Annotated in this window: 54 protein-coding genes (1 of these 54 running past the window's edge); 19 read left to right on the top strand and 35 right to left on the bottom strand. The window is 65.5% G+C overall.

What is annotated here, in order from left to right:
- Positions 1–76: 76 nt before the first annotated feature.
- On the bottom strand, positions 77–967 hold the full coding sequence (locus tag I6F28_RS04515) for a LysR substrate-binding domain-containing protein (RefSeq protein WP_036036666.1): 891 nt from the start codon (positions 965–967) through the stop codon (positions 77–79).
- A gap of 99 nt (positions 968–1,066) precedes the next feature.
- Here I6F28_RS04515 and I6F28_RS04520 point away from each other — a divergent pair, with 99 nt between their 5' ends.
- Positions 1,067–1,819: a sulfite exporter TauE/SafE family protein gene (locus I6F28_RS04520; protein WP_225126468.1), complete on the top strand. Its 753-nt coding sequence runs from the start codon at positions 1,067–1,069 to the stop codon at positions 1,817–1,819.
- A 5-nt stretch (positions 1,820–1,824) separates the two neighbouring features.
- On the opposite strand, the gene I6F28_RS04525 is transcribed toward I6F28_RS04520, so the two are convergent.
- Positions 1,825–2,235: a GFA family protein gene (locus tag I6F28_RS04525; protein ID WP_225139346.1), complete on the bottom strand. Its 411-nt coding sequence runs from the start codon at positions 2,233–2,235 to the stop codon at positions 1,825–1,827.
- Positions 2,236–2,289: 54 nt separating this feature from the next.
- Complete coding sequence (locus tag I6F28_RS04530) at positions 2,290–2,922, bottom strand: LysE family translocator (RefSeq protein ID WP_036021402.1); 633 nt, start codon at positions 2,920–2,922, stop codon at positions 2,290–2,292.
- Positions 2,923–3,143: 221 nt separating this feature from the next.
- On the opposite strand from I6F28_RS04530, the gene I6F28_RS04535 reads away from it, so the two are divergent.
- Both I6F28_RS04535 and I6F28_RS04540 read left to right on the top strand, forming a co-directional pair.
- On the top strand, positions 3,144–4,940 hold the full coding sequence (locus I6F28_RS04535; RefSeq protein ID WP_225139347.1) for an adenylate/guanylate cyclase domain-containing protein: 1,797 nt from the start codon (positions 3,144–3,146) through the stop codon (positions 4,938–4,940).
- A 185-nt stretch (positions 4,941–5,125) separates the two neighbouring features.
- Complete coding sequence (locus tag I6F28_RS04540) at positions 5,126–7,891, top strand: di-heme-cytochrome C peroxidase (protein ID WP_225139348.1); 2,766 nt, start codon at positions 5,126–5,128, stop codon at positions 7,889–7,891.
- Positions 7,892–8,052: 161 nt separating this feature from the next.
- Here the strand turns inward: I6F28_RS04540 and I6F28_RS04545 are convergent, their stop codons facing one another.
- Entirely contained in the window at positions 8,053–9,000 is a 948-nt protein-coding gene (locus I6F28_RS04545) for an alpha/beta fold hydrolase (RefSeq protein ID WP_057028207.1), read from the bottom strand.
- A 216-nt stretch (positions 9,001–9,216) separates the two neighbouring features.
- On the opposite strand from I6F28_RS04545, the gene I6F28_RS04550 reads away from it, so the two are divergent.
- Entirely contained in the window at positions 9,217–9,681 is a 465-nt protein-coding gene (locus I6F28_RS04550; RefSeq protein ID WP_035997846.1) for an Hsp20 family protein, read from the top strand.
- Positions 9,682–9,835: 154 nt separating this feature from the next.
- On the top strand, positions 9,836–10,606 hold the full coding sequence (locus I6F28_RS04555) for an alpha/beta fold hydrolase (protein WP_036021395.1): 771 nt from the start codon (positions 9,836–9,838) through the stop codon (positions 10,604–10,606).
- A 62-nt stretch (positions 10,607–10,668) separates the two neighbouring features.
- On the opposite strand, the gene I6F28_RS04560 is transcribed toward I6F28_RS04555, so the two are convergent.
- Positions 10,669–11,421, bottom strand: coding sequence for a hypothetical protein (locus tag I6F28_RS04560; protein WP_225139349.1), 753 nt, complete (start codon positions 11,419–11,421; stop codon positions 10,669–10,671).
- A gap of 491 nt (positions 11,422–11,912) precedes the next feature.
- Between I6F28_RS04560 and gltB the strand changes: the two genes are divergently transcribed.
- Both gltB and gltD read left to right on the top strand, forming a co-directional pair.
- Positions 11,913–16,658, top strand: a complete 4,746-nt coding sequence (gene gltB, locus I6F28_RS04565) for a glutamate synthase large subunit (protein ID WP_225139350.1) — start codon at positions 11,913–11,915, stop codon at positions 16,656–16,658.
- Positions 16,659–16,804: 146 nt separating this feature from the next.
- The gene (gene gltD / locus I6F28_RS04570) at positions 16,805–18,256 is read left to right on the top strand and encodes a glutamate synthase subunit beta (RefSeq protein ID WP_225139351.1); all 1,452 of its coding nucleotides are present in this window, start codon (positions 16,805–16,807) and stop codon (positions 18,254–18,256) included.
- 183 nt (positions 18,257–18,439) lie between these two features.
- On the opposite strand, the gene I6F28_RS04575 is transcribed toward gltD, so the two are convergent.
- A complete protein-coding gene (locus I6F28_RS04575; RefSeq protein ID WP_225139352.1) occupies positions 18,440–20,182 on the bottom strand; it encodes an outer membrane beta-barrel protein in 1,743 nt (580 codons plus the stop codon).
- A gap of 190 nt (positions 20,183–20,372) precedes the next feature.
- On the opposite strand from I6F28_RS04575, the gene I6F28_RS04580 reads away from it, so the two are divergent.
- Complete coding sequence (locus I6F28_RS04580; RefSeq protein WP_225139353.1) at positions 20,373–21,380, top strand: KpsF/GutQ family sugar-phosphate isomerase; 1,008 nt, start codon at positions 20,373–20,375, stop codon at positions 21,378–21,380.
- Positions 21,381–21,544: 164 nt separating this feature from the next.
- Here the strand turns inward: I6F28_RS04580 and I6F28_RS04585 are convergent, their stop codons facing one another.
- Positions 21,545–22,096, bottom strand: a complete 552-nt coding sequence (locus I6F28_RS04585) for a carboxymuconolactone decarboxylase family protein (RefSeq protein WP_225139354.1) — start codon at positions 22,094–22,096, stop codon at positions 21,545–21,547.
- A gap of 71 nt (positions 22,097–22,167) precedes the next feature.
- Here I6F28_RS04585 and I6F28_RS04590 point away from each other — a divergent pair, with 71 nt between their 5' ends.
- Complete coding sequence (locus tag I6F28_RS04590; protein ID WP_035997791.1) at positions 22,168–22,494, top strand: winged helix-turn-helix transcriptional regulator; 327 nt, start codon at positions 22,168–22,170, stop codon at positions 22,492–22,494.
- Between the two features lie 181 nt (positions 22,495–22,675).
- Here I6F28_RS04590 and I6F28_RS04595 read toward each other — a convergent pair whose 3' ends face one another.
- From I6F28_RS04595 to hemH, 4 genes are all read right to left on the bottom strand, one after another.
- Positions 22,676–23,119, bottom strand: coding sequence for an NfeD family protein (locus I6F28_RS04595; protein WP_036021378.1), 444 nt, complete (start codon positions 23,117–23,119; stop codon positions 22,676–22,678).
- Positions 23,120–23,144: 25 nt separating this feature from the next.
- Complete coding sequence (locus tag I6F28_RS04600) at positions 23,145–24,134, bottom strand: SPFH domain-containing protein (protein WP_057028214.1); 990 nt, start codon at positions 24,132–24,134, stop codon at positions 23,145–23,147.
- A gap of 343 nt (positions 24,135–24,477) precedes the next feature.
- Complete coding sequence (locus I6F28_RS04605; RefSeq protein WP_225139355.1) at positions 24,478–25,455, bottom strand: ABC transporter substrate-binding protein; 978 nt, start codon at positions 25,453–25,455, stop codon at positions 24,478–24,480.
- Between the two features lie 10 nt (positions 25,456–25,465).
- Positions 25,466–26,503 carry a ferrochelatase gene (hemH, locus tag I6F28_RS04610; protein ID WP_225139356.1) on the bottom strand — a complete coding sequence of 346 codons (1,038 nt, stop codon included), beginning with the start codon at positions 26,501–26,503 and terminating at the stop codon, positions 25,466–25,468.
- Positions 26,504–26,586: 83 nt separating this feature from the next.
- Here hemH and I6F28_RS04615 point away from each other — a divergent pair, with 83 nt between their 5' ends.
- Positions 26,587–26,985: an MAPEG family protein gene (locus I6F28_RS04615; protein WP_035997738.1), complete on the top strand. Its 399-nt coding sequence runs from the start codon at positions 26,587–26,589 to the stop codon at positions 26,983–26,985.
- A 6-nt stretch (positions 26,986–26,991) separates the two neighbouring features.
- Here I6F28_RS04615 and I6F28_RS04620 read toward each other — a convergent pair whose 3' ends face one another.
- Genes I6F28_RS04620 through I6F28_RS04635 form a run of 4 tightly spaced genes read right to left on the bottom strand, consistent with a single transcriptional unit; the run spans position 26,992 to position 31,269 of the window.
- Complete coding sequence (locus I6F28_RS04620) at positions 26,992–27,429, bottom strand: acyl-CoA thioesterase (protein WP_035997736.1); 438 nt, start codon at positions 27,427–27,429, stop codon at positions 26,992–26,994.
- 8 nt (positions 27,430–27,437) lie between these two features.
- The gene (locus tag I6F28_RS04625; protein WP_225139357.1) at positions 27,438–28,553 is read right to left on the bottom strand and encodes a nickel/cobalt transporter; all 1,116 of its coding nucleotides are present in this window, start codon (positions 28,551–28,553) and stop codon (positions 27,438–27,440) included.
- Positions 28,550–29,188 (bottom strand): DUF1007 family protein, encoded by a 639-nt coding sequence (locus I6F28_RS04630; protein ID WP_036036611.1) that lies wholly within the window; start codon positions 29,186–29,188, stop codon positions 28,550–28,552. The genes I6F28_RS04625 and I6F28_RS04630 overlap by 4 nt, the downstream gene beginning before the upstream one ends.
- A complete protein-coding gene (locus I6F28_RS04635) occupies positions 29,188–31,269 on the bottom strand; it encodes a M3 family metallopeptidase (protein WP_225139358.1) in 2,082 nt (693 codons plus the stop codon). The genes I6F28_RS04630 and I6F28_RS04635 overlap by 1 nt, the downstream gene beginning before the upstream one ends.
- Before the next feature lie 136 nt (positions 31,270–31,405).
- On the opposite strand from I6F28_RS04635, the gene I6F28_RS04640 reads away from it, so the two are divergent.
- The 5 genes from I6F28_RS04640 to I6F28_RS04660 all read left to right on the top strand — a co-directional run bounded on the left by I6F28_RS04640 (position 31,406) and on the right by I6F28_RS04660 (position 36,237).
- Positions 31,406–31,660, top strand: a complete 255-nt coding sequence (locus I6F28_RS04640; RefSeq protein WP_035997726.1) for a hypothetical protein — start codon at positions 31,406–31,408, stop codon at positions 31,658–31,660.
- 673 nt (positions 31,661–32,333) lie between these two features.
- Complete coding sequence (locus tag I6F28_RS04645) at positions 32,334–33,476, top strand: type III PLP-dependent enzyme (RefSeq protein WP_035997723.1); 1,143 nt, start codon at positions 32,334–32,336, stop codon at positions 33,474–33,476.
- Between the two features lie 134 nt (positions 33,477–33,610).
- Positions 33,611–34,198, top strand: coding sequence for a GNAT family N-acetyltransferase (locus tag I6F28_RS04650; RefSeq protein WP_035997718.1), 588 nt, complete (start codon positions 33,611–33,613; stop codon positions 34,196–34,198).
- 147 nt (positions 34,199–34,345) lie between these two features.
- Positions 34,346–34,735: a RidA family protein gene (locus I6F28_RS04655; RefSeq protein WP_035997765.1), complete on the top strand. Its 390-nt coding sequence runs from the start codon at positions 34,346–34,348 to the stop codon at positions 34,733–34,735.
- 59 nt (positions 34,736–34,794) lie between these two features.
- The gene (locus I6F28_RS04660) at positions 34,795–36,237 is read left to right on the top strand and encodes a homospermidine synthase (protein WP_035997714.1); all 1,443 of its coding nucleotides are present in this window, start codon (positions 34,795–34,797) and stop codon (positions 36,235–36,237) included.
- 129 nt (positions 36,238–36,366) lie between these two features.
- Here I6F28_RS04660 and I6F28_RS04665 read toward each other — a convergent pair whose 3' ends face one another.
- The 11 genes from I6F28_RS04665 to I6F28_RS04715 form a co-directional block, all read right to left on the bottom strand.
- A complete protein-coding gene (locus tag I6F28_RS04665; RefSeq protein ID WP_225139359.1) occupies positions 36,367–36,705 on the bottom strand; it encodes a hypothetical protein in 339 nt (112 codons plus the stop codon).
- Positions 36,706–36,806: 101 nt separating this feature from the next.
- The gene (locus I6F28_RS04670; RefSeq protein WP_225139360.1) at positions 36,807–37,523 is read right to left on the bottom strand and encodes an MgtC/SapB family protein; all 717 of its coding nucleotides are present in this window, start codon (positions 37,521–37,523) and stop codon (positions 36,807–36,809) included.
- A gap of 30 nt (positions 37,524–37,553) precedes the next feature.
- Complete coding sequence (locus I6F28_RS04675; protein WP_036021360.1) at positions 37,554–38,573, bottom strand: WD40 repeat domain-containing protein; 1,020 nt, start codon at positions 38,571–38,573, stop codon at positions 37,554–37,556.
- Positions 38,573–39,622: a CobW family GTP-binding protein gene (locus I6F28_RS04680; protein WP_036036600.1), complete on the bottom strand. Its 1,050-nt coding sequence runs from the start codon at positions 39,620–39,622 to the stop codon at positions 38,573–38,575. The genes I6F28_RS04675 and I6F28_RS04680 overlap by 1 nt, the downstream gene beginning before the upstream one ends.
- Positions 39,623–39,678: 56 nt before the next feature.
- Positions 39,679–40,542 carry a metal ABC transporter substrate-binding protein gene (locus I6F28_RS04685; protein ID WP_225139461.1) on the bottom strand — a complete coding sequence of 288 codons (864 nt, stop codon included), beginning with the start codon at positions 40,540–40,542 and terminating at the stop codon, positions 39,679–39,681.
- Positions 40,543–40,544: 2 nt separating this feature from the next.
- On the bottom strand, positions 40,545–41,414 hold the full coding sequence (locus I6F28_RS04690) for a metal ABC transporter permease (protein ID WP_225126496.1): 870 nt from the start codon (positions 41,412–41,414) through the stop codon (positions 40,545–40,547).
- A 6-nt stretch (positions 41,415–41,420) separates the two neighbouring features.
- Positions 41,421–42,176, bottom strand: coding sequence for a metal ABC transporter ATP-binding protein (locus tag I6F28_RS04695; RefSeq protein ID WP_225111624.1), 756 nt, complete (start codon positions 42,174–42,176; stop codon positions 41,421–41,423).
- Positions 42,177–42,178: 2 nt separating this feature from the next.
- Entirely contained in the window at positions 42,179–42,421 is a 243-nt protein-coding gene (locus tag I6F28_RS04700; RefSeq protein ID WP_035997699.1) for a hypothetical protein, read from the bottom strand.
- 56 nt (positions 42,422–42,477) lie between these two features.
- Entirely contained in the window at positions 42,478–42,978 is a 501-nt protein-coding gene (locus tag I6F28_RS04705; RefSeq protein WP_036036588.1) for a hypothetical protein, read from the bottom strand.
- Positions 42,975–43,586, bottom strand: coding sequence for a permease (locus I6F28_RS04710; protein ID WP_225126497.1), 612 nt, complete (start codon positions 43,584–43,586; stop codon positions 42,975–42,977). Before I6F28_RS04710 ends, I6F28_RS04705 begins: the two co-directional genes overlap by 4 nt.
- 257 nt (positions 43,587–43,843) lie before the next feature.
- On the bottom strand, positions 43,844–44,440 hold the full coding sequence (locus I6F28_RS04715) for a superoxide dismutase (protein ID WP_027573470.1): 597 nt from the start codon (positions 44,438–44,440) through the stop codon (positions 43,844–43,846).
- A gap of 245 nt (positions 44,441–44,685) precedes the next feature.
- Here I6F28_RS04715 and I6F28_RS04720 point away from each other — a divergent pair, with 245 nt between their 5' ends.
- The 3 genes from I6F28_RS04720 to I6F28_RS04730 all read left to right on the top strand — a co-directional run bounded on the left by I6F28_RS04720 (position 44,686) and on the right by I6F28_RS04730 (position 47,225).
- Entirely contained in the window at positions 44,686–45,213 is a 528-nt protein-coding gene (locus I6F28_RS04720; RefSeq protein WP_225126500.1) for a GNAT family N-acetyltransferase, read from the top strand.
- 82 nt (positions 45,214–45,295) lie between these two features.
- A complete protein-coding gene (locus tag I6F28_RS04725) occupies positions 45,296–46,681 on the top strand; it encodes an MATE family efflux transporter (protein ID WP_225139361.1) in 1,386 nt (461 codons plus the stop codon).
- 109 nt (positions 46,682–46,790) lie between these two features.
- Positions 46,791–47,225, top strand: coding sequence for a DUF2147 domain-containing protein (locus I6F28_RS04730; RefSeq protein ID WP_035997687.1), 435 nt, complete (start codon positions 46,791–46,793; stop codon positions 47,223–47,225).
- Here the strand turns inward: I6F28_RS04730 and I6F28_RS04735 are convergent.
- On the bottom strand, positions 47,222–48,373 hold the full coding sequence (locus tag I6F28_RS04735; RefSeq protein WP_225126502.1) for a DUF3095 domain-containing protein: 1,152 nt from the start codon (positions 48,371–48,373) through the stop codon (positions 47,222–47,224). The two genes, I6F28_RS04730 and I6F28_RS04735, sit on opposite strands and share 4 nt — an antisense overlap.
- Positions 48,374–48,594: 221 nt before the next feature.
- On the opposite strand from I6F28_RS04735, the gene I6F28_RS04740 reads away from it, so the two are divergent.
- Complete coding sequence (locus I6F28_RS04740; RefSeq protein WP_057028574.1) at positions 48,595–48,972, top strand: hypothetical protein; 378 nt, start codon at positions 48,595–48,597, stop codon at positions 48,970–48,972.
- A gap of 4 nt (positions 48,973–48,976) precedes the next feature.
- Here the strand turns inward: I6F28_RS04740 and I6F28_RS04745 are convergent, their stop codons facing one another.
- The 8 genes from I6F28_RS04745 to I6F28_RS04780 form a co-directional block, all read right to left on the bottom strand.
- A complete protein-coding gene (locus I6F28_RS04745) occupies positions 48,977–49,186 on the bottom strand; it encodes a hypothetical protein (RefSeq protein WP_035997682.1) in 210 nt (69 codons plus the stop codon).
- Between the two features lie 126 nt (positions 49,187–49,312).
- Complete coding sequence (locus I6F28_RS04750) at positions 49,313–50,035, bottom strand: SDR family NAD(P)-dependent oxidoreductase (RefSeq protein ID WP_109142372.1); 723 nt, start codon at positions 50,033–50,035, stop codon at positions 49,313–49,315.
- Positions 50,028–51,410, bottom strand: a complete 1,383-nt coding sequence (locus I6F28_RS04755) for a class I adenylate-forming enzyme family protein (protein ID WP_225126506.1) — start codon at positions 51,408–51,410, stop codon at positions 50,028–50,030. Before I6F28_RS04755 ends, I6F28_RS04750 begins: the two co-directional genes overlap by 8 nt.
- Entirely contained in the window at positions 51,397–51,642 is a 246-nt protein-coding gene (locus I6F28_RS04760) for an acyl carrier protein (protein WP_015688794.1), read from the bottom strand. The genes I6F28_RS04755 and I6F28_RS04760 overlap by 14 nt, the downstream gene beginning before the upstream one ends.
- A 143-nt stretch (positions 51,643–51,785) precedes the next feature.
- Entirely contained in the window at positions 51,786–53,591 is a 1,806-nt protein-coding gene (locus I6F28_RS04765) for a long-chain-acyl-CoA synthetase (RefSeq protein WP_036021317.1), read from the bottom strand.
- Between the two features lie 211 nt (positions 53,592–53,802).
- Positions 53,803–54,081, bottom strand: a complete 279-nt coding sequence (locus I6F28_RS04770; RefSeq protein ID WP_035997672.1) for a DUF3551 domain-containing protein — start codon at positions 54,079–54,081, stop codon at positions 53,803–53,805.
- 168 nt (positions 54,082–54,249) lie between these two features.
- Positions 54,250–56,127: a molecular chaperone HtpG gene (gene htpG, locus I6F28_RS04775; protein WP_225126507.1), complete on the bottom strand. Its 1,878-nt coding sequence runs from the start codon at positions 56,125–56,127 to the stop codon at positions 54,250–54,252.
- Positions 56,128–56,238: 111 nt separating this feature from the next.
- Positions 56,239–56,350 carry the final stretch of a hypothetical protein gene (locus I6F28_RS04780; protein WP_036021311.1) on the bottom strand. Its footprint extends 311 nt past the window's final position, so the window shows 112 of its 423 coding nt (coding positions 312–423); its start codon lies off the right edge, out of view; its stop codon occupies positions 56,239–56,241.

The raw sequence follows: 56,350 nt of genomic DNA on the forward strand, positions 1-56,350 counted from the left end.
CCCGGGGCAAGCCCGGGCATGACGACCTCTGCAAAATTCAATTGCGATTGACCCTCCAGGGGAGGGTAACAGCTCCTCACACCGCCTCGGCTCGCAAATGCTCCACCAGCAGCTTGGCCGGCTTCGGCAGCGCCTTGAAGCTGCGCGCGCAGATCACGAGGCGGCGGTTGGCGAAGGCATCGCGCAGGCGGACCATGGCGAGCGGCATGGTCCTGGCACAGCGGCGGGCGGCGGCTTCGGGCACCAGCGCCACGCCGACATCGGCCGCGACCATCTGGCAGATCGCGTCGAAGTCGCGCAGGCGCGCGCGGAAATGCGGCCGCATGCCGAGCCGCGCAGCGTGCTTCGAGATGTGCATCTGAAGCGCGGTGGCGCTGGTGAGGCCGACGAAGTCGCAAGCCCCCGCCTCCTGAAAGTCGATCTGGCGGCGGCCGGCGAACGGGCCGCGTTTCGACGTCACCAGCGTCAGGCGATCCTCGCTAAAGGGAAAGCGTTCGATATGCTCGGGCAGCGCGTGCTCGGCGGCGAAGCCGAGATCGGCGGCGCCTGCGGTGATCGCCGCCGCGATATCGGTGCTCTCGCGCTCCTCGATGTCGACGGCGACGTCGCGATGCTGGCGCAGGAAACCGGCGAGCGCTTTCGGCAGATGCTCCGACAGGCCCGACGTGTTGGCGAGAAAATGCACGCTGGCGCGCACGCCGCTGGCAAAGCCGGCGAGATCGCCGCGCATGGCGTCGATCTGGTGGATCACGAGCCTGGCATGATCGAGCAGGCTCTCGCCGGCCGCGGTCAACTCGACGCCGCGGCGCCCGCGCTTGAGCAGCGCGACGCCGAGCGCATCCTCGAGCCCCTTGATACGCGCGCTGGCCGAGGCCAGGGCGAGATGTGAGCGCTCCGCGCCGCGGGTGATGCTTCGCTGGTCGGCGACCGCGATGAAGAGCTGGAGATCGACCAGGTCGAAGCGCATGCGATGTCTCCCTGAGCTCCCTGAGCCTTCGTTGAGGCCGAAGGCTCTCTCCGTAACCTCCAGATTGTGCGCCGGCGCGGCTTCGGTCAATGTGCTGGCATGATCGACCCGCTGCTCATCCTCATCGCCGCCGTGTTCCTGCTCGCCGGATTCGTCAAGGGCGTGGTCGGGCTCGGCCTGCCGACGGTGTCGATGGGGCTGCTTGCGGTGAGCATGGCGCCGAGCCGCGCCATCGCGATCGTGATCGTGCCGGCCATCGTCACCAACATCTGGCAGACCTTCGTCGGCCCTCATCTGCGCGACATCCTGAAGCGGCTGTGGCCGCTGATGATCGGCACCGTGGTCGGCTGCTGGCTCAATGCCGGCGCGCTGACCGGGCCGCATGCGCGCTACGGCACGATCGTGCTCGGCGCCCTGCTGGTCGTCTACGCCGTGATCGGCCTGAACAAGTTCCAGTTCCGCGTCGCGCCCGAGAACGAGAAATGGGTCGGCGGCGTGGTCGGCGTCATCACCGGCGTGATCTCGGCCTCGACCGGCGTGCAGGTGATCCCGTCGATGCCGTTCATGCAGGCGATCGGCATGGAGAAGGACGAGCTGGTGCAGGCACTCGGGGTGTTTTTCACCACCGCGACGCTGGCGCTCGCCTTCAACCTGACCGCGGTCGGATTGCTGACGCCGGCCAATGCCGTGCCGGGCGCGATCGGACTCGCCATGGCCTTTGCCGGCATGTTCATCGGCCAATCGGTGCGGGCGCGGATGCCGGCGGAGGCGTTTCGCCGCTGGTTCCTGATCGCGATGATCCTGCTCGGCCTTTACCTCGCCGGCAGCGCGCTGGCGAAAGAATTCGCTTAAGCGCCTTACGATTTCGGCCCGTAGCCCGGCACCCATTTTTCGTGCTGGGGCAGGTCGTCCTGGATTGTCCACCACGACGCGCGCGACGAGGTGAAAACGTGGAGGCGAGGCCGGACTTCCGGGTCGTCATCGAGCAGGCCAGCGGGAATGCTGACGGTCGGGAGATAGCTCGCCTTGCCCGGCGTCGGGCAGCCGCAGGTCCTGCAACGATAGCGGATACTGCCCGGCGAGGATTCGTAAGATGCCGTCATGTCCTCGCTCGCCACGAAGCGAAATCTGTCGGCATCGACATGCGCGTAGGTGGCGAAGGCCGCGCCGCTCAGCTTGCGGCAATTGACGCAATGGCAGTGCGTCAGCGCGCGCACCTTCTCGATCTCGAACCGCACGGCGCCACACAGACAGCTTCCACGGATCATCGAAACCTCCCGAGCGCAGCCTCGATCGGACCGCTTCTCATTCACTAGAAGGAGCTACCGTGTCTCCAGCATGGCGACGCGGATGCCGAGATAGATGAAGAGGCCGCCGAGCGCGCGGTTGACCCAGGCGATCGCGCCCTCGGACTTGCGCAGCCGGTAGGCGGCTCTGGCGGCGAACGCCGCCAGCACCAGGCACCACAGTGTCCCCGTAAAGATGAAGATCAGGCCGAGCGTCAGGAAGGCGAGCGGCTTGTGCGGGGCATCGGCTGCGACGAATTGCGGCAGAAAGGCGAGGAAGAACAGCGCGACCTTGGGATTGAGCGCGTTGGTGAAGACACCCTGGAGGAAGACCCGCTGCAATGAGCTCCGCGCCGGCTCGTCGATGCTTGCAGCCAGCGCCGGGCGCGACCACAGCATCTGGAGACCGGTCACGACCAGATAGGCTGCGCCGACCAGCTTCAGGATCGAAAAGGCCGTGGACGAGGCCATCAGCAGAGCCGAAAGCCCGATCGCCGCGCCCGCGACATGGACGAAGCAGCCGCAACTGATGCCCAGGGCGGCAGCGGCGCCGCCCCGCCAGCCCATCTGCATGCTGCGGCCGATCACATAGACCGAATCCGGCCCCGGCGTGATGTTGAGCACCACGCCCGAGAGGATGAAAAGCCCGATCTCGTGAATGCCCAGCATGAAGGTCCTCCGCTGCCGTCCTGACGGTCCTGGTTCCGCTTAGTCGGTTCGCCCGTTCCCGTCCACCGCCGGGATTGCGCAGGATTTACCTCGAATTTGCAATGCGGATCATGCTTCCGCTGCGGCGCATCTGCTCTATAAAGGTGGGGTTCTTGAAATGCGGGATTCGCGGCAACCGCCACGCTGTGGCCGGTCATCTGATCCCTTGGAGCTTTGAGGATATGGAAAGACGTCTGGCCGCCATCGTCTGCGCCGATGTCGCCGGCTATTCGCGCATGATGGGCAGCGACGAGGCCGGCACCCATGCCGCCTTCAAGGCCCATCGCGCCGCGATCCATCCCATCATCCTCAATCACGGCGGCCGCGTCGTGAAGAACACCGGCGACGGCTTCCTGCTGGAATTCGCCTCGATCGTCGGCGCCGCCGAGGCGGCGATCGCGATGCAGACGCTGATGGCCGAACGCAACCGCCATCTGCCAGCCGACCGCGCCATGCAGTTCCGGCTCGGCATCCACATGGGCGACGTCATCGCCGACGAGGACGAGGTCTTCGGCGACGATGTCAACATCGCCGTCCGCCTGGAATCGGTGGCGAGCCCCGGCGGCTTCGCGATGTCGGCCAAGGCCTACCGGGAGGCGAGCAAGCATCTCTCGGTGCCGCTGACCGATGCCGGCAACCATCGCTTCAAGAACATCAAGGATGCGATCGGGGTCTTTACCTGGACGCCCGAAGGGGCGCCGGCGCTTGCCCCCGAGCTCCGTGAGGCCTCGGCGCTGTCGCAGCAGTACCGAACGGCCATCGTCGGCGTGCTGCCCTTTGCCAATCTCAGCGACGCCCAGGACGAATATTTCTCCGACGGCCTCACCGAGGACCTGATCCACGCGCTGTCGCTGCAATCCTTCTACCGGGTGCTGAGCCGCAACTCGACCTTCGCCTTCAAGGGCAAGAACGTGGGCACCCGGCTGATCGCGCGCGAGATCGACGCCTCCTATCTGATCCAGGGCTCGGTGCGGCGCGCCGGCGCCAAGATCCGCGTCACCGCTGAGCTGATCGCGCCGGAGACCGGCGAGCAGCTCTGGACCGGCCGCTACGACCGCGACATCGGCGATTTGTTCGCGATGCAGGACGAGATCACCACCAACTTGTCCGCCGCCATCGCCACCGAGATCGTCCGTGCCGAGGCCTCGGCGCCGGCGCGGCTCTCGACCGACGTCACCGCCTGGGACCGCTTCCTCAAGGGGCTGTCGCATTACTACCGGCAGACCAAGGAAGATCTGGCCACCGCTGTCGAGCTGTTCCGCGAGGCCATCGGGCTCGATCCCAAGCTGTCGATCGCGCATGCCTATCTCGCCACGATCCAGATCCAGAGCATTCAGTTCGGCTGGGTCAAGGGCACGCGCGAGATGTGGGCCGAGGCGATGAGCCTCGCCGAAACCAGCGTCCGGCTCGATCCGCGCTCCTCCTTTGCGTTCTCGATCCTGACCTGGGCGCACGCGTTGGAGGGTCATCACGAGGCAGCAATGGACGCCGCCAAGCGCGCAGTCGCGCTCAACCCTTACGACAATGGCGCGCGCGGCGTGCTCGGCATCTGCCATTTCATGATCGGCGAGCACCGCCAGGCGATCGAGCTGTTCTCGATGGCCGCGCAACGCGACAACAGCGACCCGCGCTATCAATGGGCGGCGCTGAACGCGTTTAGTCATTACCTTCTGCGCCAATATGACGCGACGCTGTCATGGGCGCGAGAGCAGCTCTACATCAACCCGAATCACATGCAGGCGCTGGCGATCCGCGCCGCGGCGTTGGCGCAGCTCGGGCGAAGCGACGAGGCCAGCGAAGCTGCCCGCGTGCTGATGGCAAATTATCCAACGCTGAATGTCGACAGGCACTTGCGCAACTTCCACTGGAAGCGGCCCGAGGACATCGCCCATTATCGCGAGGGGCTGCTGAAGGCCGGCGTGCCGCTCGGCAAGCTGACGCTGGTCCAGAGCGACGTCAAACGGGCCGCCGAATCCTGAACGAAGGGGGCCGCAGGCCCGACGTGGTTCCGGTGCGACCGCCTGCTCGTTGTTGACACGACAGTGAAATGGGCCACACTCGTCACACGCTGAAGTAGTATATCGTGCTGTCGGTTTGTTAGGACTTTCCGCGCTCTAACAACGCGCCTGCTTTTTCAAGATTCGCTGCTTTCAGGATTTGGGCCATGCATCACCCCGCTTCGAAGCCGCCCTTCGATCCCTCGATTCCAGTCTCGCCGAACAATCCCTGCCCGTTCCTGCGCGGCCTCGTCGGCGAAGGCTTCGTCGAGGGCGGCACCGTCCCGCTCAACACGCTGTCGCAGACCATCGCCAATGCGACCGGTGAGACGGGGCTGAAGAAGGTCTCGGCCCGCATCCAGGTCCGCGGCGTCGCGATGATCGCCAACGGCGTCAAGCACATTCTGAAGAGCATCTTTTCGGGCGCGCAGCTCGACGCGCTGCGCGGCGGCCCGCTGGACAAGCGCGGCGCCGGCTCGCGCATCCTCGGCGTCGACGGCAAGATCGACGAGGACGAGATCGCGCGGCTCGCGAGCTTCGGCCGGAACTACACCGACCCGAACACCGGCAGCAGCGAGCCCGGCCTCAACGCCGCGGAAATCAAGACCTTCATGCGTGACAACCTCGAGCGCGCCGGCAGCGCCGCTCGCTGGTACTACCCGCTGCTGATGAAGTTCGAATGGCCCATCCTTTTGAAGATCATCGGCAAGGGCAAGCAGGGCGAAGAGCGCTATCTCAGCGTGGCCGACGTGCGCACGCTGTTCGAACAGCGCCAATTCCCCGACCGCATCAATCAGCGGATCGTATCGCAGCCGCTGCTGTCGTCCTGCCAGCTCCGCTTTCGCTGGGCGGTCGCGCTCACGGCGTTCGTCATCGGCCTCGGCCTCGTCGCCCTGGTCGCGGTGGCCGAATTCCCCAACCAGGTTCGTGCCATGCTGCCGCAGAAGGGCGTGCTGGTGAATCTCCTGCCGCCGCCCCTGCCGGCGATGCCCGAAACCAAGGCTGCCTATTGGCTCGAGCAAAACTGGTCGCTCAAGGACCGACATTGGTTCCACCACGCCAGCCAGGGCACCGCGACGTTCCCGGTGCCCTATGAGTGGTTCGTGGCGCTGGAGCAGCCGCAGCTCCACCTGTTCTCCAAACCGGGCCTGATCAAGGACAGCGCCTATCTCGAACGCTTCGGCTTCATCCCGAGCCCGCAGACGATCCAGACCGACACGGCGACGCTGCGCCGCTTCGGCTACGCCAATGTCTACGAGACCACGCAAGCGTCGGACTGGTCGACGCGCTGGACGCCGGCGGAGAACGTTGACGGCCTGCCGGTCGGCTTCGCGCGCATGACCGGCGTGGTCGATCCCGCGACGAGCCGCCGCGAGGACGACATGATCGGACTGACCTGCGCCGCCTGTCATACCGGCCAGATCCATTACCAGGGCATCGACGTCCGTTTCGACGGCGGCCCGGCGATGACCGACCTGAAGAAGCTCGAGCTCGCGACCGGCCTGTCGATCGCCTACACGCTGTACGTCCCGTTCCGCTTCCAGCGTTTCGCCGATCGCGTGCTCGGCCCCGACGCCAGCAAGGCGGACCGCGCCGCGCTCAAGCAGAAGCTGAGCACGATCGGCAGCTTCCTGATCGACTGGGCCAAGACTTACGAGAAGACGATCGAACGCAAGACGACCTGGGACGGCAAGCAGCAGCAGGACACCGAGGAAGGGTTCGGCCGGCTCGATGCCCTCAACCGCATCGGCAACCAGGTGTTTTCGCAGGACCTCGCAATGAGCGGGGTCAAGGGATTCGAGAAGAACCTGCACGCCCAGGACGCGCCGGTCAGCTATCCCGCGATCTGGACGGTGCCCTGGTTCAAATTCGCCCAGTACGACGCCTCGATCGAGCAGCCGCTGATCCGCAACGCCGGCGAAGCCCTCGGCGTGACGGCGCTGCTCAATTTGTCCGATGCCTATCCGCAGGACAGGCTGTGGCGCTCCTCGGTGAACATCAGGACGCTCGGCTGGATCGAGGACATGCTGAGAGGCCCCGATCCATTCAAGGCGGCTGATGGTCCGAAGTTCGGCGGCCTGCTCGCACCGAAATGGCCCTCGCACATCCTCGGCGATGCCTGGAAGCTGAAGCCCGATCGGGTCGAACGCGGCCGCGCCATCTACGCGGAGATGTGCTCCGGATGCCATCTGCCTGACATCAACACCCCGGCCTTCTGGTCGTCGAAGCGCTGGGAGCCGAGCGGCGACAGCAAGGTGCTGAATGCGGTGACGATCCCGCTCGACGAGATCAAGACCGATCCCGAGCAGTCCCTCGTTCTCAGCAAGCGGACCGTCGACGTGCCCGGCTTTCTGAAAGTCAACACGGCTGACCTGCAGACGTGGTGGCAGTGCGAGATCCCGACCGCGAGCAAATCGCCCAACGAGATGGTCTATGCACTCGGGCTCATGACGGTGGTCGATCTCGTCGCCCGCAAATGGATGGACGACGAGAAGATCCCGGAGGCCGAACGGGCGCAAATGTGGAATATGGCGCGCAAGAACTGTCTCAATCCGGCGCCTGACCCGCGCTATCGCGCCCGGCCCTTGAACGGCATCTGGGCCACTGCGCCTTACCTGCACAACGGCTCGGTGCCTTCGCTGTACTGGTTGCTGAAGCCGCAGAACGAGCGTCCGCAAAGATTCTGCATGGGCCGCCGCGACTACGACCCCGACAGCGTCGGTTTCGCAGTCACCGCCAACGAGCGCTGCAAGACCGGTGAAACGGAGTTCTCCGCGACCGGCTCCGACGGCAAGCCGATCCAGGGCAACAGCGTGCTCGGCCATTCCTTCGAGCGCAAGGACGGTGAGTCGAAGCGCCCCGGCGTCATCGGCCGCATGTTCAAGGACGACGCCGAGCGCTACGACCTGATCGAGTATCTGAAGACGCTGTAAAGAATCTTGCTTCGTCATTGCGAGCGCAGCGAAGCAATCCAGGCTGTCGCCGCGGAGATAGCCTGGATTGCTTCGTCGCAAGAGCTCCTCGCAATGACGGAGAATGAGGACGCTCCTCGACTCCGATTCTCACCGTCCTCGTGGAGGCTCCCGATCTCTTCTCACTTGAACAGCGGCGTGCCAGGCACGAAGGCGTCGAAGGCGGCCCAGAACTGGGTGCGGTAGCGGTCCTGCTCCTGGAGGATCTCGTGCTTGGCACCGGCGATCACGAGATGGGAGCCGGCGCGCAAATGATAGGCGAATTCCTCGATCGCCGCGGTCGAGACCACGGTATCGTTGGAGGCCGCCAGCATCAGGATCGGCTGGCGGATCTGGGAGGGGTAGTTCACGCGCTTGAAGGTGTGCATCGCGCGGAAGGCGGTATCGGCCCAGGCGACCGTCGGCGAGGCTAGGCCAAGCGTCGGGTCTTCCTCCAGGATCGCGGCGTTGCGCGCATAGCGGACGGGATCGCTGGTCAAGGGATTGTTGATGAAGGGTTCGAGCCCGGTGAGGCGGTCGCTGCCGCCGGGGACGTAGCGGCCGCCCTGCCCGAGCAGGCGCATCGTCTTGAGCAGCGCACGCACGGGGAGCGAGGTGGTGCGCCCGGGCAGGTCGATCATCGGCGCAGACAGCACCATGCGGTCGAACCAGCGCTTGCCGGCATGCGCCACCCGCAGCAGCACCGTGCCGCCCATGGAATGGGCGAGCGCGAAGAAGGGTGGCGGGCAATCCGGCAGCACCACCTGCTGCACGAAGGTCTCGACGTCGATCTCGAAATCGGCGAAGTCGCGCACATAGCCCTTGCGCGGATCGCGCAGGCGGCGCGACGAATGGCCCTGCCCGCGCCAGTCGATCATCGCCACCGCAAAGCCGCGGTCGCGCAGGTCGCGCACGGTCTCGAAATATTTCTCGATCTGCTCGCTGCGCCCGGTGAAGACGCAGACCGTGCCCTTGCGGTTCGCCGGCGGCGCCCAGCGCGCAAAGCGCAGCTCGACGCCATCAGGGGTCTTGATGGTGCCGCTGACGACGTTTTCGGGGACCGGATTGGCGGGAATCGAGACCAGCGTCATTGGGCGTGCTTGGGCGGGAAGTGCTGCAAATCAAGGGGCCAAAGCGCCGAAAAGGCGCCTGTCCCGCCCTCTTGAACGCCGTCTCGTTCCACCCATATCACCTTCGTGCAGGCCGCTACCAGTGTTTCGGAACTGGAACATCAGGCTGCACACAGACTAAAGCCCGGCCCGATTGGCGGGCGGGTTACCAACAGTCGCTCAATGGAGGACTTGACCATGCGTAGCTACGATCTCACTCCGTTCTATCGTTCCACCGTCGGCTTCGACCGTCTCTTCAACCTGCTCGACCAGGCCAGCTCCGACGGCAGCCCCGGTTATCCCCCCTACAACATCGAGCGCACCGGCGAGAACGCCTACCGCATCACCGTTGCGGTCTCGGGCTTTGCCAAGGATGAGCTCTCCATCGTCGCCAAGGAAAACACGCTGACGATCAAGGGCGAGAAAGTCGCGAACGAGAACTCGAAATCCGAAGTGCTCTACCGCGGCATCGCCGCGCGTGCCTTCGAGCGCGCCTTCCAGCTTGCCGACTTCGTGCAGGTGAAGGACGCCTCGCTCGAGAACGGGCTGCTTCATGTCGACCTCGTCCGCGAGATTCCCGAGGCCAAGAAGCCGCGCCAGATCGCGATCAACGCCGGCGCCAAGGCGCAGGTGATCGAGAACTCCGCCGCGCAGGCCGCCTGAGCCAGGCGACCAACCCAGCGACTTCCAGGTTGCGAAAACGCCCCGGTGCCCCGGGGCGTTTTTTCGTTGCAATGCATCACAGAGCAGTGATGGCGTAACACCGTCGCCTCGCTCTCCGTCCTTTGGGCATCGAACCAAAAACACGGAGAAGATCATGTCACTCTGGCGCAGCCTTTTCGTCGCCGCGAGCCTTTTGGCCGCTCCCCTCAACCTCGCTCATGCCCAGACACCGCAGACGGTCAAGGCGAAGAACGTCGTGCTGGTGCACGGCGCCTGGGCCGACGGCTCGAGCTGGTCGGAGGTGATCCCGATCCTGCAGGCTGCAGGCCTGCATGTGACCGCCGTGCAGAATCCGCTGTCCTCGCTCAGCGACTCCGTCGAGGCGACCAAGCGGGCGCTGGCCGAGCAGGACGGGCCGACGGTGCTGGTCGCGCATTCCTGGGGCGGCACCGTGATCAGCCAGGTCGGCACCGACCCGAAGGTCACCGGCCTCGTCTACGTCGCCGCACGCGCGCCCGATGCGAACGAGGATTTCGTGGCGCTGTCGAAGCAGTTTCCGGCCGGGCCGGCGCGCGCCGGCATCGTCGAGCGCGACGGCTACACCAAGCTCTCGGAAGAGGCCTTCCTGAAGTACTTCGCCAACGGCGTGAAGCCGGCGCAGGCCAAGGAGCTCTACGCCGTGCAATGGCCGACGGCGGCCTCGATCTTCGCCGGCCGCACCACGGAGGCGGCCTGGCGCTCCAAGCCGAGCTGGTACGCGGTGTCGAAGAACGACTACACCATCAACCCCGATTTCGAGCGCTTCCTCGCCAAGCGCATGAACGCCACCACGATCGAGCTCGATGCCGGCCACCTCTCGCTGGTGTCGCATCCGAAGGAGGTGGCGAATCTGATCCTGGATGCGGCGGGGTATCCGCGGAGCTGACACGCGGTCAGTTCACGCAAAAGCGCCCGAGAGATTCTCGGGCGCTTTCCGTTCGCTGACGCTTAGTCCAGCCCCTGCGCAGCCGGCATGTCCTGCGTCGGCAGGATGGTCGGAGCCGGCCGGGCCTGACCGACGGTTGGTGCGATTGCTTGCGGGGCGGCCTCGGCCGGCTTGGCTTGCACCACGGCGGCCTGCTGCGCCGGCTGGGCCTGCACTGCCTGAGCCTGCTGCGCGGTGGGCGCGGCCGGCTTCGCGGCGACCGGCGTCTCAGCGCGCCGCGGGGCGGCCTTCGGCAGCGGCACGGCGCGGCTTGCCACATGCGGGATCGACGCCGGCGGGCGCGGCGGGCCGCCGCGGACCACGGTCGGCGGCAGTGCGGTTTGCGGCCCGTAGGGCGCGACCGCGCGCTCGTCATAGGCGGGCGCCATGCCATAGGCGTCAGGGGCGGGCATGAAGCGGATGATCCGCCCGTCGCGGGCGTCGATCACCAGCCGGCCATCGTCGCCGTTTCTGTCGATCACCGCGATGGTGTAGACGCCGCCGCGCAGGCGCGGAATGCCGAGCGGCGAGAAGCCGTTTTCGCGCAGCACGGCGTAAACCTCGGTCGGCGGCAACAAGGCCAGCGCAGGGCCGCGCTCCTCGTAGCCATAACCGTAGCGCGGCGGCGGGGCGGCTTCCGGCGGCGCATAGGGCCCGTCGAAATCCGAGACCGCGATGACGGCCCTGGCGATACCGCTCGCGGGAACCTGGGCCTGCCCCGCACTGGCACCCAGCGCCAGCACGGCGGCGGCCACACATCCTGTGAAAAACTTCATGATCCAGACGCTCCTGTCAGGCCCTCCGGTGGCCGCCCTCTTTCGCTTCTCGCGGCGTGGCGCGCCTTCCGAAGGGTTGATCCGAAGCTTCATTTGGGATTTCGGCGCCGCCGGGGCCGGATCAGGGCGTGTTTGCCTCAAAACCGGGGCTGCGCAACTTTTGGAAAGCGATCGATTGACTTCTGCGGAATCGGGACTTCCGCGCGCTTGTGTGCTAGACAAAAATTTGGCAAGGTGATGGTTAGGACAGGAAGACTGTCTCAATTTTGCCTGCGGTTCCGGCATAGGGATTGCAGCGAGAACTGGTGCTCTCGAGCGCCGGCAAGGTACCAGGCAAAGCCGTTCTCGGGGACGAAGAACGCCTAGGCCTGAATTTAAGAAAATGCGGCTCGCAGAGGACGAGCGGTGGCCCAGGAGCGGGTGCCGCGGGACGCCCAAGGTGCGCCGAAGATGGCGGTGAGGCAGCTTGCCGCATGGAGAGGACAGGAACAATGAACGGGTCGCAATTCGAGCGCGCAAACATCGTGGCAGAAGAGCTGTCGGCGACGGTCGCCTCGAAAACGACCGATCCGATCACCTCACCGATTCAAGAGCACAATTCGCGCCCCAAAGCCGAAGGCCTCTACGATCCGGGCCTGGAGAAGGACTCTTGCGGCGTCGGCTTCATCGCCAACATCAAGGGCAAGAAGTCGCACGAAATCGTCTCGGACGCGCTGAGCATCCTCTGCAACCTCGAGCATCGCGGCGCCGTCGGCGCCGACCCGCGCGCCGGTGACGGCGCCGGCATTCTGGTGCAGATCCCGCACGCCTTCTTCAGCCGCAAGGCCTCAGAGCTCGGCTTCAAGCTGCCGGCGCCCGGCGAATACGCCATCGGCGCGTTGTTCATGCCGCGCGACACCGCCTGGCGCAACGTGATCAAGAGCATCGTCGCCGACCAGATCAAGGAAGAGGGTCTGACCCTGCTCGGCTGGCGCGACGTGCCGACCGACAATTCCTCGCTCGGCGTCACCGTGAAGCCGACCGAGCCCGCCTGCATGCAAGTGTTCATCGGCCGCAACGGCACCGCCAAGACCGAGGACGAGTTCGAGCGCCGGCTCTACATCCTGCGCAAGTCGATCTCGCAGGCGATCTACCAGCGCCGCGACCGCGGCCTTGCCGGCTATTACCCGTGCTCGATGTCCTGCCGCACCGTGATCTACAAGGGCATGTTCCTCGCCGACCAGCTCGGCAAGTACTATCCCGATCTGCACGAGGCTGACTTCGAGAGCGCGCTCGCGCTCGTGCACCAGCGCTTCTCGACCAACACCTTCCCGGCCTGGTCGCTGGCGCATCCCTACCGCATGATCGCGCATAACGGCGAGATCAACACGCTGCGCGGCAACGTCAACTGGATGGCGGCACGCCAGGCTTCGGTCAGCTCCGAGCTCTACGGCAAGGACATCAACCGGCTCTGGCCGATCTCCTATGAGGGACAGTCGGACACCGCCTGCTTCGACAACGCGCTCGAATTCCTGGTGCAGGGCGGCTACTCGCTGCCGCACGCCGTCATGATGATGATCCCGGAGGCGTGGGCCGGCAATCCCTTGATGGATGAGAAGCGCCGCGCCTTCTACGAATATCATGCCGCGCTGATGGAGCCGTGGGACGGCCCCGCCGCGATCGCCTTCACCGACGGCCGCCAGATCGGCGCCACGCTCGACCGCAACGGCCTCCGGCCCGCGCGCTATCTCGTCACCAAGGACGACCGCATCGTCATGGCGTCCGAGATGGGTGTGCTGACGATCCCCGAGGACCAGATCATCACCAAGTGGCGGCTGCAGCCGGGCAAGATGCTGCTGGTCGACCTCGAGCAAGGCCGCCTGATCCCGGACGACGAGATCAAGGCTTCGCTCGCCGCCAGCCATCCCTACAAGGAGTGGCTCGAGCGGACCCAGATCGTGCTCGAAGACCTGCCGAAGGTGCCGACGACAGGCGTGCGCTCAAACCTGTCGCTGCTCGACCGCCAGCAGGCGTTCGGCTACAGCCAGGAAGACATCACCATCCTGATGACGCCGATGGCGGCCACGGGCGAAGAAGCCGCAGGCTCGATGGGCAACGACACGCCGATCTCGGCGCTGTCGGACAAGGCCAAGCCGCTGTTCACCTACTTCAAGCAGAACTTCGCGCAGGTCACCAACCCGCCGATCGACCCGATCCGCGAGGAGCTGGTGATGAGCCTGGTCTCGATCATCGGGCCGCGGCCGAACCTGTTCGACCTGCAGGGCATGGCCACGACCAAGCGCCTCGAAGTGCGCCAGCCGATCCTGACCGACGCGGACCTGGAAAAGATCCGCTCGATCTCGGAGGTGGCGGAGTCGCACTTCAAGTCGCGCACGCTGGACACCACCTTCCACGCCGGTCTCGGCGCGGCGGGCATGGACCAGGTGCTGGACGAGCTCTGCGCACGCGCCGAAAGCGCAGTGCGCGAGGGCGTCAACATCATCATCCTGTCCGACCGCATGGTCGGCACCGACCGCGTGCCGATCCCATCGCTGCTCGCCTGCGCCGCCGTGCATCATCACCTGATCCGCACCGGCCTGCGCACCTCGGTCGGCCTCGTCGTCGAATCCGGCGAGCCGCGCGAAGTGCATCACTTCGCCTGCCTTGCCGGCTACGGCGCCGAAGCGATCAATCCGTACCTCGCGTTCGAGACCATCACCGCGATGAAGGACCGCCTGCCCGGCTCGCTCGACGACTATGAGATCGTCAAACGCTACATCAAGTCGATCGGCAAGGGCCTGCTCAAGGTGATGTCCAAAATGGGCATCTCGACCTACCAGTCCTATTGCGGCGCGCAGATCTTCGACGCGGTCGGCCTCAAGGCCGACTTCGTCGCCAAGTTCTTCGCCGGCACGCACACCCGCGTCGAGGGCGTCGGCCTTGGGGAGATCGCGGAAGAAGCCGTGCGCCGCCATGCCGACGCGTTCGGCGAGGCGCAGGTCTACAAGACCGCGCTCGATGTCGGCGGCGAATATGCCTATCGCAGCCGCGGCGAGGACCATGCGTGGACCGCGGAGTCTGTGTCGCTGCTGCAGCACGCCGCGCGCGGCAATTCGCAGGAGCGCTACCGCGCCTTCGCCAAGATCCTCAACGAGCAGTCGGAGCGCCTGCTGACGCTACGCGGCCTGTTCCGGATCAAGAACGCGGAGGAGGAAAAGCGCAAGCCGATCCCGCTCGACCAGGTCGAGCCGGCCAAGGAGATCGTCAAGCGTTTCGCCACCGGTGCGATGAGCTTCGGCTCGATCTCGCGCGAGGCGCACACCACGCTCGCGATCGCCATGAACCGGATCGGCGGCAAGTCGAACACCGGCGAAGGCGGCGAGGAAGCCGACCGCTTCAAGCCGATGCCGAACGGCGATTCCATGCGTTCGGCGATCAAGCAGGTCGCCTCGGGCCGCTTCGGCGTCACGACGGAGTATCTCGTCAACTCCGACATGATGCAGATCAAGATGGCGCAGGGTGCCAAGCCCGGCGAAGGTGGCCAGCTGCCCGGCCACAAGGTCGACGCGACCATCGCAAGAGTCCGGCACTCGACGCCGGGCGTCGGCCTGATCTCGCCGCCGCCGCACCACGACATCTACTCGATCGAGGACCTGGCGCAGCTCATCTACGACCTCAAGAACGTCAACCCGACGGGCGACGTCTCGGTCAAGCTCGTCTCGGAGATCGGCGTCGGCACTGTGGCCGCGGGCGTTGCCAAGGCGCGCGCCGACCATGTCACCATCGCGGGCTTCGAGGGCGGCACGGGTGCTTCGCCGCTGACCTCGATCAAGCATGCGGGATCGCCGTGGGAAATCGGGCTCGCCGAAACCCACCAGACCCTGGTGCGCGAGCGGCTGCGCAGCCGCATCGTGGTCCAGGTCGACGGCGGCTTCCGCACCGGCCGTGACGTCGTGATCGGCGCGCTGCTGGGCGCCGACGAGTTCGGCTTCGCCACCGCTCCCTTGATTGCGGCCGGCTGTATCATGATGCGCAAGTGCCACCTCAACACCTGCCCGGTCGGCGTCGCGACCCAGGACCCCGTCCTGCGCAAGCGCTTCACCGGCCAGCCCGAGCACGTGATCAACTACTTCTTCTTCGTCGCGGAGGAAGTCCGCGAGATCATGGCTTCGCTCGGCTTCCGCACCTTCAACGAGATGGTCGGCCAGGTGCAGCTGCTCGACCAGACCAAGCTGGTCGCGCATTGGAAGGCCAAGGGGCTCGACTTCTCCAAGCTCTTCGTCAAGCAGAAGGAAGAGAAGGGCCAGAAGATCTATCACTCCGAGCGCCAGAACCATCATCTGGAGGCGGTGCTCGACCGTACGCTGATCGAGAAGGCGCAAACAGCGCTCGACCGCGGCGCGCCGGTGAAGATCGAGGCCGCCATCAACAGCACCAACCGCTCCGCAGGCGCGATGCTGTCCGGCGCGGTCGCCAAGATCTACGGCCATGCCGGCCTGCCGCACGACACGATCCATGTCAGCCTCACGGGCACCGCAGGTCAGGCCTTCGGCGCCTGGCTCGCCCACGGCGTCACCTTCGAGCTCGAAGGTGAAGGCAACGACTATGTCGGCAAGGGCCTCTCGGGCGGCAAGATCATCGTCAAGCCGCCGAGGAACTCGGCCATCGTGCCGGAAGAGAGCATCATCGTCGGCAACACCGTGATGTACGGCGCGATCGAGGGCGAGTGCTACTTCCGCGGCATCGCCGGCGAGCGTTTTGCCGTGCGTAACTCGGGCGCGGTCGCCGTGGTCGAGGGCGCGGGCGATCATTGCTGCGAATACATGACCGGCGGCATCGTGGTCGTGCTCGGCAAGACCGGGCGCAACTTCGCGGCCGGCATGTCCGGCGGCATCGCCTACGTGCTCGACGAGGCCGGTGACTTCGACAAGCTGTGCAACCTCAGCATGGTCGAGCTCGAGCCGGTGCTGTCGGAGGAGCTGATCAACGCCGGCACCTATCACCATGCCGGCGACCTCGAGGCGCATGGCCGGGTCGACGTGTTCAGGAACCTGCTCGCCTCCGACGTCGAGCGGCTGCACGTCCTGATCTCGCGCCACGCCAAAGCCACCGGCTCCAAGCGCGCCGCCGACATCCTTGCCAATTGGAAGGACTGGCTGCCCAAATTCCGCAAGGTGATGCCGGTCGAGTACCGGCGCGCGCTGCGCGAGATGGCGGCCAACGCGGACGCCGAGCCGAAAATCGCGATCGGGGCGTAAGGCATTACACCTCGTCATTGCGAGCGAAGCGGAGCAATCCAGAATCTCTCCGCGGAAAAAAGACTGGATTGCTTCGTCGCTTCGCTCCTCGCAATGACGGTGAGGAAACAACAAGACGAATTTAAGCGGCAGGGACTTCGGGTTTAATGGGCAAGATCACGGGTTTTCTGGAAATCGAACGGCACGACCGCAAGTACACCCCGGTCGCCGAGCGCGTGAAGCATTACAAGGAATTCGTCGTTCCGCTCTCCGAGAAGGAGGTGCGCGACCAGGCCGCGCGCTGCATGAATTGCGGCATTCCCTATTGCCACGGCACCGGCTCGGTCGCGCCGGGCACGCCGGGCTGTCCGGTCAACAACCAGATTCCCGACTGGAACGACCTCGTCTACCAGGGCAATTGGGAAGAAGCCTCGCGCAACCTGCATTCGACCAACAATTTCCCGGAGTTCACGGGGCGCATTTGCCCGGCGCCGTGCGAGGCGTCCTGCACGCTCAACATCGACGACAACCCCGTCACCATCAAGACCATCGAATGCGCGATCGTCGATCGCGCCTGGGACAATGGCTGGCTCCAGCCGGAAGTCGCGACTGTGAAGACCGGCAAGAAAGTCGCGGTGATCGGCTCGGGTCCGGCCGGCATGGCCTGTGCGCAGCAGCTGGCGCGCGCCGGCCACGACGTCCACCTCTACGAGAAGTACGCCAAGGCCGGCGGCCTGCTGCGCTACGGCATCCCCGACTTCAAGATGGAGAAAGGCGTCATTGACCGCCGCGTGGCGCAGATGGAAGCTGAAGGCGTCACCTTCCACTACAACAGCCATGTCGGCGCTGAGGGCAACGTCGATCCGCGCGAGATGCTCAACGAGTACGACGCCGTGGCGCTGACCGGCGGTGCGGAAGCCCCGCGCGACCTGCCGATCCCCGGCCGCGAGCTCGCCGGCATCCACTACGCCATGGACTTCCTGCCGCAGCAGAACCGCCGCGTCTCCGAGGAGCCGCTCGGCGGCGTCCAGGAGATTTTGGCCGGCGGCAAGCACGTCGTCGTCATCGGCGGCGGCGACACGGGAAGCGACTGCATCGGCACCTCGCTGCGCCAGGGCGCGCTCTCGGTGACGCAGCTCGAGATCATGCCCGCGCCGCCCGAGCGCGAGAACAAGGGCCTGACCTGGCCGAACTGGCCGCTGAAGATGCGGACCTCGTCGAGCCAGGCCGAAGGCGCCGTCCGTGAATACGCCGTGCTGACCCAGAAGTTCTCGGGCGAGAACGGCCAGGTCAAGAAGCTGCACTGCGTCCGCGTCGACGACAAGTTCAAGCCGATCGCCGGCACCGAGTTCGAGCTCGATGCCGAGCTCGTCCTGCTCGCGATGGGCTTCGTCCATCCCGTGCACGAGGGCCTCTTGAAGCTGCTCGCGGTCGAGCTCGACCCCCGCGGCAACGTCAAGGCCAACACGCTGGACTACCAGACCTCGCGCCCCAACGTGTTCACCGCCGGCGACATGCGGCGTGGGCAATCGCTGGTGGTGTGGGCGATCCGCGAGGGCCGGCTGTGCGCGCGGTCGATCGATACGTTCCTTATGGGGAAGACGGATTTGCCGCGCTGAGATGTCATTCCGGGGCGCGCGAAGCGCGAGCTATGGTGCGCAATTGCGCACCTGAGAATCCATTCATCACCAACCCAGACGCCCGATGGATTCCGGGCTCGCGCTAAGTGGCGCGCCCCGGAATGACAATTGGAGAGAGCCGCGCCTTTCGGCTTCGTCTCGTGCGACGCGCTAACAAGCGCCTCAATTCTGCAGCCTCACCCCGAGCAGCACCACCGTGCCCTGCGAGCTCGAGCCCGGCTGGCTCGAATTCAGGATGTCGTGGCGCAGCGTGCCCTTGACCCAGATGTTGCGGTTGAGCTTGTAGATCAAATTGCTTTCGAACGAGTAGGTCTTGTCGTTGCGGTTCTGGCCCTGGTAGTCGAGCGTGCCGTAGGTGAACTTGCCGACCGCGGTGAGCCAGCGGCGGAAGTCGTGGTCGACTTGGGCGGAGTAAGTGCGCACCAGGACGCCGGATGAGCCGGGGACCGTGGTCTCCGATATCTGCGTGTCGGTGAAGAACTTCACCGTGGTGAGGCCGCTGGCGCTCCAGATCAGCGAGCCCGTGGTCAGAAACCCTGCGAGCTGGCTGAGGCGCGGATCGGTGTAGCTGCGCGCGGAATAGCCGACCGAGATCTCGCCGGTGAGGATGCGCGAGAACTCGAAGGACGAGCCGACCTTGGCATAGCCGCCGTTGGAATCGCGGAAATAGCCGTTGCGGTCGGAAGCCTGGTCGTGGACGCGGGTATCGCCCTGGATCTCGACGAAGGGTTTTAGGCCGGGCTTGAGGTCGTAGGAGAAGCGGCCGACGCCGCCATATTGGTTGAAGTTGCGGTCGTCGTTGCTGAAGGTCGAGCCGTCGGTGAGCTTGGAATCGGTGTAGGCGGTGCGATCGATGGTGGCGCCGGCCGCGACCTGGAAGCGGTTGAAGGTCTGGTCGAAGCCGAGCGTCGTGCCATAGGCGGCGTAGACCGGATATCTCTGCAGGCCGGCCTGCACGTTGGGGCTCCCGGGATTGTCGGTGGCGAGCCGCAGGCGCAGCTGCGAGGTCAGCTTGAAATCGCGGGTGACGTCGAGGCGGCCATCGACATGGCCGTTGAAATCGGGACGATTGGCCTCGACCGGCGACGGCGAGGCCAAGCCGTTGATCGTCGCCGGCATGTCCTTGGTGTAGCCCGAGAACGAGCCGCGCAGATCGGCGACCAGCGCGTGGCGCTCCCAATCCGACACCACGAGCAGATCGGGCGCGATGACATAGGCCGGCGAGCCGACGGGCCTGTTGAGGCGCGTCGGATTGCTGTCGTAGCCGGCGGAGAGTTCGAGCCCGCCCTTGATCAGGAAGCTGCCGGCGTAATCGCCGACCGCGCCGAACGGATCGTCATCGGCCCTGAGGCGGCGGCGCAGCGGCTGGCCGGGCACGTTGCCCGCCATCGCCGCCGGCACCGGGACCTTGTGCGCGGTCTCGGAGGGCGGTGGCGCGATGCGCGGCGGGCCCAGCGTCGTGGCCGGCGTTGCGGGCGGCGGCGGTGAGCCGGGACCGGCGGCGCGCTTCGGCTTCGGCTGGCCCGGATAGAGCTTGGGCTGCTGGCGCTTGCGGTTGAGCGAATCGTAGCCGGAGCCGCTCGCGCCGGTGGCGGCCGGCAGGCCGTAGGTCGGGACCTGACCGACACGCGAGCTCGCCGGCGCCTGCTGGCGCTGGCGCGGGTCGGCGTTAGGATCAGGCAGTTTCGGCAAGGCGTCGGAGGGCGCCTGCGGCACGCCGGCGGTGCGGCGGGTTGGCAGCGTCTCAGGCGAAGCAAAGGCGCCGCGGTTGGGATTGAACAGGTCGGGCGTGAGGCCCTGGGCCGCCGCCGGGCCGCTTTCGAGGGCTGTCAGCATGAGGCACGGCAAAGCGGCGCGCAGGAAATGCGCGACCTTGCTCCGGCTCCTGCCTGGAGACGACCCCACGATGGAATTACCCCAACGAAATCAACACTTTCTCGATCATCCCCGCCGGCTGGCGAGAACCATCGTTAATGGAGTTAAAACAATTATGGTTAATGACCGGTTGAGGGCATCCGGCCGCGCGTCGCCTCGCTGATCGGGGCGTGCTAAGCAGGCGCCGTTGGGCGAACGCCCCTCCTCCCTGGACCCGACCATGCCGAGCTCGAAACCGCTGATGACCCAATCATCCGGCTCCATTCCCGATAGCGTCGAATCCGCGCTCCGCACCCTGGAGACGGAGAGCGGCGGCATCAACGCGCTCGCCGCCGCGCTGCGCGGCCCGCTGGGCGAGCCGTTCGCCAAGGCGGTCGAGCTGATCCGCAACGCCAAGGGCCGCGTCATCGTCACCGGGCTCGGCAAATCAGGCCATATGGGCCGCAAGATCGCCGCGACGCTGGCCTCGACCGGCACGCCTTCCTTCTTCGTGCACGCCGCCGAAGCCGGTCATGGCGACCTCGGCATGATCACGCCCGACGACGTCATCCTGGCGCTGTCCTGGTCCGGCGAGCAGCCGGAGATGAAGAACCTCGTGAACTATTCGGCGCGCTTTGCGATCCCGATGATCGCGGTGACCTCGAGCGCGTCGTCCTCGCTCGGCCAGGCCGCCGACCTCGTGATCGAGCTGCCCAAGGCGCGCGAGGCCTGCCCGCACAATCTGGCGCCGACCACCTCCACGCTGATGCAGGCCGCGATCGGCGACGCGCTCGCGATCGCGCTGCTGGAGGGACGCGGCTTCACCGCGCTGGAGTTCGCGCATTTCCACCCCGGCGGCAAGCTGGGCGCGATGCTGAAATTCGTCCGCGACTACATGCGCACGGGCACTGAGATTCCGCTCAAGCCGCTCGGCACCGAGATGTCGGAAGCCGTGGTCGAGATGTCGGCGAAGGGGCTCGGCTGCGTCTGCATCGTCAACGATGCGGGCGAGGCCGTCGGCATCATCACCGACGGCGATCTGCGCCGCCACATGCGGCCCGATCTGCTGACGGTGACCGTCGACGAGATCATGACGAAGCAGCCCAAGACCGTGCCGCCTTCGATGCTCGCGACCGAGATGATCGAGGTGCTGAACACCCGCAAGATCACCTCGCTGCTGGTGACGGAAGCGGGCAAGGTGGTCGGGATCGTGCATCTGCACGATCTGCTGCGCGCGGGCGTGGCGTAGGGCGCGCAGCCCGCTTCACCCGTCATTCCGGGGCGCGCCACTTGGCGCGAACCCGGAATCCATTTCACCCCGAGGTCGCTGCCCGATGGATTCCGGGCTCGCGCTTCGCGCGCCCCGGAATGACGGTGAGGATGAGACGCTCCTCGCAATGACGGTGGAGAGACCTACGCCGGAAACCGCGCCGCGTTCTCCTCCAGCGGCAAGCGCAGCCCGTTCGCCAGATACGACACCGTGCGATAGAAGCCGCACAGCAGCATGATCTCCAGGATCTGCGCCTCGTCGTAATGCGTCGACAGCGCGGCGAACTCCTCGTCCGCGAGTGTCGCGCGATGATGCAGCGCGTCGACGGCTGCGATCAGCGCCTGCTCGGCCGGCGACCAAAGGGCCGAATTCGTATCACCCAGCACCGTCGCACGCACCTCCTCCGCGGTGAGCTTCGCCGGCCCGGCGAAGATCGCGACATGCACGCCCCATTCGTATTCGCATCCGTTCAGCGCGCAGGTGCGGTCGATGACGATCTCACGCTGGCGCAGCGAGAGCGGCCCCGGATCAAGCAGCCCGCCCGCGCGAAACTTGTCCCAGGCCCGGTCATGGCCCGCCATCACCCGGAACAGCACCAGCGGCGGCGCACCGCGCATGATGCGGTCGAACTGCGCCTGGATGTCCAGGGGATAAGGCGGCGAGAGCGGGGCGATGCGCGGTGAGGCCTGGGACATGAGCGATTTCCGTTGCTACATTTACCGTAGCACTACGCTACATTATCCGTAGCATGACGCAAGAGGTGACCATGGCGAAACGGGCGACAACAGCAGAACGCCGCGTCCGCGGCTCGCGCACCGGACGGCCGATCATGGCTTTGCTCGACCTGCTCGGCCGGCGCTGGGCCTTGCGGATCTTGTGGGAGTTGCGCGGAGAGCCCCTCACCTCGCGCGCCCTGCGCAGCGCCTGCGACGAGGCCTCGCCCACGGTGCTGCAGGCCCGGCTGACCGAGCTGCGCGAGGCGGGCTTCGTGGAGCTGGGCGACGGCGGAGGTTACGGACTGACACCGCTGGGCCGGGAATTGTGCGAGACCTTCATGCCACTGCACAGGTTTGCGGAGCGATGGAGAAGGTGAGCATCACTCGTTGCCACGCGCTGGTGTTCCTTCTCCCCTTGTGGGAGAAGGTGGCGCGAAGCGCCGGATGAGGGGTCTCTCTCCACGAACTCAGCTTAGCTATCGCGGAGAGACACCCCTCACCCGTCTCGCCGCTTTGCGGCGATCCACCCTCTCCCGCAAGGGGAGAGGGGAAAAGTCCTCACGCCGCGGCGACCGTCAGGTTCGCGCCGTCGACCTGTACCACCTTCACCCGCGTGCCGGCCGGCGTATCGGGCCCAGCCACGCGCCATACCGTGTCGCCGATGCGCACGGTGCCGGTGCCGTCGATGATCGGCTTCTCCAGCGTGAACTCACGGCCGAGCAGGGCTTCGGTACGCTTGTTGAGGAATGGACTGGCGCTGGCGTCCGGCTTCGGCTTGGCCAGGCGGCGCCAGACCGGCACGGCAGCGGCGGCAAAGATCGCGAACATCACGAGCTGGATCTGCCAGGAGATTGCAGCCGCGAACGAGATCAGGCCGACCAACAGCGCAGCGAGCCCAAGCCAGAACAGGAAGATGCCGGGCGCCAGCACCTCCAGGGCCATCAGGATGAAGCCGAGGATCAGCCAGTTCCAGTTGCCGAGCGATACGAACATGTCGGTCATGACAAGACCTCTGTGAATAGTCCCGTTACTGCTGCGGCACGAACGGCGGTGTCGGGCCCGACGACGGTACCGAGCCGCCGCGGCGGGCCGCGGCCACCGCGCTCTCCCCGAACGTGGCCTTCGCAATTTCGCCGATGCCGGCGAGCGAGCCCAGCATGCTCATCGCTTCGACCGGAAGCATGATGACCTTCTGGTTCGGCGAGTCGGCCAGTTGCCCGAATGCCTTGATATACTTGTCGGCGATAAAATAGTTTAGCGCAGCGACATCGCCCTTGGCGATGGCCTCGCTGACCATTTGCGTGGCCTTGGCCTCGGCTTCCGCCGACCGCTCGCGCGCCTCGGCATCGCGGAAGGCGGCCTCGCGGCGGCCTTCCGCCTGGAGGATCTGGCCCTGCTTGGCGCCCTCGGCGCGCAGGATCTCGGACTGGCGTTGGCCTTCGGCCGCGAGAATGTCGGCGCGCTTGACCCGCTCGGCCTTCATCTGCCGCCCCATGGCTTCGACCAGGTCGGCGGGCGGCACGATGTCCTTGATCTCGATGCGGTTGACCTTGACGCCCCAGGGCGAGACCGCGGCATCGACCACGCGGAGCAGGCGCTCGTTGATTTCGTCGCGGTGCGACAGCACCTGGTCGAGGTCCATCGAGCCCATCACCGAGCGGATGTTGGTCATGGTGAGCACCGTAATCCCCTGGTTCAGGTTGGCGACCTCGTAGCTCGCCTTGGCGGCATCGAACACCTGATAGAAGGCGACGCCGTCCACCGTCACGGTGGCGTTGTCCTTGGTGATCACCTCCTGCTCGGGAATGTCGATCACCTGCTCCATCATGTTGATCTTGCGCCCGACGCGATCGAAATAGGGCACGATCAAATTGAGCCCGGGGCTCAGCGTCTGGGTGTATTTGCCGAACCGCTCGATGGTCCAGTCATAGCCCTGCGGCACCGTCTTCACGCCGGCGACCAGCGTGACGATGACGAGCAAAACCAGAACAATCGCGAAAATGTCGAAGCCGCTCATATCTCCTCCAAGCCGGGACAAGACGTCAGGAAAAAGCCCTTTCCGGCGCTGTCATTGGTCGGGATCACGATCCTACCGGTTCAGCGGTCGCAATTCACGTCGGTATCGGAGCAATTCCACACAAGACGCACAGCAAGAGAACGGTCGCGATATGTATTTGCGACAGGCTCTTGAAAGCGCGCGGGCGCAGGCCTGAACCGCGATGCGATCAGGATGAATCGTCATCGCGCTTTAGGTTATTGTTTGAGCATGATCTTTTCGGAAAACCGCTTCACGCTTTTCCGGATCATGCTCTAGCGGCGGAAATTAACGAATTCGGGCGAGGCGTCCGTCACGGACGGGTTCATTCGATCACGTCATTCGCAATTGCAAGCAGGCCCGGGGAAAGCGTGACGCCGAGCGCTCTCGCCGCCTTCAGGTTGATCACCAGCTCGAACTTGGTGGGATTCTGCACCGGCAGGTCGGCCGGCCGTGCGCCCTTCAGGATCCGATCGATATAGTCCGCGGCGCGGCGAAGCTGCTCGACGCTGTCGGTGCTGTAGGACATCAGCCCACCCTCATCGACGAACGTCCGGCTCCAGAATACCGCGGGTACACGCGCCTGTGCGATCGCCGAGAGCAGTTGCGCGCGGTTGGCCATGGTGAAGAAGTCCGGCAGGACCAGGATGGCGCCGTCTTGCCTGGAAGCCAGCGCCCCGATCGAGACGGCGTCATGGACGGGCGCGGGCTCGACCGTCAGGCGCAGCGTCCGTGCGGCGTCCTCGATGGCGCGCAACATCAGTGGCGCGAACGGCGCGGTGGCGGGATTGAAGACGACCGCAACGCGGGACACCTTCGGCGTGACCTGCGTCAGCATCTCCAGCCATTTGCCGGCGAGCGGACCGTCGTAATCGGTAAAGCCGGTGAGGTTGCCGCCGGGATGCGCGAGGTTTTCGACAAAGCCCTGGCCGACGGGATCGGTGACGACGGCGAACACGATCGGGATCGTCGTGGTGCGCCGGCGCAGCTCTTCGACCGAGGGTGTGCCGACCGCAAGCAGGATGTCGGGCTTGAGCGCGATCAGCTCGTCGGCGAGCTGCGCGATGCGGGCGCGCTCGCCGCCGCCGTTGCGCCAATCGATCTTGAGATTGTCGCGCTCCTTCCAGCCTTGGCCGGCGAGCGCTTCGACCAGGGCCATGCTGCGCGTCTGGCCGATCGCATCATCAGCAGCCGTGACCGAGAGCACGCCGAGCCGCCGTGTCGCGTTCGGCTGCTGCGCCAGGGCCGGGGCCGGCAGCGCCGCGAGCATCCCCAGAAGCGCCAGGCACCGGCGGCGGTTCATGGGACGCCCATCAGATCCAGCCCTGGAGCTCGCGCAGCACCAGGGTGCGGATCACGTCCATGCCCGGTCCGCTGTCGTTGAGGCAGGGGATCGCGGAAAACTGCTCGCCGCCATTGTGCTTGAAGATCTCCGCGTTCTCCTGCGCGATCTCCTCCAGCGTCTCCAGGCAGTCGGCGGAAAAGCCCGGCGTCACCACCGCGATGCGGCGCACGCCCTCTTTGGCAAGCCGCTCCATGGTCTTGTCGGTATAGGGCTGCAGCCACTCGTCGTTGCCGAAGCGCGACTGGAAGGTCAGCAGCAGCTTGGTCTCGTCCATGCCGAGCCGGCGGCGCAGCGCCTCGGTCGTCGCGATGCAGTGCTGCTGATAGGGATCGCCCTTGTCGACATAGGCTTTCGGCATGCCGTGGAAGGATGCCACGATCAGCTCCGGCTTGAAGGACAGCGTCGCCAGATGGCCCTCGATCGAGGCGGCGAGCGCCTCGATATAGGCTTTGTCGTCATAGTAGGGCGGCGTCACCCGCAGAGTCGGCTGGTTCCGCAGCTGCGCGAGCACGCGGAAGACTTCGTCGCAGACGGTCGCCGAGGTCGAGGCCGAATATTGCGGATAGAGCGGCACGGCCAGGATACGCTCGCAGCCCTTCGCGATCAGCGCGTCGATGCCCGACTTGATCGACGGATTGCCGTAGCGCATCGCCCAATCCACGACGACGTTGTCGCGGTCCGACAATGCGGCCGCGAGCTTGTCGCTTTGCGAGCGCGTGATGGTTTTCAGCGGCGACTCGTTCCGCTCATTGTTCCAGATCTTCTGGTAGTCGAGCGCCTTGGTGCGCGGACGGCTGCGCAGAATGATCCCGTTCAGCACCAGTTTCCAGATCAGGCCCTGGTCCTCGATGACGCGGGCGTCGCTGAGGAACTCCTTGAGGTAGACCCGCACGCCCGGAGCATCGGCCGTATCGGGCGTTCCGAGATTGATCAGGAGCACGCCGACGCCCGGTAGGGCGGATCGGGTGGCCGGTTTCGCGGTCTCGAGGGGGAGGACGCTGTTCATGACTGGTTGGGTCGCGCGTTGGTCCGAACTTGTCAAGATGAGCCGGGGTTCGCTAGGGTCGCACCCAAGCGGGGGGAGGCAGGATGACACTCGCGGAATGGTGCGTCTTCGGGGCGCTGCTGCTCTATCTGTCGACGATCGTCACGGTCAAATGGATCAGGTTTCGCCGCTTCGACAATTCCCGGCCGCGCGACCCCGCCTTCTATGAGGACGCCCTGTCGCAACGCGCGCTCGGCGCGCACCAGAACGGCATCGAGACGTTTCCGTTCTTTGCGTTCGCGGTGCTGCTCGCCGAATACAGGGAAGCGCCGCAGCGGCTGATCGACGAGCTCGCGGCGCTGTTCCTGATCGTGCGGATTGCCTATGTGCTGACGTATCTCGGCAACCGCCCGACGCTGCGCTCGATCCTCTGGAGCATCGGCTTTGCGATCAATCTCGGCATCTTCTTCATGCCGGCATTGAAGCGGTTTCTGCCGGTGTGAGCGGCTTCACGCCGAAAGATGGCGTTCTCGCGTCGCGATCAGTGCCCGCATTGATGCCGGGATCGTGACCGGACGATGGGTGTTCTGGTCCGTATAGACCCAGACGATCTCGCCGGTTACCAGAGCCTCAGTGCCGCCCTTCCGGAAGATGGCGAGCTCGAACAGGAGGCTCGAATTGCCGATCCGCGCCACGCGCGCGCCGACGTCGAGCTCCCAGTCGAACCTAACAGGCGCCTTGTACTCGATCAGCGATTTGACGACGTGGAAATCGATGCCGCTCGCCTTTGCATCCGCATATTGGTCGAAGCCGAGCGCGCGGAAATATTCGGTGATGGTGGTGTCGAAATAGGTCAAATAATGCGCGTTGAAGACGACGCCCTGGCCGTCGATCTCGGAATAGCGCACCCGGAACGGATGGAAGAACCAGAAGTGTTCGCGCGACATCTATCGCCTCAAAAACACGTGGTCCGTTCGGCGGCGATGTAGCCGAACAGGAGGCCGACGCCGAACAGCAGGACCAGACTCGCGGCGCCGAACTCGATGCCGCGCATCAACAGCGCGCCACCGCCGTCGCGTCCGGCGCTGAGGCGGGCGGCAATGTCCTTGGCGGAGACGGCGACGACAGCAATGGCCGCCACCGTGATCGCGGTGCCCAACCCCATCAGGAATGTCGCGGCGATCCCTGCCCAGAACAGGCCCTGCGCCAGCGCGAACACCAGGACCAGGATTGCGCCCGAGCAGGGGCGGATGCCGACGGTCAGGATCGCAGCGAAGCCGCGCCGCCAGCCGCCGGGGCCGGCGAGTTCGCTTGGCGTGGGTCCGTGGGAATGGCCGCAATGCTCGTCGTGGACGTGGTCGTGCCCGTGGTGATGGTGAGCGTGGCCGTGATGATCATGGCCGTGATCGTGGTGATGATGATCGTGCCTATCACGATGATGGTGATGATCGTGATCATGGTCGTGCGGCACGCCTGCGATCGCCGGCACCGGCTGGGTGGCCTGAAGTGCGCCGATGAAGGTGCGGCCCTTGACCCAGACCAGGCGCAGGCCGAACAGCGCGATCAGGGCGTAGCTCGCTATCTCGATCACGCCTTCCGCCTTGCACATCGTCTTGGCCGTCGCATTCAGCACCCAGGCCGAGATGCCGACGATGAGGATCGCGACCACCGACTGCATCAGGGCCGAGGCAAAGGACAGCGCGATGCCGCGCCGCGCAGTCTCGCGGTTGGCGACCACATAGGAGGCGATCACCGCCTTGCCGTGGCCGGGACCGGCGGCGTGGAAGATGCCATAGGCGAACGAGATGAACAGCAGCGTCCACACCGCCGAGCCATCGGACTTCGCGGCGCGGATGGTTGCCGACATCTGGCGATAGAATTCCGACTGCTTGGCCAGGAGCCAGCCGATGAGGCCGCTTGCTTCAGGCTCGGCCGCCTGCGCCGGCCGCGGCGCGCCGAACGGGTTTTGCGCGAGCAGATCATGAAGCGCGGCATCAGTCACAGCCACGACCAGCAGCACAGCGGCAGAGGCGAGCAGCCCACGTGCGAGCGGAGAGAGTTGCGGCTTCAAGGGCAATCCACCGTGATCTTGTTGGCGAACATCATGCCGAAATTCGAGTTCTCACCGTTCAGGAAGGTCTGCTCGTTCAGCTTCTGCGCGCTCGCGGTGCCGTCGTTCGGCCGCTCCAGCTTCATCTGGCACCCCGCGGGCGCACCGACCAGCTTGACCGGACTGTCCTTGGCCATCTGGAAGTCGATGAAGAAGGAACGGTCGAACACTTCGAGCACCAGCTGCCTGGGCTTGACCGGATTCTTCAGCGGCAAGGTGAAGTGCAGGGTCAGCACCGTGTCCTTGTAGTCGAGGAAATAGTCGACCGGCTCCTGGAACCGCTCCTTCTTCCCGTCGGCCTTGGCGAAGGTGAAGTAGGCGTATTCCTTCAAGGACTCGACGTTGGTCTGCGCCAGGGGCTTCAGCTCCTCGCTTGTGTATGCGCCCTTGGTCTTGCTCTCGAGCCCCTGCACCGCATAGGCCGAGAACATGTCGTCGAAGGTCCAGGCGTGGCGCACGCCGGTGACGCTGCCGTCGGCAGCATAGAGCAATTCGCTGGTCGCGGTGATCCAGACATGGGGATGCGCGCTCGCCGCACCTGATACGAGCGACATCGCGGCGGCGAGCAGGCATCCGAACAGGGCGCGCATGTTCATCAGGCCGCCTTGGCGTCTTCGAGCACGCCGCGGCGGCGGAGCAGCGCGTCCGGCTCCGGCGGACGGCCGCGGAAGGCCTCGTAGGCGGCTTCCGGATCGACCGACCCGCCCGACGAATAGATGACGTCGTGCAGGCGCTTCGCCACGGCGGGATCGAAGATGTCGCCGGCCTCCTCGAACGCGCCGAAGGCGTCGGCGTCCATCACCTCCGACCACATGTAGCTGTAGTAGCCGGCGGCGTAATGGTCGCCGGTGAAGATGTGGCCGAACTGCGTGGGACGATGACGCAGCGCGATCTCCTCGGGCATGCCGATCTTCTCCAGCTCGCGCCTTTCGAAGGCGCGGACATCCTGCGCGGCGGCTGCCGGCTGGGTGTGGAATTCCAGGTCGACCAGCGCCGAGGAGACGAACTCGACCGTGGCAAAGCCCTGGTTGAATTTTCGCGCCGCGAGGAAGCGTTGCAGGAGGTCGTCCGGCAGCGGCTCGCCGGTCTGGTAGTGGCGGGCGAACTTCTGCAGCACCTCCGGCCGCTCCTGCCAGTGCTCGTAGAGCTGCGACGGCAGCTCGACGAAGTCGGTGAACACCGAGGTGCCCGACAGCGAGGGATAGGTCACGTTGGAGAGCATGCCGTGCAGGCCGTGGCCGAATTCGTGGAACAGGGTGCGGGCATCGTCGGGCGACAGCAGCGACGGCTCGCCGCCGGCGCCCTTGGCGAAATTGCAGATGTTGAGAACCAGCGGCGCGACGTCGCCGTCGAGCTTCTGCTGGTCGCGCAGCGAGGTCATCCAGGCGCCGGAGCGCTTGGACGGCCGGGCGAAGTAGTCGCCATAGAACAGCGCCTTGTGCTTGCCGCCCCTGTCCTTCATCTCCCAGACCCGGACGTCCGGGTGCCAGACCGGAACGTCCTTGCGCTCCTCGAAGGTGACGCCGAACAGGCGCGTGGCGCAGTCGAAGGCGGCGGCGATCATGTTGTCGAGACCGAGATACGGCTTGATCGCGGAATCGTCGAAATTGGCACGCTGCAGACGCAGCTTCTCGGCGTAGAAGCGCCAGTCCCAGGGGGCGAGCTTGAAATTGCCGCCCTCCTCCGCGATCAGCGCCTGCATCTCGTCGCGGTCGGCAAGCGCGCGGGCGCGGGCCGGCTTCCAGACCCGCTCCAACAGGCCGCGCACCGCGTCCGGCGTCTTGGCCATGGAGTCCTCGAGCCGGTAGGCGGCGTAGGTCGGATAGCCCAGGAGCCCGGCGCTCTCCTCGCGCAGCTTCAGGATCTCGACAATGGTCGCATTGTTGTCATTGGCGTTGCCGTTGTCGCCGCGCGCGATGAAGGCCTTGTAGACCTTCTCGCGGAGGTCACGCCGGGCGGAGCTCTTCAGAAACGTTTCGACCGAGGAGCGCGACAGCGTGACGATGGCCTTGCCTGCCATGCCGCGCTCTTCCGCCGCAGCCTTGGCGCTGGCGACGAAGCTCTCGGGCAGGCCCTGGCGGTCGGACTCCCCGAGCTCCAGGAACCAGTCCTGCTCGTCGCCGAGCAGATGGTGGCTGAAGCTGGTGCCGAGCTGGGCCAGCCGCTCGTTGATCTCGGCCATCCGCGTCTTGGCCTCCTCGGAGAGGCCGGCGCCGGAGCGGTGGAAGCGGGTGTAGGTGCGCTCCAGCAGACGGAGCTGCTCGGGCGTGAGACCGAGACCCGCGCGGTTCTCGTGCAGATGGGCGATGCGGCCGAACAGCACGGCGTTCATCATGATCGGATTCCAGTGCCGCGCCATCCGCAAGGAGACCTCCTTGTCGATCTCCAGGATGGCCGGGTTGGAATGCGCCGAGACGAGGTCGTAGAAGACCGCCGCGACCTTGCTCAGGAGCTTGCCCGAGCGCTCCAGCGCCGTGATGGTGTTGGCGAAGTCGGGCGCCGCGGGATCGTTGGTGATCGCCGCGATTTCGGCGGCGTGGTCGGCGAAGGCCTGCTCGAAGGCCGGCAGGAAATGCTCCGGCTTGATCTCGTCGAAGGGCGGGGTCGCGAACGGCGTCACCCAGGCCTTCAGCAGCGGATTGGTCTCGGCGTCCGTAGTTTGGCGGGTTTCTGACATCGCAAGTCCCGGATTTCGTGGCTCGATTGTTGCGGCCAGCTATAGCACGCGTGGGGCTTTTTTGGGCCGTTTGCCCTTGCCCCCGGCCGCCTTTTCGGGGAGATTGCGGCCCTCGAAGCCAGGATCCCCTGAAGCCATGAACGCGCCTTCCTCATCGTCCCGCCAGATCGTCTGGTCCAGCGTCATCACCGTCATCAGCGCCGCCATCCTGATCGGCGCGGAGGTGTTCGGCGCGGCGTTTGCCGGCGGCTGGGCGCTCGCGATCCTGTTCGGGCTCGGCGACCAAGGCGCCCATATCCTGCAGGCCGTGCTGTTCGCACTCGGCGTGCTCGTGATGACCGCCTTCATCCGCGGCGCTCAGCGCATCGAGCCCTTCACCAAGCGCGGCTGACGCGTCTCGCGCGTGGGCAGCACGCGCTGCGCGGCGAAAACTTAACGCGCGTTCATCTTCCGCGTCGCTCGCGCAACAGTGCGCAAGCAGATGTTAGGCAATCCTGTCCGCAGCCTAAAAAAATTCTTGCGAACCAGAGTCAAAACGCTTATGTGCGGACTTGCCCAATTTCGCACGTGCCTGTGGTCGTGTGTCAGTCGGTAGGTATCCGGACAAGAGGCCGGACAGCCGCCAAGGGGTGAAGAAGCCGAGGGGCTCTTCGGAAGTGCGGAAGTCGAGACTGAAACGTCGAGCGACCGAAGCAAACCCGGAGCGCCCAGCATCTCTCTCAAAGAGATGCCATGTCGAAGGTGACTTCGCTCTTTGCAACCGTGACTGGCAGCCGGAGGCGAACCGGCGCACCCCGCTCTCAACGGGGGACGCGACTTAAAGCAACGACGGATCGGGCTTTTTTGGTCTCTACCGGCAGTCCAACGCCGGCGCGGGCTACTGAAAAGGCTTGTCCTTCATTGCCAGGTGAGCGGGCGGGAAACTCTCCCAACCAATCCACGGCAGCACAGTCTGGTTTGAGTTTTTTGGCCCCAGCGCGCCTCCATCGCGCGATGCGGCCGAAGCACTCTCATCAGACGTCACGTTGATACGGCTCCCGTCGCTGGGACCGTTGGAGAGTGCCATGACCGAACGTATCCAGGAATTCCTGCGCAACCGCCGCAACGAAGGCCTCGACACCGAGCCGTGCCTCGTCGTCGACCTCGAGGTCGTGCGCGACAATTACCAGAGCTTCGCCAAGGCGCTGCCCGACAGCCGCGTGTTCTATGCCGTCAAGGCGAACCCGGCGCCGGAAGTGCTGGCCTTGCTGGCGTCCATGGGCTCCTGCTTCGACACCGCCACTGTCGCCGAGATCGAGATGGCGCTGGCTGCGGGTGCGACGCCCGACCGCATCTCCTTCGGCAACACGATCAAGAAGGAGCGCGACATCGCGCGCGCCTTCGCGCTCGGCATTCGCCTGTTCGCGGTCGATTGCGCCGCCGAGGTCGAGAAGATCGCCCGCGCCGCTCCCGGTGCGAAGGTGTTCTGCCGCATCCTCTATGACTGCGCCGGCGCCGAGTGGCCGCTGTCGCGCAAGTTCGGCTGCGACCCGGAGATGGCGGTCGAGGTGCTCGACCTCGCCAAGCGCCTGGGCCTGGAGCCGTGCGGCATCTCCTTCCATGTCGGCTCGCAACAGCGCAAGGTGAAGGCGTGGGACCGTGCACTGGCGATGGCCTCGCAGGTGTTCCGCGACTGCGCCGAACGCGGCATCAACCTGTCCATGGTCAACATGGGCGGCGGCTTCCCGACCAAGTACCTGAAGGACGTGCCGCCGGTCGTCACCTACGGCCGCTCGATCTTCCGCGCGCTGCGCAAGCACTTCGGCAACCAGATCCCGGAGACCATCATCGAGCCGGGCCGCGGCATGGTGGGCAACGCCGGCATCATCGAATCCGAGGTCGTGCTCATCTCGAAGAAGAGCGATGAGGACGAGGTGCGCTGGGTGTACCTGGACATCGGCAAGTTCGGCGGTCTCGCCGAGACCATGGACGAGTCGATCCGCTACGCCATCCGCACCCGTCACGACGGCGCGGACATGACCCCGTGCGTGCTCGCAGGTCCGACCTGCGACAGCGCCGATGTGCTGTACGAGAAGACCCCGTATCCGCTTCCGGTGACGCTCGAGATCGGCGACAAGGTGCTGATCGAAGGCACCGGGGCTTATACGTCGACCTACTCGTCGGTGGCGTTCAACGGCATTCCGCCGCTGCGGACGTACCACATCTGATCCGCCTCTCTTTTCCAGAGGCCTGACGAACCCGGGAGCCGGTCCGCCGGCTCCTCATCCAACATCTCGATTTCTGACGACGTCTTGGACAGGCGTGCTGTGCGCACGCCGGTTCAAGCGGGGACTGACGTGCCATGACTGCTCCTCGGAAGCCGCAAGTTGCCCTCACCTCGAAAGCCGCTCCGTTCGTGATCCGTGCGGAACGTGCTGGAGACGTCGCGACGCGTGAAGCGCTGCTCGATGCCTGCTTTGGCGAGAACCGCCATGGCCGCACCTGCCAGCGCCTGCGCGACGGACGCGCGCCAGCCGCAGGCCTTGCCCTGTCGGCGATGCGCGAGGGCAAGCTCGTGGGAACCGTGCGGCTGTGGCATGTCAGCGCCGGAGGCAGGCCCGCTCTGGTCCTCGGACCGCTGGCGGTCGACCCTGCCTGCCGCGAGCTCGGGATCGGCGCCGCGCTGATGCAACAAGCGCTGGCTGCCGCCCGGGCGCGCGGGCATGGCGCCGTGATCCTGCTCGGCGATGCCCCCTATTACGCCCGCTTCGGCTTCACAGCCGAGAAGACCGCCGAGCTGTCGCTGCCCGGCCCGTTCGAGCGCAACCGCCTGCTGGCGATCGAGTTCACTGATGGCGCGCTTGATGGCGCCGCCGGGATGATCGTCCCGACCGGCGCGGCCCTGCCCAAACGGAGGTCGGTTCGCGCGCCTGAGGCGCACGCGGCCTGAGGGATCGCTCGTGTAGCGACGACCGCAGCCGCATTGAGCGGCAACGCCCTGCCGCGCCTGCGCGAGGCCCGTTCCTTTGGGGTTGCGCAGGCGCCGGAAACGCCCTTTAACCCCGCGAAACACCCCCTTCAGTCGAGGCCCATGACCATGTCCCGTCGCCTGATCTCCACCGGCTCCCCGCTCGAGAAGTCCGTCGGCTACAGCCGTGCCGTGATCGACGGCGAGTTCGCCTTCGTCGCGGGAACGACCGGCTATGACTACACCACGATGACGATGCCATCAGATGTCACGAGCCAGTCACGCAACTGCTTCAAGACCATCGCCGCCGCCCTGCAGGAGGGCGGATTCGAGATGGCCGATATCGTCCGTGCGACCTATTACGTGACCGACGCCAGCTATATCGATGCCCACTTCGCCGTCTGCGGCGAGGTCCTCGGCGACATCAGGCCGGCGGCGACCTTGCTGGTCGTCTCTGGTCTGGCGAGGCCCGAGATGAAGGTCGAGATCGAAGTCACCGCCAAGCGCCGCAGCATCTGACAAGCGCCGCAGCGCCTGATCCATCCCTCACTGCCAGCACGTTCCGGAGAACCCATCCCATGAGCCCTCCCTCGCAGATCTACGCGAAGATCACCGGCCCCATCGTCATGGTCGGCTTCGGCTCCATCGGCAAAGGCACGCTGCCCCTGATCGAGCGGCATCTCGACTACGACAAGTCGCGCATCACCGTGCTCGATCCCAAGGACGAGGGCCGCAAGGCGCTTTGCGAGAAGCACAATGTCCGCTTCATCCAGAAAGGGCTGACCAAGGACAATTACCGCGAGGTGCTGACCCCGCTGCTCACCGAGGGCGGCGGCCAGGGGTTCTGCGTCAATCTGTCGGTCGATACCGGCTCGACCGACATCATGGAGCTCTGCAACGAGCTCGGCGCGCTCTACATCGACACCGTCAACGAGCCCTGGCTTGGCTTCTATTTCGATTCCTCGAAGGGTCCGGAAGCGCGCTCCAATTACGCGCTGCGCGAAACGACGCTGGCCGCCAAGAAGGCGCGCCCCGCCGGCTCGACCACAGCCATCTCCTGCTGCGGCGCCAATCCCGGCATGGTCTCCTTCTTCGTCAAGCAGGCGCTGCTCAATGTCGCGGCCGATCTGAAGCTCAATGCGCCCAGGCCGAAGACCAAGGGCGAATGGGCGGATTTGATGCGGCAGGCCGGCATCAAGGGCATCCACATCGCCGAGCGCGACACCCAGCGTTCGAAGAAGCCGAAGGAGCCGGACGTCTTCGTCAACACCTGGTCGGTGGAAGGCTTCCTGTCGGAAGGCATGCAGCCATCCGAGCTCGGCTGGGGCACCCACGAGAAATGGATGCCCGAGAATGCGCACACCCATGAAGCCGGCTGCGGCGCTGCCATCTATCTGATGCAGCCCGGCGCCAACACGCGCGTGCGCACCTGGTGCCCGACCCGCGGCGCCCAGTATGGCTTCCTCGTCACCCACAACGAGTCGATCTCGATCGCCGATTACTTCACCGTGCGCGATGCGTCGGGCAAGGCGATTTACCGGCCGACCTGCCACTATGCCTACCATCCGGCCGACGATGCCGTGCTGTCGCTGCATGAAATGTTCGGCCGCGCCGGGAAGATGCAGGAGAAGCACCACATCCTCGACGAGAACGAGATCGTCGACGGCATCGACGAGCTCGGCGTGCTGCTGTTCGGCCATGACAAGAACGCCTATTGGTTCGGCTCGCAGCTCTCCATCGAAGAGACCCGCGAGCTCGCACCCTACCAGAACGCCACCGGCCTGCAGGTGACCTCCGCCGTGCTCGGCGGCATGGTCTGGGCGCTGGAGAACCCGAACGAAGGCATCGTCGAGGCCGACGAGATGGATTTCGAGCGCCTGCTCGAAATTCAGCTGCCCTATCTCGGCCCGGTGAAGGGTTTTTATACCGACTGGACGCCGCTGACGGATCGTCCGGGACTGTTCCCGGAGGACATCGACACCAGCGATCCCTGGCAGTTCCGGAATATTCTGGTGCGGTGAGGCGGGCTCTCTCCGCCCGTATTCCGGGGCGCGCCACTTGGCGCGAGCCCGGAATCCATCGGGCGGCAGACTCTGGCGCAATTGCGCACTGTAGTTCGCGCTTCGCGCGCCCCGGAATGACCGGAAAAACTACTTCTTCTCCATCGGCGGCGCGATCTTCTCGGCCGGGGCCGGCGGCAGCGCCGGTTTGGCCGCACCAGCCGCGCCCTGAGTCTGCGGCTCCGGCCGTGCGGGCTCGGGGGCCGGCGTCGTCGGCCGATCGCCGCCGGGCTTCGCCTCCGCGGGCACCTTGCTCTGTTCGTCGGACGGGGTGCCCTGGAGCGGGGGCGTCGCCTGCGCCAGCTGCATGCGGCTTTCGGCGCGGATTTGCGCCAGGGACATCACCGACACCGCAACGCCTGCTGCGAACAGCGCACCGGCGATTGTCAGGTTGAGCTTCAGTGTACGTTTGTCATCTCGGCCGGGCATGTCGATCACCGCCTTTGTTCGCGGAATCAACGAAACTGGGGCGCGCCGGTTCCGGAACCTGAAAACGCGCGGAACCCACCCGCACGCGCCAAAACGCCGCGCTACTCCGTCGTGCTGACTTCCCAGGTTGCATGCCGCACGCCCGGCAGATGCTGCAGATCGGTCGCGACCGCGTTCAGATCGTTCGGGTCGACCGCAGTCGCAACCAGCTTGGCGGCGATCTCCAGAATGCCCTCGCTGATCTCGGCGACTTCGATATCGGCCACGGCATATTTCGCCGCTTCGAGCTTGTCGACGAGGCGGTCGCGCATGTCGGGCAAGGCGTCGGCCGCAACCGCGAGCTTGAAATAGTAGGTCGCCTCCAGCGCCTTCTCGTTCAGCGGGATGCGGTTGATGGCGTTGACCAGCGGGCGCAGCATGGTGTTGCCGGCGATGACGAACACGGTCAGCGCGGCCGCCTGTGCGATCATGTCGGCGCCGGCACAGGAGCCGACCGCGGCCGAGGCCCACAGGGTCGCCGCGGTGTTGAGCCCGCGCACGTCCATGCCCTGCTTCATGATGACGCCGGCCCCCAGGAAACCGATGCCGGAGACGACATAGGCGATCACCCGGACCGCGCCGTCGGCGCCGTCCAGCTGCATGGCGAGATCGACGAAGGCGGCAGCGCCCACCGCGACCAGCACGTTGGTGCGCAGCCCCGCGGTGCGCTGACGGTATTGCCGTTCGGCGCCGATCAAGGTGCCCAGCACGAAAGCCGTGATCAGACTGACCAGGGTGTCGCCAAAGTCGGCAAGCTGGAAGGTCGTCAGAAATCGCATGGTTCCCTATACGGCGGGAACCATGACAGATTAAAGCTCGAGCAGACCGCCGTCCCCATTTTCGTCGGCAAAGGCCAGCAGCGTGCCTTTGGCGTTCCAGGCGATCGCGGCCACCGGCGGCGTGCCATTGCGGCGGACCAGGATCTCCGCGCCATCCTCCAGACGGACCATCAGCACGGTGCCATCGCTGTAACCGGCGGCGAGGATGTCGTTCTTGGGATGACAGGCGACCGCGGAGACGCGCGCCTGCAGCGGCGCGAGCATCGCGGGCTCCTTGCCCATCGGACCGTCCTTGCTGCCGAACGGCCAGATGATCACCGTGTCGGCGCCCGACGTCGCCAGCCCCTTGCCGCCGGCGCTCCACGACATCGAGCGGACGCGGCCGGGATAGCCGGTCATGCGCATGTGCCTGTTGTCGGCGAGCCGCCAGCCGTGCAGCGCCGGCTCGTGCATGGCGGTGACCAGGAATTTGTTGTCGGGGCTGAAGGTGACCGCGTGATGCGAGCCGGCCCAGGGCAGGAATTCGGCCGATCCCGCCATGTTCGGAAACCACAGCGTCACGCCGTTGTAATGCGCGATTGCGAGCCGCAGGCCCTTCGGCGCGAAGGCAAGGCCGCCGACGGTCGAGGGCACGTCGATCGACTTCTCCTCGGCCTTGCCGCTCTTGACGGTCGCGGTCTTGCCGGCCGACCAGGCGAACGCGCCGTCGGCGTGCAGCGCCACCGCGTCGATCCAGCGCCGCTTGGGATCGGTGGCGAGCAGCGTCACCTCGCCCTTGGCATCGATCGAGACGACCTTGCCGTCGTCGCCGCCCATGACGAGGCGCTTGCCGTCGGAGGCGGTCGAGAGAATGCCGCCGCTATGCACGGCAACCGTGGTGATCTCGCAATTGGCATCGACGAATGCGACGTTCTCCTCGCCGCCGACGAAGGCGGCGCGATCCTTCAGGAAATGCACCGAGGTCACGGCCATGCCGAGCGCAATCGGCTGGACGCGGTCGGTGACGGAAACGATCGAAGCGGACTCGGGCGCTGGCGTAAACTCTTTCATCACGAGACGATGCAGCTCTCGAAACCCTTGCGGATCGCCTCTTCGGGCAATTCGCGGCCGATGAAGACGAGGCGGCTCTCGCGCGGCTCGCCCTCCTTCCACTTCCGCTGGTGGTTGCCCTCCAGCATCATGTGGACGCCCTGGAAGACGTAGCGATCGTCGTCGTCGTGGAAGGCGAGGATGCCCTTGGAGCGCAGGATCTTGCCGCCCTCGACCTGCACCAGGTTCTGCAGCCAGGGCATGAACACGTTGGGATCTAGCGGCTTGTCGGTCTTGAGCGAGAGCGATTGCATCTCCTCGTCGTGATAGTGCTTCAGGCCGTGGCCGTGATCATGGTGATGGTGATCGTGGCCGTGATGGTGGTGATGATCATGATCGTGGTCATGATCGTCGGCCTCCAGGAAGTCAGGCTCGATGTCGAGGATGCGGTCGAGGTCGAATGCGCCGCGGTCGAGCACGTCGGCCAGCGCCACCGCGCAGCGCTCGGTGCGATGCAGCTTCGCATAGGGATTGATGCCGCGAATGCGGGCCTCGACCTCGGCGAGCTCGCCCTTGTTGACGAGGTCGGTCTTGTTCAGAACGATGACGTCGGCAAAGGCGATCTGGTTCTTGGCCTCGGGTGCGTCCTTGAGCCGGTCGGACAGCCATTTGGCGTCGGCGACCGTCACGACCGCATCGAGCCGGGCGTTCTTCTGCACGTCCTCATCGACGAAGAAAGTCTGCGCGACGGGGGCGGGATCGGCAAGACCGGTGGTCTCGACGATGATGGCGTCGAACTTGCCCTTGCGCTTCATCAGGCCGTCCATGATGCGGACGAGGTCGCCTCGTACGGTGCAGCAGATGCAGCCGTTGTTCATCTCGAACACTTCCTCATCGGCGCCGATGATGAGGTCGTTGTCGATGCCGATCTCGCCGAATTCGTTGACGATGACGGCGTATTTCTTGCCGTGGTTCTCCGACAGGATGCGGTTGAGCAGCGTGGTCTTGCCGGCGCCGAGATAGCCGGTCAGCACGGTCACGGGAATCTTCTGGGAGGTCGCGTCAGACATAACAACTCCGGACTTCAAGGCTTTTTCGCGCGACGCGAGGCGGGGTGGCCCCTGCCCTAATGGTCAAGCGCGCTGGTCAGGGCCTTTATATTGTGCCTGACCATGTCAATGTAAGTGGGTGCAGGGCCCTTTTCGCCGGTCAAACCGTCCGAAACCAGGATGCCACCGACCTTGGCGCCGGTCTCGGCGGCGATCCGCCGGATCAGGCGATCGTCGCTGATATTTTCAAGGAACACGGCCGGGATCCTCGCGGCCTTGATCTGGCCGATGATGGCGGCGATATCTCGCGCGCTCGGCTCGGTCTCCGTGGAGACGCCCCGGGGGGCGATGAACCGGATACCGTATTCGCTGGAGAAATAGCCGAAGGCGTCATGGGTGGAGATCACCTTGCGCCGCTCCGGTGGGATTTTTGCGACAGCGTCGCGGACCTCGCGGTCCAGTGTTTCGAGCTTTTCCAGATAGGCCTTGGCCTGGGCGCGGAAGAACTCTGCATCGTCAGGAGCGGCCGTGGCGAGCGCGCTCGCAATGTCGGTGACGTAGATCTTGGCGTTCGGGATGGATTGCCAAGCGTGGGGATCAGCGGCCGAACCCAATTTCAACGGCGCGATGCCGGCGCTTGCGGTGATCACCTTGGCCTTGCTGCCCGCGGATTGCACGAGGCGCGGCAGCCAGCCCTCCAGCCCGAGCCCGTTGACGATGACGAGCTTCGCCGCCGCGACCCGCTTGGCATCGGCAGGGGCCGGCGTATAGACGTGGACGTCGCTGTCGGGCCCGACCAGCGTCGTCAGGTTGACGCGGTCACCACCGACATTGCGGACGAAATCGCCGAGGATCGAGAAGCTCGCGACGACGTTGAGCCGCTCCGCGGCCCGCAGCGGCGAGGCGATCAGCAACAGTGCAAAGACCAGGATGAGCCGCATCGTCATGCTTCCAGATGCCGGCCGGGAAACAGCTGCCGGACGATGCCGCCGACGCGGCCGAACAGGATGGAGACGATGTAGAGCACCGTCGCCACCAGGATGATCGCCGGGCCCGAAGGCACGCGGGTCTGAAATGAGAGCACGAGGCCGGCATAGCCGGACACCGCAGCAGCAATGACGGCGATGCAGATCATCGCGGTGAGATCGCGCGACCAGAACCTTGCGATGCCCGCAGGCAGGATCATCAGCCCCACCGCCAGTAGCGTGCCCAGCGCCTGAAAGCCGTTGACGAGGTTGATGACGACCAGCGCGAGGAAGGCGAGATGGGCGGGGCCGCCGGCGCGGCTCACGGTGCGCAGGAACAGGGGATCGACGCTCTCGATCACCAGCGGGCGGTAGATCACCGCGAGCACCAGCAGCGTCACCGTGGCGTTGAAGGCGACCACCAGCAGGGTCTGATCGTCCATTGCGAGGATGTTGCCGAACAGCACGTGCAGGAGATCGATGTTGGTGCCCTTGATCGAGACGATGGTGACGCCGAGCGCAAGCGAAGCGAGATAGAAGGTGGCGAGCGAGGCATCTTCCTTCAGCCCGGTCGAGCGTGCGACCACGCCAGCGAGGATCGCGACGGCAAAGCCGGCGACCAGGCCGCCGGCCGTCATCGCGAACAGATTGAGGCCGGAGAGCAGGAAACCAACCGCCGCGCCAGGCAGGATCGCGTGCGCCATGGCGTCGCCGACGAGGCTCATCCGCCGCAGCATCAGGAACACGCCGATCGGCGCCCCCGCCAGCGCCAACGCGATCACCGCGGCGAGCGCGCGCCGCATGAACTCGAATTCGGTGAACGGACCGATCAGCGCGTCATAGAGCATCGGATATCAGGCCGCCCGCGAGCTGATATCATCGGCCGCGCAGGCCGCGGCGCTGTCGTCGAAGGCCTCGCACATTCGCATCGCGACCAGCAGATTTTCCGGCGTCAGCACCTCCGCCGTCGGGCCCCACGCGACCGGGCCGCGCGCCAGCACCAGCGTTTCGGCGAAGTGGTTGCGCACCATCTCCATGTCGTGCAGCGCGGCGAGCACGGTACGGCCCTCGCCGTGCCAGCGCTTCACCAGCGCGAGCAGATCGGCGGTGGTCTTGCTGTCGATGGCGTTGAAGGGCTCGTCGAGCACGATCAGGCTGGCATCCTGGAGCAGCACACGGGCGAACAGCACGCGCTGCATCTGACCGCCGGAGAGCGTGCCGATCGGGCGGTTCTCAAAACCGCTGAGGCCAACTGCTCCGATTGCCCGGAGAATCTTGTCGCGCGCGGCCTTGCCGATGCCGCCGAACAGGCCTGTGCCACGCCACAGCCCGGTGCCGATGAAATCGAACACCGAGATCGGGAAGCTGCGGTCGATCTCCGCGCTCTGCGGCAGATAGGCGATGTCGCGGGCGTCGAGCCCGCCGAGATGGATCGTCCCGTCGAGCGGCTTGAGGATGCCGACGATGCCGCGCAACAGCGTCGATTTACCGGCGCCATTCGGGCCGATCACGGCGACCAGCGCGCCCGGCGCGACCTCGCCGCTGAGATGATGCACGGCGGGGTGCCGATCATAGCCGAGCGTGACGTTGTGAAAGTGCAACGCTGCCATCGTCACCTCATCGCCAGCAAGACGATGCCCCACAGCACGGCACAGACCGCGAGCGCGGCCGCGAGACGGCCCGCCATGGTCATGCGCAGGATCGACCAAGGCGCGGTCTGGGCCGGATGCGGCGAGGTCGCATCGTGGACATGGGCGTGGGCGTGATCGTGCCCGTGCGAATGTCCATGGCCGTGACCATGGGAATGGCCATGAGCATGGTCGTGCTGGTGGGCGTGGGACGCGGCGGGAGCCATTTGCGGACGTTATATTATAACATTACGCCTGTCCACGGCGGGACTGACATCGCGGCTCAGGGTTTGCCGATCACCATGGCGATGGCGGCTGCCACGAATGGGAACGGCACCGAGACGGCGCAGCGGAACCAGACGAAACGGGCGGGCATGAACGGGATCTCCCACAAGATCACCCGCTGGAAGGCGAACAGCGCCCAGGCGACGACATAGGCAACCACCTGCGGCACCCCGCCCCCCGACTTCAACGCCACGGTGCCGATGGAGAAGCCGACCACGGGACCGCCGGGCGTGGCGGCGCCGGCGACCACGGCGGTGGCAACCCCGAGCCAGCCGCTATCAGGGCCGAGCCAGCCGGTGATCACCTCTTGCGGGATGATGGCGGCGATGTAGCCGGAGCCGATCACGCCAAGCGCAATCCGCGGCACGATGTTGACGAAATCCATCGTGCCTTCGCGCAGCGAGGCCACGAACACCGGGCGCCCACGACGAAAGGCGATCAGCCCGACGCCGAGCACCGAGCCCCACAGCAGGATGTCGATCAGAAGCGCTGCGCTCAACTCTCGTCGTCCTTCGCGAGCGGCTTCGGATAGAGCCTGACATAGACGAAGCGGCCGAGGGCGCCGGCGAGCACCGGCAGCGGCAGCGAGATCACGATCCGCCACAGCGTGAAATCGGTGCCCATGATCGGGATTTCCCAGGCGACCGCCCGGCCATAACCGATCAGCGTCCAGCTCACGACCATGGCGATGGTGGCGCCGAAATCGGCGCCGACCGCGAGCAGTGCGCTCGCGACCGGATAGGCGGTGAAGGGACCGCCGGGCAGAATCGCGCCGAAGGCGGTGCCGATCAGCAGGCCCATCAGGCCGGATTTCGGCCCGAGCGAGCGCGAGACCTTCTCGTGCGGCAAGATCTCCGAGATGAAGGCCCCGAGCAGGCAGCCGGCGAGCACGCGCGGCAGGATGCCCGAGAACAGCGAGAGATCGTGGGTGAGGATGTCCAGAACGCCGTCAGTGCCGTCCCGCCGCCAGACCAGTGCAGCACTCACCGCCACCAGAGCTGCGATGATGACGGTCGACCAGCCGATCGGCTTGCGGACCCGGCCCGGCCGCGGCTCGGATTCCGCGTCGCCGGAAGGCGCTGGATGGTTCGGGGAAGGTCCTGACAACGGGCTGGGTCGCTCGAGGGTGATGCCCGTCCTGATTAAGGGCGGTGTTCCCCCGATGCAAACGGTGTGACGACAGACCCATGCGCGCGCCACGCAGGGCAATTCCGCACAGCAAAAAGGCGGTCGCGCCTGCGACCGCCTTTGTTTCTGTCATTCCGGGGCGGCGCGTCAGCGCCGAACCCGGAATCCATCGGGCGCCACCCGAGCAGACAAATGGATTCCGGGCTTGCGCTTCGCGCGCCCCGGAATGACACCTGTCACGCCTTCTCGAACAGGGACTCCACGTATTCCCAGTTCACGAGGTTCTCGACGAACGCCTTGAGATAGTCGGGACGGCGATTGCGATAGTCGATGTAGTAAGAGTGCTCCCAGACGTCGCAGCCGAGGATCGGTGTGGCGCCGTGCACCAGCGGATTCTCGCCGTTCGGGGTCTTGGAGATCTCGAGCTTGCCGTTCTTGACCTGGAGCCAGCACCAGCCGGAGCCGAACTGGCCGACGCCGGCCGCCTGGAAGTCGGTCTTGAACTTCTCGAAGCCGCCGAGGTCCTCGTTGATCTTCTTCTCGAGCTTGCCCGGCAGCTTGGTGCCGCCGCCATTGGGCTTCATCCAGCTCCAGAAGTGGATGTGGTTGTAGTGCTGGCCGGCGTTGTTGAACACCGCGGGGTTCTTGCCGAACGAGCCCTTGACGATCTCTTCAAGGGACTTGCCTTCCCATTCGGTCCCCTTGAGCGCGTTGTTGCCGTTGGTGACGTAGGCCTGATGATGCTTGTCGTGGTGATATTCCAGCGTCTCCTTCGACATGTACTGGCCGAGGGCGTCATAGGCGTAAGGAAGTGGGGGCAGCGTAAAGGTCATGGCTTCTTGTCCGCAACTGGTGGGGAACGAGTTCTAACGGTCACCCCTTATAGAAGGTTCCGCGGCCATTAAATACCTCAGAATTTGCGAAAAGGCGTGACTTGGCGCGTCCTGCTTGAATGCACAAGTTCGCCGCAATCCGGCCGCCGTGATCAGACCTGCGGTTCGCTGTAAAATATCATTGCCTTTGAGGCGCTTAAGACAGAACAAACGCGCGAAGAAGCGGAGCTGTGGAGGACGAGGCCATGAGCATCGAGATCGACATATTGAACGGCGACGCCTCGTGGCCGAGGGCCGAGCCGCTATTTCAGGCGGTCTGGGCACCGCAGTTGGTCGCAGGCAAGCCCTGGGCTCATGTCAAATGGGCCAATGCCGATCTCCGCGTGCTGGTCGAGACGCCCGAGGATGGTCTCGTGTGCCATGTCGGCATCTACTTCCGCACCATCACCTGGAATGGACAGAAGGTTCATATCGGCGGCATCGGCGGCGTCTCGACGCGCGAGGACCAGCGCGGCCGTGGCTATGCGACCGTGGCGATCGACGCGGCGGTGCATACCATGCGCGCCAACGAGGCGGTTCGGTTCGCCCTACTGGTCTGCGAGCCGCACAATTTCGCGTTCTACGAGGCCCGGAGCTGGCTGCCGTTCAAAGGCGAGGTCTATTGCGAACAGCCGGAAGGGCGGATTCGGTTCACCTACATGGCGCCCTATGTCTTCCACATCGTGCGTGCGCCGACGCTGGGCACCATCGACCTATGCGGCCTGCCGTGGTGAGCCCTGCGTGAGCCAGGGCTGCGCCGGCCGGCTCATTCTCTTATAATATGTCGGTCATCATTTAATTTTCCGCCCGGTGAACATGACGATCGACGCCCCCGCAGATGCCATCCCGCCGGTTGCGCCGGTCGCCTCCCCCATCGCGAGCCTCCTGACCGCGCCGATCCTGCCGACGCTGCTGCGGCTCGCGATCCCCAACATGATCGCGATGGTCGGCAGCACGCTCGTCGCAGTGGCTGAGACCTCCTATATCGGCCGGCTCGGCACCATCCCGCTCGCCGCGATCGCGCTGGTGTTTCCGTTCGCGATGCTGACGCAGATGATGAGCGCGGGCGCGATGGGCGGCGGCGTCTCGTCCGCAATCAGCCGCGCTCTCGGCGCAGGGGATCGCGACCGCGCCGCGACGCTGGCGCTGCATGCCGCCATCATCGGCCTTTGCGGCGGGCTGTTCTTCACGGTGATGATGCTCGCCTTCGGCCGCTCCTTCTTCGCGCTGCTCGGCGGACGCGAGCGCGTGCTCGAGGAGGCCAGCGGCTATTCGCAGGTGCTGTTCTCCGGCGCGGTCGCGATCTGGCTCGTCAACACGCTGGCCTCGGTGATCCGCGGTACCGGCGACATGCGCCTGCCTTCGATGATTCTGATCGGCGCGAGCGCGCTGCAGATCGTGCTCGGCGGCACGCTGGGGCTCGGCCTGTTCGGAGTGCCGCAATTCGGCATGCCGGGCGTGGCGAGCGGGCAGCTGATCGCGTTCAGCTGCGCGGCGATCTTCTTCATCTGGTATCTGTTGTCGGGGCGCAGCCGGCTGCCGCTGGATGTCCGCGCCTTTCATTTCGAGCGCGCGATGTTCCTGGACATTCTCAAAGTTGGCGCGGTGGCCTGCCTGTCGCCGCTGCAGACCGTGCTCACCATTCTGATCTTCACGAAGATCCTCGCGACCTTCGGCACCGAGATGCTGGCGGGCTACGGTATCGGCTCGCGGCTGGAATTTCTGCTGATCCCGATCACCTTCGCCTTCGGCATCGCCTCGGTGCCGATGGTCGGCATGGCGATCGGCGCCGGGCATGTGAAGCGCGCGCGGCGTGTCGCCTGGACCGCGGCTGCCGCCTCGGGACTCACGGTGGGGCTGATCGGTCTCGTCGTTGCGCTCGCGCCGTCACTGTGGGTCGGGCTCTTCACCCGCGATCCCGGCGTCACCGCCGCAGCGCACAGCTATTTCCACTGGGCCGGTCCGGCCTTCGTGTTCTTCGGCATGGGCGTGTCGCTTTACTTCTCCTCGCAAGGCGCCGCACGCGTCGGCGGGCCCGTGCTCGCCTCGACGGCACGGCTTCTGATCGTCGCGATCGGCGGCATCGGACTGATGACCGCGCAGGCTCCGGCCTGGACCCTGTTCGCGCTGGTCGGGGGCGCCATGGTCGTGTTCGGGCTTTCGACCGCCGCCTCGGTCGCATTCGCGCGCTGGGGCAAATGATCGCAGGCAAATAAGCGCCGGCAGATAAGCTCAGAGATGTGATTCCCTCGGGCGTTGCGCGCGCTCGATTTGCTGCTATGGAGTCGCCTCCATTCCAGGGCTCCTCTCCATGACATTCAGATTCGTCGCTCTCACCGTCATTCTGGCTGCGCTGATCGGTGCGCCTTCCGCCTATGCGCAGAGCGCCGACGGGACCTGGCTCACGCAGGCGGGCGATGCACGCGTCAAGATCAGCAAATGCGGCGGCGGCATCTGCGGCCACATCGTCTGGCTGCGCGAGCCCATGGACAGCGCGACCGGTCAGCCCGCCACCGACAGCAAAAATCCCAATCCCGCGCTCGCCAGGCGCCCGATGATCGGCCTGCCATTGTTCAGCGGCATGGAGCCGACGGGACCGAACAAATGGTCGGGCCAGATCTACAATGCGGACGACGGCAGCACCTATGCGAGCAACATCAGCCTGACTGGCGCGGACGCGCTGCGGGTCGAAGGCTGCGTCGGCGCGCTCTGCGGCGGTGAGACCTGGACGCGCGCGGGGCGCTAACCCGCCGCCATCATCGCCTTCAACGCCGTCGCCGCCGAGGCATAGCCGCCGCGCGCGCCGTCGATGAAATGGACGTGATCGCTGCGCAGCGCCGACGGCGCGAAGCAGGTCATCATCGCAGCGTCCTGCTGGTAGAGGCCGTAGCGCACGATGCCCTCGCGCGCAGCGGCTTTGAGACGATCGTTCAACGCGCGCTCGAGCTGCGGCGTGCAGTCCAGAATCATGCGCAGGCCGTCGTCGTATTTACGGAAGTCCGAGTTCTCGACCACCTGCCGCTTGTAGAGGCTGGGCACGAAACCGCCGATCTTGATGTCGAAGCGCATGATGAAATAGGCGAATAACGTATAGGCGAGTACGCTGGCTCTGCGCGCGAGCAGCGGACCCCCGCGCCTGGTTCGGGCCTCGAATTCCACGCCCTGCGGCGGCCATTTCAGCGGCGGCCCCTGCGGCGGCACCGGCCGGCCGCCCTCCGGGCTGCGCTCGACGAGATGAATGATGTCCTCGATCACCCTGCGGAAGGCCACCTGATCGACGCCGCGCGCCGGCATCACCAGCACCGACAGGATCAGGCCGCGCGCCGCCGGCATCACCTCGAAACGACACGACAGGCCCGAAAGGTCCGGCTGCGTGCCGGCGGGCGCCTCATCGACGGCAAACTCGCCGCGCTTCATCGCTGCGTCGGCCCACGCGAGCCCGCCGCCCGAAAACATCGCATAGGACAGGTTGGCCGACGGCCCGAACCGGGCGACGCGCACATCGAGGCCGTGTGTGCGAATGACGCTGACCGGCACCAAGGCGACGCGCAGGGTCAGATCGAGGTCTTCGCGCACCCAGGTCGCGGTCGCAGCCAGCGCCTGGCGGGCAAGCTCGACGTCGTCTGGCGCCACCGCGAAGCTGGCGCCGTCGCCGCCGAACACGAAGGGAAATTCCCGCCCCTGCAGCGCATTGGTCACCGCCGCGATCACGGCGGCACCGGCCATGTTCACGGCCTTGTAGCGCTGCGCCGCGATCGCCTTGGTCGAATCGACGATATCGGCAACACCGATGCTCCAGTCGTCCGGCAGCGGCGCATAAAGCGCAGGATCCATCAGGCTGGTGAAGCCTCGGAAGACGGGAATGCCGCCATAGAAGGACTCGCCTGAGCTCATCGGGATTGCCGGACTGTTGGAATGCGAAGCAAGATACGTGGCAGGATCGATCCGGGTTCGCTGGCTCGCGCCCCCTTTCGATCATTGGCCGAAAGTGGCCCGGACAACAAGATGCGGCCGCCTTGCAATGCCTCGGCGGGATCATTGATCGGCATCAAACGGCCATCCGGGGAGAGCGGCTATCGTCGGTCGGCTCCAAGGGGTTGCATGGGAAAATCGAGGTGTCCGACTTCAGCAGCAAGGACTCCACCTCTCCGGTCCGCCGGCGCACGGGTGTCGACCCGATCAGCGCGGTGAAGATGCCGGAAAGATTGACGGAGGCGGTCGATGCCTGGGCTGAAGCTCACCGCCTGACCCGCTCGGATGCGATCTGCAAGCTGATCGAGCTGGGGCTGAAGTTGGCACTCCCCGTCTCCGCGCCCGCGCACCCGGTCGTATCGGACGCGACCAAGATCGAAGAGATCGCAGTGCATGAGATCGAGTTACTGCTCGATCCGGCATTGCCGCCAGACGAGCGCGAGCGCCGCATTCGCCGCCTCACCGAAGGGCCGCCGGAATTTTCACACGAACGAATCGACCTGCCGAAGCAGCGGCCGTGAGCGGCTAGTGCAGCTTCTCGTCCTGACGCTTGCGCAGCTGGGATGCAGGGACGTCGTGGCAGCCGATCAGGCGCACGAATTGCTGCGGATACGCCTCGTGGCCGTGATCGCCGGAATTCTGATGCGACATCGGCGGGCAGCGGACCTCATCCGACTTCACACGCACCGGCTCTTTCAGGGCCCGGCTTGAAGCGGTCATGTCTGAAGTGGCCATCGACTGCTCCCCTTCGTTTAGGGCAGATCGATTGACGTAAACCAATCGATTGCGGGGCATCTTACGACCAAATCCGGCTGGCTGTCATTGCGCACGATCAACGCAATTGTGGCAGCCGGGTTCCGTCTACGCCGTGTTCCCGGCATCGATGGTGAACACGGTGCCGGTGACGTTGCGGCCGCCTTCGCCCAAAAGGTATTCCACCATGCGCGCGACGTCATCCGTCTCCGGCAGCCGGCGCAGCGCGCTGCGGCCCGCAATGCGCTTGCGGCCTTCCTCAGACAGATTGTGGGTGAGCTCGGTGTCGATGAAGCCCGGCGCGATCGCGTTCACGGTGATGCCGAGCTTGCCGACCTCACGGGCCAGCGAGCGGGTGAAGCCGGTCGCGGCGGCCTTGGTCGCGCCGTAGACGGAGAGGCCGTTATAGCCTGTCGTCGCGATGATCGAGGAGATGTTGATGATGCGCCCAGTGCCGTCGGCCATCATCTGGCGCGCCACATATTTGGTGAGGATGATCGGCGACAGCACGTTGAGCTGCACCAGCGCCTCGATCTCGGAATTGTGCATGGTGGCCAGCAGGCCTTCGGTGCCGAGACCGGCATTGTTGACGAGGCCGTAGATCGGGCCGAATTCGTCGCGCACGAGCTTTGCGAAGGCCGGGATTGCATCGATCACGGCAAGATCGCAGGCACGGAAATGCAGGCGCCCGTCGGCAGCTGCGATGGCCGCCTTGAGCTCTTCGCTTTCGCGCCGCGCCGCCGCGATGACGTTGAAGCCGGCCGCGACAAGGCGCTTGCCGATCGCAAGCCCGATGCCGCGGCTGCCGCCGGTGACGAGAACATTATGCATCGGTGCGCGCCAGTTTTCCGGCCGGGGTGACGTCGAGCGCCTCGACGAAGCGGAGGACCGCCGGCACCTTGTGGGATGCGAGCTGGGCGCGGCACAGATCCAGGATTTGGTCGCGGATCTCTTTAGCGCGCGCCGGATCGGTGCCCTCGGTGAGGATCACGTCCGCGACGACGATGCCGCCGGTGATCGGGCTCTTGCGCGACTTCGCGCGCGACATCCGCACATCCGGATGGCGGTTGATCACCGCCTCGATCTCCTCGGGGTGGACCTTCAGCCCGCCGATATTGATGATGCCGCCGCGCCGGCCGACGAAATAACAGCGGTTGCCGCGCAGCTCGACGATGTCGCCGCTGTCGACAAAGCCGTCGTCGTCGGTGAGCGCGGAGGCGTTGCGGCCGATATAGGCATGAGCCGTGCGCGTCGAGCGGATGCGCAGCGAGCCGTCGACGACTTTCATCTCGACGCCGTTGCGGTTGCCGAGATAGTCGGCCGGAAAGCCTTCCAGGCCGTCATTGACGGCGAACCCGACGCCGGCCTCGGTCGAGGCATAGGCATGGCCGACGGACGCATGGGGGAATGCCGCCTTCAGGCCGTCGAGCACGGCTTGGTCGGCGATCTCGCCGGAGAGACGGACGTAAGCCGGGGCGAACTGGGCGGCCGAGCCGCTCATCAGAAGCTTGCGCCAATGCGAAGGCGTGCCGGAGATATGCGAGACACCGCGCGCCTTCAGCCGCGCGACGTGATCGGCGAGCGCCTCACGGGGATCGGACAGCACCAACGAGCCGCCGGAGAGGATGGCACGGAGAAAGATTTGCAGGCCGCCATAGCGGCGGATGTCGTAGAACGTTGCCCAGACCGGTGCAGGTCGGCGCGATGGGCCTTCGGCGACGATCGCGCCGGTCAGCGCTTCCAGCGTATGGCCGGCGATCTTTGGCACCCCCGAGGTGCCCGAGGTGAGCATCAGCCATTCGGTGCCGCGCGCGGTCTTGGCCGGCGCGGCGGCTTGCGGGGGCAATTGCGCGGTGACGACCAGCGGCACGCCGGACGCCGCCCAGAGTTCGGGCTCGTCGGTGACGACGGCATCGATCCCGGCATCCGCGATCAAGGCGTCGAGATGCGCCGGGTTGAGGTCCGGCGGACACAACAGCATGCGGCGGGCGATGCCGTCGAGCTCGATCATGGCAAGGCCGGACCGGAGCTGGTCCGACAGCTTGAGCAGCACGGCACGGCCAGAGAGCTCGTGCAGCCGCCCGCCCAGAACAGTGTGCGACAGGATGCCCGTCAGCGATACGACATCATGCGCATCGGAGATGGTGCGGCCTTTCAGCTCCGCGCCAAGATGGTCGCGAAGTGCAAAGATCTCACGCGGGGACATTTTCGTAGGCCCGCACGAAATCGCCCACCGTGGCGGGGAACGCTGCGTCCTCGGAAATGGTGAAGGGATCGACGCCGGTCTCGTCCTCGAGGCGGGCGACCAGGATGGCGAAGGCGAGCGAGTCGAAGCCCGTCTCATGCAGGGACAGATCGTCCGAGAGGGCGGGAAGCGTGACGTGCTGCTCCTTGGCGATCTGCTGAATCGCTTCAATGACCTTTGACCTTACCGACATGGCTGGCTCGCTTTGTTATCGATCTCGTTGTTGCGGCGGCTCTTGCTGACCGCCTCCCCATCGCGGTCTGTTTACCCGACAGAAGTAAATGGCTTCTTGGACAATTCAGATAAAATTGGACCTATCTCTCGATTTTGGTTGCCCTACAGCCTGATCGTACCGCCCGAGATGGCCGCATATGTCTCCGCGTCCAGCGCGACGTAGACGCCGGATATCGGGTCGAGCATGAACAGCGGATCGGCGACCGCGGCCGGGTCAAATCCCTCGCGGGCGAGCTCGCCCTTCTTCTGCTTGAAGGTCTCGGTGGCGTCGAGCTCGCGCGAGATACGGATGAAGAGCGGGCGGGCGTAGACCGGCAGGCGTTGCGCGAGATGGGCGGGCAGCGCGCTGATGTCAAAGCCCTCGTTCACGACGATCGCGCTCATCCCGGCCCGGCCGTCGGCGCCGGGAATGCTGACGCCATAGGTGGCGGCATCGACGACGCCAATGAAATCGCGCACGGCATCGTTCACCTCGGAGGTCGCGACATTCTCGCCCTTCCAGCGGAACGTGTCGCCGATACGGTCGACGAAATGGAAAAATCCCTTGTCGTCCATCCGCATCAGATCGCCGGTGCGGAACCAGGCATCGCCCTTGACGAAGACGTCACGCAAGACTTTTTTCTCGGTCTCGCCGGCATCGGTGTAGCCCTCGAAGCGCCCACCGCCCTCGTCCGCGGTGCCGATGCGGCCGATCGCTTCGCCGGCCTCGCCGCGGCTGCAGGCGATGCAGAAGCCCTCTTCATTGCGCAGCGGCGCGCCGCTATCGGGGTCAAGCTTGACGAGCCTGGCAGGAAAGCGGTGCGCGAGCAGCGCCGGGACGCGGCCGATCGCACCCGGCTGGCCCTCGACGTTGAACAGCGAGAAATTGCCTTCGGTCGCGGCGTAGAATTCGAGGATGCGCGGAATGGCGAAGCGCGCCTGGAAATCCTCCCAGATATCGCCGCGCAGCCCGTTGCCGCAGGCGAGCCGCAGGCGATGCCGATTCTCGTATTCCGAGGGCGCGGCCTTGAGCAGGTAACGGCAGAGCTCGCCGATATATTGAAACAGCGTGCAGTCGTGCCGGACGATGTCGGACCAGAAATGCGAGGCCGAGAATTTCTCGGCGATCACTACCGAACCGCCGGCGGCCAGAATGCTGCACGGCGCGACGATGCCGCCGACCGAATGGAACAGCGGCAGACAATCGTAGAGCCGATCCTGCGGCGTCGCGCCGGTGAGGCCAGCGAACCAAAACCCCCAATTCAGGATGCGGCGGTGGCTGATGCTGGCCGCTTTCGGCAGGCCGGTGGTGCCGGAGGTGTAGATCAGCAGCGCACGGTCGTCGATGGTGACCTCGCCATGCTCCTCCGGCGATAGCGGGCCGTCGTCGAGAACGGCAAGCGCGACGTCGATCGCACGTTCGCTGCGGCTATCGCCATGCGTCCAGACTTTTGCCGCCGTCTTCAGATGAGGTGCCGCGCTGTCCAGCATCCCCGCTAGCTCATGCGCAACGATGACATGCATCGGCTTCGCGACATCAAGGCAGTGCGCGAGCGATTGCCCGACGAGCTTGGTGTTGATCAGTGCGACCACGCCGCCGACGCGGCTGATGCCGAGCCAGGCCGCGATATAATCGATGCCGTTCGGCATGATCAGCGCAACGGTATCGCCCTTGGACAGGCCGAGCGAGCGCGCCCAGCGGGCGTAGCGATTGATCCTCTTCGAGAGGCCTTCGTAATCGAGGCTTGCCTCGTCCGCCACCAGAGCAACGCGGTTAGGCTGGCGCTGCGCCCAATCGTCGACGACGTCGGCGAACAGGCGGCCCGGCAGCGTTTCGATCCGCGCGGTGAGCTCGATCGCCCTCAACCAGATCTTGGAAGCCGACGGTGCGCGCGCGGCTTTCGGCTTCTCGATGACGCCGGTGGTCATATTGTTTACTCTTTCGGGCGGTCTGCGGTTTCCGGCAGTTTAGCCCGCGCGCCCTGACCCAGGCGTTAAGAGACAAGGTAAAACCCGGTTAGGGCGCGATTAACTGTCGGCAGCGCGCAGCCAAGGTCGCACCCGCCGGCAGCGCGCCGACGGGTGTGACCAGGTCGAAAGAGCGATGAATACAGAATTCCCGGCCTTGGTCCCGTTCGCCTCAGTGCACCTTCTTGGGACGCCGGCGCGGCGGCGGCGATTCGTTGAAGGCGTAATAGGGATTGAGGTCGCAGGTCGCGGCAAGGCCCGACGCCGTGGCGCGGCACTGCTCCAACGAGGTGAACGAGCAGTCGAAATAGTCACTGCCTCCGCCACCAGGGCCGCCACCGACGTAGCGGTGCATGCAGACGGGATAGGCCGGATCGTATCGCTGCGCGCTGGCATCCGCTGCGCCCAGCAGCGTGAAGACCGCGGTAAGAGTGAGGAATGACAAGCGCATGGGAAATCCTCGAACTGGTGACGTCGCTTCATATGACACAACATCTCGCCGTCCGCGACTGTTCCTGAGACCTGATGACGTCAAGGTGAGTGAGACGCGCAGCGCCAGAGGCGTTGCGCGATCAGCGATCTGACAACCTGGCGGTCCGAATGATGCTGCGAGGCAGCGCTAGCCGCCGAGCCCCTGCAACACCAGCCGGTTCAGCCGTGCCGCGAACGCCGCCGGGTCTTCCGGCAATTCGCCGTCCAGGATCTGCGCCTGCTCGAGCAGAAGCAGGCTGATATCGTCGACGACTGTCGAGCCAGCCTGCGCCTTGGTGACCGCGGTGACCAGCGGATGGCGCAAATTGATCTCGAGGATCGGCTTGGTCTTCATGCCGCGGTTCTGCTGCGACAAGATGCGCTCGAGCTCGCGGCTCGGACCCTGGCTGTCGGCGACGAGGCAGGAGGCCGAGCTGGTCAGGCGCGTCGAGACCTTGACGTCGCTGACGCGCTCGCCCAGCGCGGCCTTGATCACCGCGATGGTGGCTGCTTCGTCCGCAGCCGGCTCGTCCTTCTTCGCCTCGTCCTTATCGTCGATACGCGGAATCAAATCGAGATTGAGATCGCCCTGGCTCAGCGACTTCAGCGGCTTGCCTTCGAAATCCGAGGGCATCGAGGTCCAGAACGCGTCGACGGGATCCGACAGCAGCAGCACCTCGATGCCGCGCGCGGTCGCAGCTTCCAGCCGCGGATTGGACTTCAGCCGCTCAATGCTGTCGCCGACGAGATAATAGATCTCGGTCTGGTTCGGTTTGAAATCGGCGATGACCTGCTTCAGCGACCGCTTCTCGCCCGACGTGGTGGTGAAGCGCGACAGTGCGAGCAGCTTTTCGCGCCGCTCGAAATCCTCGTAGATGCCTTCCTTCAGCACCGGGCCGAAGGCGTCCCAGATCTTGGCAAAATTCTCGGGGTCCTTGTCGGCAAGGCTTTCGAGCTCGGACACCACACGCGTCGCCACCGCCTTGCGGATCTGCGCCAGCTGCGGATTGTTCTGGAGCATCTCGCGCGAAATGTTGAGCGGAAGATCCTCGCTGTCGACCACGCCGCGGATGAAGCGCAGGTACCCCGGCAAGAGGTCGGCATCGTCGGTGATGAAGACGCGCCGGACGTAGAGCTTCACGCGGCCCTTGCGGTTCGGCTCGAACAGGTCGAACGGCTTGGTCGAGGGCGCGAACAGCAGCACGGCGTAGGAGTAACGTCCTTCCGCGCGGTAGTGCAGCGTCATCGCGGGATCGTCGAAGGCAGAGGCGATCTGCTGATAGGCCTTCTTGTAATCGTCAGCCGTGAGCTCGGATTTGGAGCGCTGCCACAACGCGCTCGCCGAATTGATCTGTCGCGGCTCGCCGTCTTCGGGCACGAGCTCAATCGGAAACAGGATGTTGTCGGAATAGGCGGTGACGATACGCTCGATCTCGTAGGTCTCGAGATATTTCTTGGAATCGTCCTTCAGGTGCAGGACGATCTCGGTGCCGCGCGTCAGGCGCGCCGCTTCCTCGTCGCTGGCACGGGCGATCTCGAAGCCGGAGCCGCCGGAGGACGTCCAGGTCCACACATCGCTCTCGCCGGCGCGGCGGCTGATCACGACGATCTTCTCTGCGACCATGAAGGCGGAATAGAAACCGACGCCGAACTGGCCGATCAGGCCGAGCCCATCCTTGGCCTCTTTCAATTTGGATACGAACGCCTTGGTGCCGGAGCGGGCGATGGTGCCGAGATGGTCGATCAGCTCCTGCCGCTCCATGCCGATGCCGTTGTCGGCGATCGTGAGCGTCTTGGCCGTCTTGTTCGGGATGATGCGGATCTTGAGTGCGTCGCCTTCGCCCAGAAGGGCGGGACTGGCGATGGCCTCGTAGCGCAGCTTGTCGCAGGCATCGGAGGCGTTGGAAATGAGCTCGCGGAGGAAGATGTCGGTTTCCGAATAGACGGAGTGCACCATCAGGTGCAGCAGTTCGGAAACTTCGGCCTGGAAAGGCTGCGTATGCACAGCCGTATCTGACGTCGTCATGCGCTTACCCGGTCAAACAAAAGGGAGGGAACCCGGATATAGCGCGAGGCAATGGCGGATCAAGAGGATGTGAAGTCTGGGTCCGCCAAACCACCCCTCGCGGAGAGGGGGTCAGGTCACGCAGCGGCCGGGCTGGAGCAGCCTTGCGACCTCGGTCAGGGAGCTGACCATCGGCTCACAGGCGATCGTCGGCTTGTTGCGAGGCTTCTTCTGGTTCTGGAGC

It is taken from the genome of Bradyrhizobium sp. NBAIM14 (genome assembly GCF_020193895.1).
Lineage (GTDB): Bacteria > Pseudomonadota > Alphaproteobacteria > Rhizobiales > Xanthobacteraceae > Bradyrhizobium > Bradyrhizobium yuanmingense.

Coding starts and splice junctions, on each gene's coding strand:
- I6F28_RS04650 (WP_035997718.1), top strand. CDS start 33,611: ATGACTGCTCCTCGGAAGCCGCAAGTTGCCCTCACCTCGAAAGCCGCT.
- I6F28_RS04660 (WP_035997714.1), top strand. CDS start 34,795: ATGAGCCCTCCCTCGCAGATCTACGCGAAGATCACCGGCCCCATCGTC.
- I6F28_RS04615 (WP_035997738.1), top strand. CDS start 26,587: ATGACACTCGCGGAATGGTGCGTCTTCGGGGCGCTGCTGCTCTATCTG.
- htpG (WP_225126507.1), bottom strand. CDS start 56,127: ATGACGACGTCAGATACGGCTGTGCATACGCAGCCTTTCCAGGCCGAA.
- gltB (WP_225139350.1), top strand. CDS start 11,913: ATGAACGGGTCGCAATTCGAGCGCGCAAACATCGTGGCAGAAGAGCTG.
- I6F28_RS04725 (WP_225139361.1), top strand. CDS start 45,296: ATGACGATCGACGCCCCCGCAGATGCCATCCCGCCGGTTGCGCCGGTC.
- I6F28_RS04670 (WP_225139360.1), bottom strand. CDS start 37,523: ATGCGATTTCTGACGACCTTCCAGCTTGCCGACTTTGGCGACACCCTG.
- I6F28_RS04585 (WP_225139354.1), bottom strand. CDS start 22,096: ATGTCCCAGGCCTCACCGCGCATCGCCCCGCTCTCGCCGCCTTATCCC.
- I6F28_RS04590 (WP_035997791.1), top strand. CDS start 22,168: ATGGCGAAACGGGCGACAACAGCAGAACGCCGCGTCCGCGGCTCGCGC.
- I6F28_RS04750 (WP_109142372.1), bottom strand. CDS start 50,035: ATGCATAATGTTCTCGTCACCGGCGGCAGCCGCGGCATCGGGCTTGCG.
- I6F28_RS04730 (WP_035997687.1), top strand. CDS start 46,791: ATGACATTCAGATTCGTCGCTCTCACCGTCATTCTGGCTGCGCTGATC.
- I6F28_RS04760 (WP_015688794.1), bottom strand. CDS start 51,642: ATGTCGGTAAGGTCAAAGGTCATTGAAGCGATTCAGCAGATCGCCAAG.
- I6F28_RS04745 (WP_035997682.1), bottom strand. CDS start 49,186: ATGGCCACTTCAGACATGACCGCTTCAAGCCGGGCCCTGAAAGAGCCG.
- I6F28_RS04755 (WP_225126506.1), bottom strand. CDS start 51,410: ATGTCCCCGCGTGAGATCTTTGCACTTCGCGACCATCTTGGCGCGGAG.
- I6F28_RS04595 (WP_036021378.1), bottom strand. CDS start 23,119: ATGACCGACATGTTCGTATCGCTCGGCAACTGGAACTGGCTGATCCTC.
- I6F28_RS04560 (WP_225139349.1), bottom strand. CDS start 11,421: ATGAAGTTTTTCACAGGATGTGTGGCCGCCGCCGTGCTGGCGCTGGGT.
- I6F28_RS04525 (WP_225139346.1), bottom strand. CDS start 2,235: ATGATCCGTGGAAGCTGTCTGTGTGGCGCCGTGCGGTTCGAGATCGAG.
- I6F28_RS04665 (WP_225139359.1), bottom strand. CDS start 36,705: ATGCCCGGCCGAGATGACAAACGTACACTGAAGCTCAACCTGACAATC.
- I6F28_RS04695 (WP_225111624.1), bottom strand. CDS start 42,176: ATGGCAGCGTTGCACTTTCACAACGTCACGCTCGGCTATGATCGGCAC.
- I6F28_RS04535 (WP_225139347.1), top strand. CDS start 3,144: ATGGAAAGACGTCTGGCCGCCATCGTCTGCGCCGATGTCGCCGGCTAT.
- I6F28_RS04555 (WP_036021395.1), top strand. CDS start 9,836: ATGTCACTCTGGCGCAGCCTTTTCGTCGCCGCGAGCCTTTTGGCCGCT.
- I6F28_RS04530 (WP_036021402.1), bottom strand. CDS start 2,922: ATGCTGGGCATTCACGAGATCGGGCTTTTCATCCTCTCGGGCGTGGTG.
- hemH (WP_225139356.1), bottom strand. CDS start 26,503: ATGAACAGCGTCCTCCCCCTCGAGACCGCGAAACCGGCCACCCGATCC.
- I6F28_RS04735 (WP_225126502.1), bottom strand. CDS start 48,373: ATGAGCTCAGGCGAGTCCTTCTATGGCGGCATTCCCGTCTTCCGAGGC.
- I6F28_RS04630 (WP_036036611.1), bottom strand. CDS start 29,188: ATGAACATGCGCGCCCTGTTCGGATGCCTGCTCGCCGCCGCGATGTCG.
- I6F28_RS04515 (WP_036036666.1), bottom strand. CDS start 967: ATGCGCTTCGACCTGGTCGATCTCCAGCTCTTCATCGCGGTCGCCGAC.
- I6F28_RS04600 (WP_057028214.1), bottom strand. CDS start 24,134: ATGAGCGGCTTCGACATTTTCGCGATTGTTCTGGTTTTGCTCGTCATC.
- I6F28_RS04700 (WP_035997699.1), bottom strand. CDS start 42,421: ATGGCTCCCGCCGCGTCCCACGCCCACCAGCACGACCATGCTCATGGC.
- I6F28_RS04640 (WP_035997726.1), top strand. CDS start 31,406: ATGAACGCGCCTTCCTCATCGTCCCGCCAGATCGTCTGGTCCAGCGTC.
- I6F28_RS04765 (WP_036021317.1), bottom strand. CDS start 53,591: ATGACCACCGGCGTCATCGAGAAGCCGAAAGCCGCGCGCGCACCGTCG.
- I6F28_RS04770 (WP_035997672.1), bottom strand. CDS start 54,081: ATGCGCTTGTCATTCCTCACTCTTACCGCGGTCTTCACGCTGCTGGGC.
- I6F28_RS04715 (WP_027573470.1), bottom strand. CDS start 44,440: ATGACCTTTACGCTGCCCCCACTTCCTTACGCCTATGACGCCCTCGGC.
- I6F28_RS04655 (WP_035997765.1), top strand. CDS start 34,346: ATGTCCCGTCGCCTGATCTCCACCGGCTCCCCGCTCGAGAAGTCCGTC.
- I6F28_RS04545 (WP_057028207.1), bottom strand. CDS start 9,000: ATGACGCTGGTCTCGATTCCCGCCAATCCGGTCCCCGAAAACGTCGTC.
- I6F28_RS04580 (WP_225139353.1), top strand. CDS start 20,373: ATGCCGAGCTCGAAACCGCTGATGACCCAATCATCCGGCTCCATTCCC.
- I6F28_RS04680 (WP_036036600.1), bottom strand. CDS start 39,622: ATGTCTGACGCGACCTCCCAGAAGATTCCCGTGACCGTGCTGACCGGC.
- I6F28_RS04550 (WP_035997846.1), top strand. CDS start 9,217: ATGCGTAGCTACGATCTCACTCCGTTCTATCGTTCCACCGTCGGCTTC.
- I6F28_RS04675 (WP_036021360.1), bottom strand. CDS start 38,573: ATGAAAGAGTTTACGCCAGCGCCCGAGTCCGCTTCGATCGTTTCCGTC.
- I6F28_RS04685 (WP_225139461.1), bottom strand. CDS start 40,542: ATGCGGCTCATCCTGGTCTTTGCACTGTTGCTGATCGCCTCGCCGCTG.
- I6F28_RS04635 (WP_225139358.1), bottom strand. CDS start 31,269: ATGTCAGAAACCCGCCAAACTACGGACGCCGAGACCAATCCGCTGCTG.
- I6F28_RS04520 (WP_225126468.1), top strand. CDS start 1,067: ATGATCGACCCGCTGCTCATCCTCATCGCCGCCGTGTTCCTGCTCGCC.
- I6F28_RS04645 (WP_035997723.1), top strand. CDS start 32,334: ATGACCGAACGTATCCAGGAATTCCTGCGCAACCGCCGCAACGAAGGC.
- gltD (WP_225139351.1), top strand. CDS start 16,805: ATGGGCAAGATCACGGGTTTTCTGGAAATCGAACGGCACGACCGCAAG.
- I6F28_RS04540 (WP_225139348.1), top strand. CDS start 5,126: ATGCATCACCCCGCTTCGAAGCCGCCCTTCGATCCCTCGATTCCAGTC.
- I6F28_RS04620 (WP_035997736.1), bottom strand. CDS start 27,429: ATGTCGCGCGAACACTTCTGGTTCTTCCATCCGTTCCGGGTGCGCTAT.
- I6F28_RS04690 (WP_225126496.1), bottom strand. CDS start 41,414: ATGCTCTATGACGCGCTGATCGGTCCGTTCACCGAATTCGAGTTCATG.
- I6F28_RS04605 (WP_225139355.1), bottom strand. CDS start 25,455: ATGAACCGCCGCCGGTGCCTGGCGCTTCTGGGGATGCTCGCGGCGCTG.
- I6F28_RS04720 (WP_225126500.1), top strand. CDS start 44,686: ATGAGCATCGAGATCGACATATTGAACGGCGACGCCTCGTGGCCGAGG.